The organism is Rhodococcus sp. IEGM 27 (genome assembly GCF_033142305.1).
In the GTDB taxonomy this organism is placed as follows: domain Bacteria; phylum Actinomycetota; class Actinomycetes; order Mycobacteriales; family Mycobacteriaceae; genus Rhodococcus_F; species Rhodococcus_F oxybenzonivorans.
Genome location: NZ_JAWLSG010000003.1, coordinates 230,687 through 287,763, shown reverse-complemented (window position 1 = coordinate 287,763; position 57,077 = coordinate 230,687). Strand labels below are relative to the sequence as shown.

General features: G+C 63.1%; 52 protein-coding genes and 1 pseudogene (2 of these 53 running past the window's edge). 23 read left to right on the top strand and 30 right to left on the bottom strand.

Annotated elements, in window-relative coordinates; translation table 11 throughout:
- The 3 genes in view from fdxA to R4P95_RS12230 are tightly spaced (at most 16 nt apart) and all read right to left on the bottom strand, a layout consistent with a single transcriptional unit that may run on beyond the window.
- Window positions 1–118 carry the start of a ferredoxin gene (gene fdxA / locus R4P95_RS12240; RefSeq protein WP_317744384.1) on the bottom strand. It extends 224 nt beyond the left edge of the window, so the window shows 118 of its 342 coding nt (coding positions 1–118); it begins with the start codon at window positions 116–118; the stop codon falls past the left edge of the window.
- A gap of 16 nt (window positions 119–134) precedes the next feature.
- The gene (locus R4P95_RS12235) at window positions 135–1,142 is read right to left on the bottom strand and encodes an NAD(P)/FAD-dependent oxidoreductase (protein WP_317744385.1); all 1,008 of its coding nucleotides are present in this window, start codon (window positions 1,140–1,142) and stop codon (window positions 135–137) included.
- Complete coding sequence (locus tag R4P95_RS12230) at window positions 1,139–2,209, bottom strand: extradiol ring-cleavage dioxygenase (protein WP_317744386.1); 1,071 nt, start codon at window positions 2,207–2,209, stop codon at window positions 1,139–1,141. Before R4P95_RS12230 ends, R4P95_RS12235 begins: the two co-directional genes overlap by 4 nt.
- 137 nt (window positions 2,210–2,346) lie before the next feature.
- On the opposite strand from R4P95_RS12230, the gene R4P95_RS12225 reads away from it, so the two are divergent.
- Window positions 2,347–3,153 (top strand): 2-keto-4-pentenoate hydratase, encoded by an 807-nt coding sequence (locus R4P95_RS12225; protein WP_411567408.1) that lies wholly within the window; start codon window positions 2,347–2,349, stop codon window positions 3,151–3,153.
- 39 nt (window positions 3,154–3,192) lie between these two features.
- Here R4P95_RS12225 and R4P95_RS12220 read toward each other — a convergent pair whose 3' ends face one another.
- Genes R4P95_RS12220 through R4P95_RS12185 form a run of 8 tightly spaced genes read right to left on the bottom strand, consistent with a single transcriptional unit; the run spans window position 3,193 to window position 9,366 of the window.
- A complete protein-coding gene (locus tag R4P95_RS12220; RefSeq protein WP_317744388.1) occupies window positions 3,193–3,981 on the bottom strand; it encodes an IclR family transcriptional regulator in 789 nt (262 codons plus the stop codon).
- Between the two features lie 17 nt (window positions 3,982–3,998).
- On the bottom strand, window positions 3,999–5,327 hold the full coding sequence (locus R4P95_RS12215) for an aromatic ring-hydroxylating dioxygenase subunit alpha (RefSeq protein ID WP_317744389.1): 1,329 nt from the start codon (window positions 5,325–5,327) through the stop codon (window positions 3,999–4,001).
- On the bottom strand, window positions 5,324–6,343 hold the full coding sequence (locus tag R4P95_RS12210) for an amidohydrolase family protein (protein ID WP_317744390.1): 1,020 nt from the start codon (window positions 6,341–6,343) through the stop codon (window positions 5,324–5,326). The genes R4P95_RS12215 and R4P95_RS12210 overlap by 4 nt, the downstream gene beginning before the upstream one ends.
- A gap of 7 nt (window positions 6,344–6,350) precedes the next feature.
- On the bottom strand, window positions 6,351–6,857 hold the full coding sequence (locus R4P95_RS12205; protein ID WP_317744391.1) for an aromatic-ring-hydroxylating dioxygenase subunit beta: 507 nt from the start codon (window positions 6,855–6,857) through the stop codon (window positions 6,351–6,353).
- Window positions 6,854–7,570: an alpha/beta fold hydrolase gene (locus R4P95_RS12200; protein WP_317744392.1), complete on the bottom strand. Its 717-nt coding sequence runs from the start codon at window positions 7,568–7,570 to the stop codon at window positions 6,854–6,856. Before R4P95_RS12200 ends, R4P95_RS12205 begins: the two co-directional genes overlap by 4 nt.
- A complete protein-coding gene (locus R4P95_RS12195; protein WP_317744394.1) occupies window positions 7,567–7,767 on the bottom strand; it encodes a tautomerase family protein in 201 nt (66 codons plus the stop codon). The genes R4P95_RS12200 and R4P95_RS12195 overlap by 4 nt, the downstream gene beginning before the upstream one ends.
- A 10-nt stretch (window positions 7,768–7,777) precedes the next feature.
- Window positions 7,778–8,548, bottom strand: a complete 771-nt coding sequence (locus tag R4P95_RS12190) for a 2-keto-4-pentenoate hydratase (protein WP_317744396.1) — start codon at window positions 8,546–8,548, stop codon at window positions 7,778–7,780.
- A complete protein-coding gene (locus tag R4P95_RS12185) occupies window positions 8,545–9,366 on the bottom strand; it encodes a 2-keto-4-pentenoate hydratase (RefSeq protein WP_317744397.1) in 822 nt (273 codons plus the stop codon). The genes R4P95_RS12190 and R4P95_RS12185 overlap by 4 nt, the downstream gene beginning before the upstream one ends.
- A gap of 655 nt (window positions 9,367–10,021) precedes the next feature.
- Between R4P95_RS12185 and R4P95_RS12180 the strand changes: the two genes are divergently transcribed.
- Window positions 10,022–10,204: a hypothetical protein gene (locus R4P95_RS12180; RefSeq protein WP_317744398.1), complete on the top strand. Its 183-nt coding sequence runs from the start codon at window positions 10,022–10,024 to the stop codon at window positions 10,202–10,204.
- 47 nt (window positions 10,205–10,251) lie between these two features.
- Window positions 10,252–11,697 (top strand): aldehyde dehydrogenase, encoded by a 1,446-nt coding sequence (locus R4P95_RS12175; protein ID WP_317744399.1) that lies wholly within the window; start codon window positions 10,252–10,254, stop codon window positions 11,695–11,697.
- Between the two features lie 775 nt (window positions 11,698–12,472).
- Here the strand turns inward: R4P95_RS12175 and R4P95_RS12170 are convergent.
- Together R4P95_RS12170 and R4P95_RS12165 are read right to left on the bottom strand one after the other, a co-directional pair.
- Window positions 12,473–15,793, bottom strand: a complete 3,321-nt coding sequence (locus R4P95_RS12170) for a protein kinase domain-containing protein (RefSeq protein WP_317744400.1) — start codon at window positions 15,791–15,793, stop codon at window positions 12,473–12,475.
- 883 nt (window positions 15,794–16,676) lie between these two features.
- Window positions 16,677–17,069, bottom strand: coding sequence for a hypothetical protein (locus R4P95_RS12165; protein WP_317744401.1), 393 nt, complete (start codon window positions 17,067–17,069; stop codon window positions 16,677–16,679).
- A gap of 285 nt (window positions 17,070–17,354) precedes the next feature.
- On the opposite strand from R4P95_RS12165, the gene R4P95_RS12160 reads away from it, so the two are divergent.
- The 3 genes from R4P95_RS12160 (at window position 17,355) to R4P95_RS12150 (ending at window position 20,529) form a co-directional block, all read left to right on the top strand.
- Entirely contained in the window at window positions 17,355–18,197 is an 843-nt protein-coding gene (locus R4P95_RS12160; RefSeq protein WP_317744402.1) for a MoaF C-terminal domain-containing protein, read from the top strand.
- A 72-nt stretch (window positions 18,198–18,269) separates the two neighbouring features.
- Entirely contained in the window at window positions 18,270–19,721 is a 1,452-nt protein-coding gene (locus R4P95_RS12155; protein ID WP_213575755.1) for an APC family permease, read from the top strand.
- A 37-nt stretch (window positions 19,722–19,758) separates the two neighbouring features.
- Complete coding sequence (locus R4P95_RS12150) at window positions 19,759–20,529, top strand: SDR family oxidoreductase (RefSeq protein WP_317744403.1); 771 nt, start codon at window positions 19,759–19,761, stop codon at window positions 20,527–20,529.
- 613 nt (window positions 20,530–21,142) lie between these two features.
- Here R4P95_RS12150 and R4P95_RS12145 read toward each other — a convergent pair.
- Window positions 21,143–22,504 carry an alpha/beta hydrolase family protein gene (locus R4P95_RS12145; protein WP_317744404.1) on the bottom strand — a complete coding sequence of 454 codons (1,362 nt, stop codon included), beginning with the start codon at window positions 22,502–22,504 and terminating at the stop codon, window positions 21,143–21,145.
- A 16-nt stretch (window positions 22,505–22,520) separates the two neighbouring features.
- The gene (locus R4P95_RS12140; protein WP_317744405.1) at window positions 22,521–23,240 is read right to left on the bottom strand and encodes an MBL fold metallo-hydrolase; all 720 of its coding nucleotides are present in this window, start codon (window positions 23,238–23,240) and stop codon (window positions 22,521–22,523) included.
- Window positions 23,241–23,362: 122 nt separating this feature from the next.
- Here R4P95_RS12140 and R4P95_RS12135 point away from each other — a divergent pair, with 122 nt between their 5' ends.
- The 3 genes from R4P95_RS12135 to R4P95_RS12125 all read left to right on the top strand — a co-directional run bounded on the left by R4P95_RS12135 (window position 23,363) and on the right by R4P95_RS12125 (window position 25,339).
- Window positions 23,363–24,274, top strand: coding sequence for a fumarylacetoacetate hydrolase family protein (locus R4P95_RS12135; RefSeq protein WP_317744406.1), 912 nt, complete (start codon window positions 23,363–23,365; stop codon window positions 24,272–24,274).
- A complete protein-coding gene (locus R4P95_RS12130) occupies window positions 24,271–24,951 on the top strand; it encodes a TetR/AcrR family transcriptional regulator (protein WP_317744407.1) in 681 nt (226 codons plus the stop codon). The genes R4P95_RS12135 and R4P95_RS12130 overlap by 4 nt, the downstream gene beginning before the upstream one ends.
- 178 nt (window positions 24,952–25,129) lie before the next feature.
- Window positions 25,130–25,339 carry a hypothetical protein gene (locus tag R4P95_RS12125; protein WP_317744408.1) on the top strand — a complete coding sequence of 70 codons (210 nt, stop codon included), beginning with the start codon at window positions 25,130–25,132 and terminating at the stop codon, window positions 25,337–25,339.
- Window positions 25,340–25,714: 375 nt separating this feature from the next.
- Here R4P95_RS12125 and R4P95_RS12120 read toward each other — a convergent pair whose 3' ends face one another.
- Window positions 25,715–26,539 (bottom strand): SDR family NAD(P)-dependent oxidoreductase, encoded by an 825-nt coding sequence (locus R4P95_RS12120; protein WP_213575749.1) that lies wholly within the window; start codon window positions 26,537–26,539, stop codon window positions 25,715–25,717.
- 287 nt (window positions 26,540–26,826) lie between these two features.
- Here R4P95_RS12120 and R4P95_RS12115 point away from each other — a divergent pair, with 287 nt between their 5' ends.
- Window positions 26,827–27,441, top strand: a complete 615-nt coding sequence (locus R4P95_RS12115) for a TetR/AcrR family transcriptional regulator (RefSeq protein WP_317744409.1) — start codon at window positions 26,827–26,829, stop codon at window positions 27,439–27,441.
- Window positions 27,442–27,556: 115 nt separating this feature from the next.
- Window positions 27,557–27,682, top strand: a pseudogene (locus R4P95_RS12110) (IS5/IS1182 family transposase); the annotation flags it as partial.
- A gap of 42 nt (window positions 27,683–27,724) precedes the next feature.
- On the opposite strand, the gene R4P95_RS12105 reads toward R4P95_RS12110, so the two are convergent.
- Complete coding sequence (locus R4P95_RS12105; protein WP_317744410.1) at window positions 27,725–28,408, bottom strand: PAS and ANTAR domain-containing protein; 684 nt, start codon at window positions 28,406–28,408, stop codon at window positions 27,725–27,727.
- Between the two features lie 145 nt (window positions 28,409–28,553).
- On the opposite strand from R4P95_RS12105, the gene R4P95_RS12100 reads away from it, so the two are divergent.
- On the top strand, window positions 28,554–29,264 hold the full coding sequence (locus R4P95_RS12100; RefSeq protein ID WP_317744411.1) for a GAF and ANTAR domain-containing protein: 711 nt from the start codon (window positions 28,554–28,556) through the stop codon (window positions 29,262–29,264).
- A gap of 336 nt (window positions 29,265–29,600) precedes the next feature.
- Here the strand turns inward: R4P95_RS12100 and R4P95_RS12095 are convergent, their stop codons facing one another.
- A complete protein-coding gene (locus tag R4P95_RS12095) occupies window positions 29,601–30,296 on the bottom strand; it encodes a class F sortase (protein WP_317744412.1) in 696 nt (231 codons plus the stop codon).
- Window positions 30,293–31,654: an ice-binding family protein gene (locus R4P95_RS12090; protein WP_317756788.1), complete on the bottom strand. Its 1,362-nt coding sequence runs from the start codon at window positions 31,652–31,654 to the stop codon at window positions 30,293–30,295. The genes R4P95_RS12095 and R4P95_RS12090 overlap by 4 nt, the downstream gene beginning before the upstream one ends.
- Window positions 31,655–32,326: 672 nt before the next feature.
- Here R4P95_RS12090 and R4P95_RS12085 point away from each other — a divergent pair.
- Both R4P95_RS12085 and R4P95_RS12080 read left to right on the top strand, forming a co-directional pair.
- Window positions 32,327–32,590, top strand: coding sequence for a hypothetical protein (locus R4P95_RS12085; RefSeq protein WP_213575743.1), 264 nt, complete (start codon window positions 32,327–32,329; stop codon window positions 32,588–32,590).
- 370 nt (window positions 32,591–32,960) lie between these two features.
- A complete protein-coding gene (locus tag R4P95_RS12080) occupies window positions 32,961–33,743 on the top strand; it encodes a response regulator transcription factor (RefSeq protein ID WP_317744416.1) in 783 nt (260 codons plus the stop codon).
- A gap of 46 nt (window positions 33,744–33,789) precedes the next feature.
- On the opposite strand, the gene R4P95_RS12075 is transcribed toward R4P95_RS12080, so the two are convergent.
- Entirely contained in the window at window positions 33,790–34,026 is a 237-nt protein-coding gene (locus tag R4P95_RS12075) for a sigma factor-like helix-turn-helix DNA-binding protein (RefSeq protein ID WP_213575741.1), read from the bottom strand.
- 166 nt (window positions 34,027–34,192) lie between these two features.
- Window positions 34,193–36,562 (bottom strand): FdhF/YdeP family oxidoreductase, encoded by a 2,370-nt coding sequence (locus R4P95_RS12070; protein ID WP_317744418.1) that lies wholly within the window; start codon window positions 36,560–36,562, stop codon window positions 34,193–34,195.
- Between the two features lie 129 nt (window positions 36,563–36,691).
- On the opposite strand from R4P95_RS12070, the gene R4P95_RS12065 reads away from it, so the two are divergent.
- Complete coding sequence (locus R4P95_RS12065; protein ID WP_213575739.1) at window positions 36,692–37,390, top strand: Clp protease N-terminal domain-containing protein; 699 nt, start codon at window positions 36,692–36,694, stop codon at window positions 37,388–37,390.
- Window positions 37,391–37,441: 51 nt separating this feature from the next.
- On the opposite strand, the gene R4P95_RS12060 is transcribed toward R4P95_RS12065, so the two are convergent.
- Together R4P95_RS12060 and hppD are read right to left on the bottom strand one after the other, a co-directional pair.
- A complete protein-coding gene (locus R4P95_RS12060) occupies window positions 37,442–37,654 on the bottom strand; it encodes a hypothetical protein (RefSeq protein ID WP_317744420.1) in 213 nt (70 codons plus the stop codon).
- Window positions 37,655–37,730: 76 nt separating this feature from the next.
- A complete protein-coding gene (gene hppD, locus R4P95_RS12055) occupies window positions 37,731–38,936 on the bottom strand; it encodes a 4-hydroxyphenylpyruvate dioxygenase (protein WP_109334443.1) in 1,206 nt (401 codons plus the stop codon).
- Between the two features lie 182 nt (window positions 38,937–39,118).
- Between hppD and R4P95_RS12050 the strand changes: the two genes are divergently transcribed.
- The 3 genes from R4P95_RS12050 to R4P95_RS12040 all read left to right on the top strand — a co-directional run bounded on the left by R4P95_RS12050 (window position 39,119) and on the right by R4P95_RS12040 (window position 42,527).
- The gene (locus R4P95_RS12050) at window positions 39,119–39,649 is read left to right on the top strand and encodes an Lrp/AsnC family transcriptional regulator (RefSeq protein WP_317744421.1); all 531 of its coding nucleotides are present in this window, start codon (window positions 39,119–39,121) and stop codon (window positions 39,647–39,649) included.
- A 189-nt stretch (window positions 39,650–39,838) separates the two neighbouring features.
- Complete coding sequence (locus R4P95_RS12045) at window positions 39,839–41,065, top strand: Glu/Leu/Phe/Val dehydrogenase (RefSeq protein WP_213577535.1); 1,227 nt, start codon at window positions 39,839–39,841, stop codon at window positions 41,063–41,065.
- Between the two features lie 16 nt (window positions 41,066–41,081).
- Window positions 41,082–42,527, top strand: coding sequence for an amino acid permease (locus R4P95_RS12040; RefSeq protein ID WP_397517684.1), 1,446 nt, complete (start codon window positions 41,082–41,084; stop codon window positions 42,525–42,527).
- Between the two features lie 53 nt (window positions 42,528–42,580).
- Here R4P95_RS12040 and R4P95_RS12035 read toward each other — a convergent pair whose 3' ends face one another.
- Together R4P95_RS12035 and R4P95_RS12030 are read right to left on the bottom strand one after the other, a co-directional pair.
- A complete protein-coding gene (locus R4P95_RS12035) occupies window positions 42,581–43,069 on the bottom strand; it encodes an SRPBCC family protein (RefSeq protein WP_213575735.1) in 489 nt (162 codons plus the stop codon).
- Complete coding sequence (locus tag R4P95_RS12030; RefSeq protein ID WP_213575734.1) at window positions 43,066–43,398, bottom strand: ArsR/SmtB family transcription factor; 333 nt, start codon at window positions 43,396–43,398, stop codon at window positions 43,066–43,068. Before R4P95_RS12030 ends, R4P95_RS12035 begins: the two co-directional genes overlap by 4 nt.
- A gap of 185 nt (window positions 43,399–43,583) precedes the next feature.
- On the opposite strand from R4P95_RS12030, the gene R4P95_RS12025 reads away from it, so the two are divergent.
- Entirely contained in the window at window positions 43,584–44,879 is a 1,296-nt protein-coding gene (locus R4P95_RS12025) for a glycosyltransferase 87 family protein (RefSeq protein WP_317744423.1), read from the top strand.
- A 91-nt stretch (window positions 44,880–44,970) separates the two neighbouring features.
- Window positions 44,971–47,274 (top strand): serine/threonine-protein kinase, encoded by a 2,304-nt coding sequence (locus R4P95_RS12020; protein WP_213575732.1) that lies wholly within the window; start codon window positions 44,971–44,973, stop codon window positions 47,272–47,274.
- Window positions 47,275–47,381: 107 nt separating this feature from the next.
- Here the strand turns inward: R4P95_RS12020 and R4P95_RS12015 are convergent, their stop codons facing one another.
- Window positions 47,382–47,954: a TetR/AcrR family transcriptional regulator gene (locus tag R4P95_RS12015; RefSeq protein WP_249354249.1), complete on the bottom strand. Its 573-nt coding sequence runs from the start codon at window positions 47,952–47,954 to the stop codon at window positions 47,382–47,384.
- 179 nt (window positions 47,955–48,133) lie between these two features.
- Here R4P95_RS12015 and R4P95_RS12010 point away from each other — a divergent pair, with 179 nt between their 5' ends.
- Window positions 48,134–49,360 carry an oxygenase MpaB family protein gene (locus R4P95_RS12010; protein WP_317744424.1) on the top strand — a complete coding sequence of 409 codons (1,227 nt, stop codon included), beginning with the start codon at window positions 48,134–48,136 and terminating at the stop codon, window positions 49,358–49,360.
- Here the strand turns inward: R4P95_RS12010 and R4P95_RS12005 are convergent.
- Both R4P95_RS12005 and R4P95_RS12000 read right to left on the bottom strand, forming a co-directional pair.
- Window positions 49,345–49,851 (bottom strand): mycothiol transferase, encoded by a 507-nt coding sequence (locus R4P95_RS12005; protein WP_109334459.1) that lies wholly within the window; start codon window positions 49,849–49,851, stop codon window positions 49,345–49,347. The genes R4P95_RS12010 and R4P95_RS12005 overlap by 16 nt on opposite strands.
- Before the next feature lie 313 nt (window positions 49,852–50,164).
- On the bottom strand, window positions 50,165–51,907 hold the full coding sequence (locus R4P95_RS12000) for a histone-like nucleoid-structuring protein Lsr2 (protein ID WP_317744425.1): 1,743 nt from the start codon (window positions 51,905–51,907) through the stop codon (window positions 50,165–50,167).
- Window positions 51,908–53,275: 1,368 nt separating this feature from the next.
- Here R4P95_RS12000 and R4P95_RS11995 point away from each other — a divergent pair.
- Both R4P95_RS11995 and R4P95_RS11990 read left to right on the top strand, forming a co-directional pair.
- On the top strand, window positions 53,276–53,536 hold the full coding sequence (locus tag R4P95_RS11995) for a hypothetical protein (RefSeq protein WP_317744426.1): 261 nt from the start codon (window positions 53,276–53,278) through the stop codon (window positions 53,534–53,536).
- A 136-nt stretch (window positions 53,537–53,672) separates the two neighbouring features.
- Window positions 53,673–53,966, top strand: a complete 294-nt coding sequence (locus R4P95_RS11990; RefSeq protein WP_317744427.1) for a hypothetical protein — start codon at window positions 53,673–53,675, stop codon at window positions 53,964–53,966.
- Window positions 53,967–54,833: 867 nt separating this feature from the next.
- Here the strand turns inward: R4P95_RS11990 and R4P95_RS11985 are convergent.
- Window positions 54,834–56,210 carry an MFS transporter gene (locus tag R4P95_RS11985; protein ID WP_317744429.1) on the bottom strand — a complete coding sequence of 459 codons (1,377 nt, stop codon included), beginning with the start codon at window positions 56,208–56,210 and terminating at the stop codon, window positions 54,834–54,836.
- An 860-nt stretch (window positions 56,211–57,070) separates the two neighbouring features.
- Window positions 57,071–57,077: the 3' end of a GNAT family N-acetyltransferase gene (locus R4P95_RS11980; protein WP_213575725.1), read on the bottom strand. Its footprint extends 2,450 nt past the window's final position; only the last 7 of its 2,457 coding nucleotides appear in the window; its start codon lies off the right edge, out of view; its stop codon occupies window positions 57,071–57,073.

Genomic DNA, 57,077 nt, shown 5'->3' with positions numbered 1-57,077 from the left:
ACTCCACTGGGTTGATGTACATCTTGCGATCGCCTTCGTAAATACAATCGACTGGACACTCTTCCATGCATGAGCGGTCGAGTATGTCGACGCAGGCGTCGGTGATGACGTAGGCCATGATGTCTCCTCCTTAATCAGACCAAAGCCTCGAGCGGCGTACCGAGGCCTGCTGGGCCGTCGGTGGAATGGCCGGGGAACGTAGACGCCGTCGGGTCCAAAAGGACCGCGGCGTGGTTGATTGCTGTGGCGGCTTCACCGAAGCCAACAGCGATGAGCGGAACCCGACCGCTGTAGGTGCAAATGTCTCCCGCCGCGAACACGCCCGGCCGCGAGGTTCGCATGGCAGCGTCGACTACGATCTTGCGATCGCGGACTTCAATGTCCCACTGCAGCAGCGGGCCTGGGTTCGCAACGAAACCAAGGGCTGCTACAACGTGATCGCAGTCGATCTCGGTGGTCTCACCGCTTACGACATTGCGGAGCACAGCCCCGGTAACTTTGCTGTCGCCTCGCAGCTGCTCGATGGTGGTGTTGGTGTGGACGGTGGACCGGCCGGCGAGGACCTGGTCCACGGTGTGTTGGTGAGCGCGGAATGCGTCCCGGCGATGCACGAGCGTGACGTCGGCGGAGTCTTGCATTGCCTCTGCCCAGTCGAATGCGGAGTCGCCTCCACCCACGATGAGTACACGGCTGCCGGACATCTCGTCCGGGTCGTGAACGAAGTAGCGAAGGCCGCGGTTCAGGAAGTCTTCTCCACACGGCAGCTTTCGCGGAGTGAAAGTCCCGATTCCGCCGGTGATCACCACCGCTCCGGCTTCGAGGAAGGTACCGTCCGACAGACCGAGCGTGAAATCTCCATTCGGGCGATCGGTGAGAGCCGTGGCACTACGCCCCAGGAGCATGTTCGGGGAGAATGGTTTAGCTTGATCGGTGAGAGCCTGGACCAGTTCCCGCCCCTTTACGGCGGGAAACCCGGCCACGTCGCGAATTAGCTTCTCGGGGTATAGGGCGCTGATCTGGCCGCCAGGCTCGGGTAGCGCGTCAATGACGCTGACGGACAGGCCCCGCATTCCGGCATAGAACGTGGCGAACAGGCCGATAGGTCCAGCGCCGACGATCGCGATGTCTGTGCGTTTCATCATTCGGCTCCGCCGTAGATTGCGAACACCTTGTTGGACACGAAGATGTTCGAGGCAGCGAAGGAAGTCCAGCTCGGCGCCTTGCCCAGTTCGCGCATCGCGCCGACCAGCGCCCACCAGTTCAGGAGTTCTTGCTGGCCTGCTTTCTCTGCGTCCTCGAGCGTCGTGGTTTCCCATACGCCGTAATCATTCGACACGAGCGCCTCGTACATCCGCTCGTCTGCGGCGGAATCGGGAAAGAGCCGGAATGTCGAGTCGACGAGAAAGCTGTGGGACCAGCTGGAGCTGGCCACCAGCGCGACCCGGTACGGGCTTTCCGCACAGATGCGGGCGACGGTGGCGCCCACGTCCATGATTCGTGACGGCGCTGGCGACGGCGGGTCGAGTTCGCGTTCGACACCGAGCGGGCTGATGTTTCCCTGGAAGCTGATCACTCTGCGGCCATAGCAATTCAGTGGGAATGCGACTACTGGGTAGTCGAATCCTTCGCGGTCGTAGTCGAGATATAACACCGTGTTGAGGAAGGCGTGAGCAAAGCCGGGATGGTGCAATGGCTTGTAGGCGTATGGCACGTCGATCCCCCGGGAGAGCAGGCCCTCGGCGAGGTGCCGTGCGAAGGGTCGGTGACCTCGGATCACGCGCGAGGTCTCTTCGCTCTCGCCCCAAACATTCGCTTTTCCCTTCATGTTCGACGACTCGTCCGCGTGCCGCCACGGATGGACGGTGGTGTCCTCATAGGCCAAGACGGCATAGGGCGGGACGATGTCCTCGCGGAAGTTCTCGTACTGGTCATCGCCCCAGATCAAGACGACGTCGGGTTGGAACTCATCGAGGGCGGTGCGCACCTGCCGGAACCCTTCACGTAGCGCTGCTCGATGGGCCTTTCCCGCGGCGACGCCTTCGTCGTCGGCCCATTCCTCCCGGGCTCTCGCGGGCCAGGACGCCGGGTCGCGCAGCTCGGCGGGCAGTTTCGGGTCTGCCAGGGCACCGCGAAAGACCTTCGTCAGATTGTCGTCGGTTCCACTCAGCGGTGGATAGTGAGTCACTCCCAGACCGAGAACCTCAGCCATTGCTCCTCCTCAAGTTCGAGTGGTGATAATCACTGAGTCTCCGCAAGATTCGGCGGTGGGACTATGTGGTGGATCGGCCAGTGGACCGGTGGGGAACACCCGATGCGGCGGCGGACCAACATAGCGGCGTGACCGATATGATCGAGGTTTCAGAGACCGCACGTCCGGACCTACTGGCAGAACGACTACACCACGCCCGTCGCAATCGCACGCTTCTGGATGCACATCGCGACGCGACGGCGCTCTCGACCGACAGTGCATACGCCATCCAGCAACATCTCACCCGGCTTCGCCTTGCCGAGGGACGGTGCCATGTGGGCTACAAACTTGGCTACACCTCGGCGGTGATGCGGCGGCAGATGGGAGTCTCGGCTCCCAACTACGGTCCACTGCTCGACGACATGGTGTTACACGATGATGCCGCAGCGGCGGGTTTCCTCCATCCGCGAGTGGAGCCGGAAATCGGGATCGTTCTGAGCAAAGATCTTTCCGGACCGGGTTTGATGCTGACTGAGGTCGCTGCAGCGGTGGGTGAGGTTCGTGCCTGCCTTGAAATCGTTGACTCGATCTGGCGAGACTATCGCTTCACCGCCGAGCAGAACACCGCTGACGGCTCTTCCGCGGCCGGGGTCGTCCTCGGCCCCGTTCTCGACATCGATCCGCTGCACGCCCACCGGATTCGGCTCGAGTTGAGTGAGGACGGAACGGCTGTCGAAACGGCGGTGTCTGCCGCGGCGGCCGGCCACCCGCTGCATGGAGTGGCCTGGCTAGCTGGCGAACTCACCGCGCGCGGGGGCAGCCTACATAAGGGCGAACTGATCATCACCGGAGGTTTGACCGCCGCGATACCGCTGAGGGCGGGGGCGACTATCGCCGCCCGCTTCGGCAGGAGCACCACCGTGCGAGTCCGTCGTCCGGAAGACGAGAAGGACGCCGATATCTGATCGATGGAAGAGCGGCTACACGCCGGCCGGAGGGGCCTGTCAACGCATCAAAGGGTAACCGAGGAGACGGCTGATGCTCAGGGCGGCGGTGCGTACTGCCGCCCCGAGCCTTACCGGTTGTAGTCGATGGCTGGGTCCGGTCACCGAGAGCCCAGCGACCGCGCGGTGACCATCGCGACCTACGTAACTTTCCACGACGATGGCTGCTGCAACGCACGTCACGCCCCGTGTACCTTCTTCTCGATCGTAGGCGATCCCGGTGTCTCTGATTTTCTCGAGTTCGCGCTGGAAGCGCCGCGGATCGGTGATCGTCGTCCCGGTTCGGGCGGGCATTGCCGCTGAGGTCACTCGGTCGACGGCGGACTCGTCGCTGTAAGCGAGAATTGCCTTGCCTAGGCCGGTGCAGTACGCGGGAAGTCGAGTGCCCACCGACGACGGAAGCGCCGCCCCCTGCCGGCCGGTGAGTTTCTCGATGTAGACGATCTCGGTGCCGTCGAGTACGCCGAGCTGGACGACCTCACCGGTCGCGGCCAGCAAATCGGCCATAAATGGTAGAGCGGTCGCTCGAAGTCGACGGGAGGCGGGCACGTGCTGACCGAGCTCGAAAAGATGCAGCCCGAGCCGATAGCCGTACCCGCCACGTTCGAGCATGCGATGGGCGACGAGGTCCATGGCGAGTCGGTGAACGGTCGCCTTCTTCAAGCCGGTCCGCCGTGCGAGCTCACTGAGCCCCACCTCACCGGAGGAGCTGGCGACGGTATCGAGGATAAGGACCATCCGGTCTCCGACGGACCGCTGCTCTCCGCTTTCCTCAGCGCTGATACGCATCTGTCAAGAATATCCGACTAGCATCTGTCGCTGACCTCAGCGATCTGCCGGTCCCGGGTGTCGATCATGTCCCGCCAATGACGCCAGAATGCGCGCTGCTGGATCTCGTCCGACGCGGCGAACGGACCCCCCGCTGCCTCCTTGTGGATGCCTCGAGAAATGTCGGACCAGGGCGATTCGGCCGCAGTGGCGAAACCTTCCTGGCAGGACTCGCAGGCCTCCATGTCATCGGGGGTGGCCAGGCCTCCCGGTCCTTGGAAGGTCACGTACGAATCGAGTCGGCGGCTCCGCACCGATTCCGGTTCACCCTTCGTGGCGAGCGTCCATTGAGACACGACCGTACGACCTGCCGCGGTCGGATTGATCGTGCGGACCACGATTCCCATGATGTCGTTGATGATCAAGTTGGGGAAGATGAGGAGATTGCGGTCCGTGGTGGCAATGCGCTCCGCTCGTTCGGCGCCGAACCGTTGTTCGAGTTCGACTCGTTGCGCCTCGATGTACCCTCGGTTCTCCTCTCCCATTGCCGGTGTCCACCGGGCGACTGGACGCGCCCATGGACCCTCGACCGTTATCACGGCGTGCCCGTTACCGAGATCGAGCGCCTCCGTGGGTTTCCGCGGGTCCAGGTATGAATCCTCGGTGGTCTTGAGATAATCGAAGTAGGTCCGGTGCAGGGGGATAAGGTGATAGCCGTCGAGGCTGTTCTCGACGAACAGCTTCCAGTTCGCCTCCATCGAGTATTCGTGTAGACCATCGACCACCTCCATCTCCGGGGATTGATCGGCCACCAGGTCCAGGTAGTCGCGGGCCCCGCCGAGATACTCCGGCAAGGAGATTGCATCAGGGTCGAAGCAACAGAAGACGAAACCCCGGTACACCTCTACGAGCGGTGGGCTGTTCAGATTGAACTGGGAACGGTCGAAGTCCGGCCCGTAGCCGTCCGCGTCTGGGAGTCCGGTCAATTTCCCGTCGTTCGAGTAGGTCCACGCATGATAGAAACATGACATGCCCCGAGCGTTGCCCTCGGGGACCCGGCAGAGCTGAGCGCCCCTGTGTCGGCAGGCGTTGAGAAAGACGCGGACTTCGCCGTCGCTGCCTCGCCAGAGCACCAGCGGTCGTCCCGCTACTGTCCTGGAACGGAAATCCCCGGGGCTCGTGACCTCGGAGACGTGCCCTACATAGAGCCAGCACCGATTGAAAATAGTTTTCTGCTCTTCCGCAAACACCTGCTCATCGACAAGCGCGGCGCGATTGACCCGGAAGAACCCCTCTCCCGGACGGTCGTCGACCATCCCGCCGAGGTCTTCGTGGGCTGTCAGGGGTGTGAGTAGTTCGGAACTCATTTTCCAATTCCCTTTGCTAGGAGGTCGGGGCGGGTGAGCATGTCGAGTAGCATCGCCGGGTTGGTCGCGCGCACTGCTGCGGCGAAGCCGGTGGGCAGGACCGGGTCGTCGAGGAAGGCGATTGGGTCGCCGGGCATGAACGGATAATCGGTACCGAAGACCAGGCGTTCGGTCCCAACCACGCGCGCAAGGTGTTGCACAAGCCCCACGTCGAAGAGTAGGGGGTCGAACCAGATGCGGCGTGCCGATTCCGCAGCGGATTCGGGCATGAGCTCGCGCAATTCCGGGGTGATGTTGCGCAAGAAGTCGATCCGCGGAAGTTCGGTCATCAAGGAACCCCCTCCATGGCTCGCCAGGATGTGCAGATTCGGGCGTGTGGCGAGTGCGCCTGTAGAGATGAGGCCACCCACCGCCATGCCGATGTTCGCCGGAAACACCACACCGTTCGCCGCCATCGGATGCGGATAGTCCGCGGCTGCGGTACCGCCGACTGCGTGGACGAATACCAGCAAACCCAACCGCTCGGCCTCGTCGAGGAACCCTGCCCAGGCCGGGGCATGCAGGGGGGCGATCGGCGGCGTCGACGGCACTTCCACTCCGAGCAGTCCGCTTTCGGCGATCTCGGTGAGAACCGCAGCTGCCTTGTCGGGGTCCCTCAGCGGGACGATGCCGAGCCCGGTAAAGAATCCATGATGACGAGCGATCTCAGACGCAAGCCAGTCGTTGAAGGCGCGGGCGTAATCGAGACCCTGGTCGGGCGGAGCCCACGGGGCTAGGAGTTCTGGCATAGCCGACAGCAATTGTCCGGTGCGTCCTGATGTTTCAACGGCTGCGCGCCGGACGTCGAGGTCCCACGCCACGCGTCGGACGGTCCGGAAAGCCCTTCCCGCGACCAGGACGTCTCCGGTTTCACCGGCCGGCTCGAGCCTCGCCCAGCGAGGGTCGGCCGACGAGAGCCGGGAAAGGAACGGTGTCCGGGCGGGAACGACATGGGTGTGCAGATCGAGCATTGTCATACCTCCGTCACAAGATGATCGAGACGGTGCCGCCGGCCTCCACGATGCCGTGATCGAGTGTCGCGACCCGCTCCCGGACAAGGAAGGTGTCGCCGGTAGGGATGAGGACGTACCGATAGGTGCCGAGGAAGTGATCGAGCTGACCGAGTCGGGTTCGCATGACATGGAAGTTCGCATGCACCGTGACCGCATCGCTGACAGCCTCGGCACGGACATTGGTGACGAACCTGCGAGTGCGTGAGTGCGGGCTCTCGGCGTGAGCATGCCGGCTCTTCAATCGGGTTACTCGCCCGCCCAGACGTGTGTAGTCGTCGTGGATCACCTGCAAGGTGTTGCGAGAGTCGAGGTGATCGGATCCCGGTGAGGGAACTCGATACTTGACTTGGTGGTGCATCAGAGCGAACCACTCGTCCAGTCGCCACTCATCGAGCAGTGCGGCCTCGAAGTAGAGAAACTGCTCGACCTGATGTTGCAGGGTGGGTGTTGCGCTCGCCGCGGCGACGGTGCCGTTCATCGGTCCTCCGGTCCTTTTGCGAAAGTGATAAGGAGATCGGCCAACCCGTCGGGGTCGGCCAGGAATGGGCTGTGTGAGCCGTCGATCCACGTCACATCGACTCCGAGTCGATCGCGTGCGGTGCTCTCCGCCCACTTTCCGGATACAGCCCGGTCTTCCCGGCAACCGATGTAGTGCATCGGAACGTCTGGGAAGGCCTCGAGTGGAGTGACTTCGGCAATCGGAGTTGGTGATTGGGGCCTCAACCGATTCGCGGCCTCCTCCGCGACCGCGCGGGGGCAGTCGTGGTAGAACAGCTCGGCTGCGACATCCGGTGGCCAGGTGGACCTGCCCCGCTCATCGCGGTCTTGCTTGGGTAGTCCCTCAGCGTAGAACCAGTCCGCCATCGGACGGCTGACCGCGAGTTGCTCGCGCCAGGACCGTCCCGGCTCGGGTAGCAACGAAGCGAGAAAGACCAGGCTGCTCACCTCGACGGTCTGGGGAACCAGCGGGATTGCCAGACCGGCAAGTGAGTGCCCGACGACGATGTCCTCGCCAGGCTTACGCACGGCGTCCGCGATGACCTGGGCATAGCGTGCGGCGCCCGCGTCCAGATCGTCCGACGGCAGCTCGACAGCCGTCGCCGTGTGGCCATTCCGGTGAAGCGCCAGAACCTCACTGTCCCAACACCAACCACCATGCCAGCCACCGTGCACCAGCACGAAGTGCGTCATGAGGAGCCAGCCTGCTTCTCGGCGAGTGTCAGTCCGCCGACAAGGACATCACTGGATGGGATTTCGACGACCCATACCCGGACCGATGATTCCGGGACCGAGATGGCGTCGGCGGCTGCCGCTGACACTGCCCTGATCAGCTTGTCCTTCTGTGAAGCAGTACGTCCGGCGCCGAGGTTGACCTGGATGAATGGCATGGTTCTTCTCCTATTCTGCGCTGAGGGTGACAGTGCCCAGCCCGCTGATGGTTGCGGCGATCGTCGATCCCGATCGGAGCGGCACGGGCGCAGTCAATCCGCCCGACAACACCACCCACCCGGCCTCGAGGCGCCTTCCGACGGACACGAGCTGGTTTGCCATGAAGGCGACCGCGGCGGCGGGATGACCCATGACTGCGGCTCCGGTGGCTGACTCGACGACCTGGCCGTCGACTTCGAGGACGCACCCTGTCAGAGCAAGATCACCGTGCGGCTCGACCAGGTCGTCGCCGAGCGCGAAGGCGGCGGACGACGCGTTGTCCGCGATCGCGTCGAGATGCTTGAAGGAGAACCCCTCGTATCGGCTGTCGATAACGTCGAGCGCCGGACACAGGTAGCGGGTTGCCGCGAGGACATCCGCCACCGTCACATCCGGGCCTTCCAGCGGCTCGCCGAGTACAAATGCGATCTCAGGTTCGACCCTGGGGTGAATCAGCTCTTTCAGAGACAATCGACTACCGGAACTGCGAAGCATCCCGCTGGTGACCATGCCGTACAGGGGGCGGTCTACACCCATTGCGATCTGCTTGGCCTTGCTCGTCAGGCCGAGTTTGCCGCCGACGAGGCGTTCACCACGATCCCGTCGACACTTGACGAGGGCATCCTGCACGCGGTACGCGGTGGCGATGTCGGCGAGGCCGTCCGTGGTGAGCGGGAGCACCGTTGTGAGGTTGGTAGCGGCCTCGTCCAATCGGGACGCCCAATTCCGCACGTCGCTCATGCGACCTCCTCCTGTGTCGAGCGGGCGGCTGCACTGAACGAAATGCCTACGTGACCGAGGTGTTCGAAATCGGCGCGAATGGTGTCGCCGGGCTGCATATGCACCGCCCGGGTACAGGTTCCTGGCATGATCAAATCTCCGGGCCTGAGCTCGCCACCATGACTGGCGATCGTGTTGGCCAGCCATGCGACTGCCTGTACAGGGTTGCCCAGCACCGCGCCACTGGCACCTGTTTCAACGATCTCGCCATTGCGGCGGAGAACCACTCCGATCAATCGCGGATCAAGATCGGTGATCGAGGTGCGTGTCCCGCCCAGTATTACCTTCGCAGACGATGCGTTGTCTGCCACCGTATCGACAATGCCAATCTGCCAATTTTGAATCCGAGAGTCGATAATCTCTAACGCGGGAAGCACGAATGAAGTCGCAGCGAGAACGTCCGCGACTGTCACACCCGGGCCTTTCAATGGAGCGTCTAGCACGAACGCCAGCTCCGCCTCAACCCGCGGCGCGATCAGTGAATCGACCGGCAACGGCACACCCTCCGGATGGAACATCGAAGCGAGCAGATGGCCGAAATCGGGTCGGTCCACTCCGAATTGCTCTTGCATGACGCGTGCTGTGAGTCCGACCTTGTGACCGCGGACCACATCGCCGCCGGCAGCCCTGAGCTGGACGCCTTGCAACTGGATGCGGTACGCATCGTCGAGATCGGCGTCGGGATATCTGCCGCTGATAGGGTTGATCGGAGCAGAAAGACGTTCCGCTTCCCACAGTTCGCTCGCGAGTTGTCGAACGTCCTCTTCATTGAGTGTCATGCCGCCAGCCTCGTCGGAGTCGCGGGCGGAATCAGCAGAACGGTCCGTCCAGTGGACCTCACGAGTTGAAGATTGCGTCAGCGGTATTCCCGTGTACGAGTCAGCTGAGTCCACAAGGAGCGTTGGGATTGGGCTCCGATGACGAGACAAGATCGAGATCGGCTTGGATCGAGTTCCCGGTCGACTGAGTGAACCGGTCGACCGACAGCACCCAAACGGTGGCGCGACAATGAGCCATACCGCCGATGCTCGGTCAGGTCAGGTCAGAGTGAGGGCGGACGTAGCGTGATCAATAACGTTGGTTCAGCAGTCGAAGGCACGAACGGAGCATGCCGTTAATCCGCAAACATCGCTGCGAGTGCTGCTGTCAGCCGCGGTGCTATTCACGCCACTAGTGGTGTTGGAGATAACATTCTGGCAACCGTTCGTCGCATCCACCTTTGCGAGTACAGCCGCAATCGCATTGCATCGCCCCAGCCAATTTCAGCGCGACTGGGTCCGCATACTGCGGTGCTACGCACTCGCGTTCTCGACCAGCGTGCCGCTTTCGCTGTCGGGTGTGGCGTTGGACCTCCCTACTGTGCTTCCCGCTGCGGTCGCTGCCCTATTGATTTTGACCTCCCCGCGCGGGCGTTTCCACCCGCCGGTAGCATGCGTGCCGTTTGCTGTCACTACGGTTCCGTCGACCCCCTCGTTGATCGACGATGTGGCGATGGATTGGCTGGTCGTTGTCGGGGCCACCGGATACCTGCTTCTCGTGTTGGCCGCACTGACCCGGGTGACCACGCCCCGTTCTCGTTCGGTCGGCCCAGTGGACCAGCAGGTGGAGCAGAGTTGATCCCTCACTCATTCTGACGATCTGAGACTGTCTAGCGAGGGAGTGCAATGACGACCAGAGAATCCCTGTTCATCGACGGAGGTTGGGCGGAATCACTTGGCAATCACATTATTTCGGTTCATTCGGCCAGCAACGGGCGGTTGCTCGGCACAGCCGTGTCGGCCATTCCGGCCGACGTCGATCGTGCGGTAGCCGCCGCCCGCACGGCATTCGACGATCCGACCGGATGGTCGAGCTGGCCGCCGGACGAACGGGCTGACGTGCTTGACCGAATGGCGGCAGCGTTAGAGGCGAGCAGCGACCTCACCGCTCGCATGGTCAGCGAGCAGAACGGAATGCCGATTGCGGTTTCCTCCCAGATCGAGGCGAAATTCCCCAGCACAATTATCCGCTATTACGCCGGACTGGTGCGTTCACAGCGGGAAGACACCAGTCGACCCGGTATGTTTGCTGGCACAACGCACCTCCGTCGGGAGCCCGTTGGTGTGGTGGCAGCAGTTGCGCCGTGGAACTTCCCCCAGACATTGGCTGCGCAGAAGTACGCGCCAGCGCTCGCAGCCGGTTGCACCGTCGTGCTCAAGCCGTCGCCCGATACCGTCCTGGACACACAAGCGGTAGCCGTGGCAGCGATGGAAGCGGGTCTGCCGCCCGGGGTGATCAATGTGGTGCCGGCCGAGGCTGAGGCGAGCGCGTATTTGATCGGCCACCCGGCGGTGGACATGGTGACGTTCACCGGCTCAACGGCGATCGGTAGGCGAATCGCGGAGATCTGCGGTTCGTTGATCCGACCGGTCACGCTCGAACTCGGCGGTAGGAGCGCCGCGATAATCTTGGACGATGCTGACCTCGACCTTTCTCGGATGGGAGAGGCGATGTTCGGAGCCATGTTGATCAACAACGGCCAGACCTGCTTCCTGTCCACCCGCGTCTTGGCGCCGCGCAGCCGCTATCACGAGGTGGTTGACACGCTGGCATCGTTCGCCGATTCCCTCGCGGTGGGCGACGCGCTCGATCCAAGCACCCAGATCGGACCACTGGTCTCCGAACGCCGACGACATGAGGTGGAGGCCGTCATCGCCAAAGGCATTGCTGACGGTGCCCGGCTGGTTGCCGGGGGCGACCGGCCCCACGGGCTTGATGACGGGTGGTTCCTCGAGCCCACCATCCTGGCGGACGTGGACAACGGCTGGCAGATCGCGCGCGACGATATCTTCGGCCCCGTTCTCACCGTCACTGAGTACAACGACGAGGAGCAGGCGGTGGCCCTCGCAAACGATTCCGACTACGGCCTTGCAGGTACCGTCTGGACTGAGGATCCCGAGCGAGGCGTTGCCTTGGCCCGCCGACTCCGCACCGGCAGCGTCGGAATCAACGGTTACATACCCGACATCAGCGCGCCCTTCGGCGGCGTCAAACACAGTGGGATCGGCCGAGAACTCGGACCTGATGGCCTCGCTACGTACCAACGATCCAAGTCGATCTACCAGATGTGATCGAGGCACCGTCTTCATTCGGGCGGTTGCCTACCCGAACTTACGATTGCCTCCCCGCCAACGCGCGAGCGGATTGCATGTAGACGGCGCCGCCCTCATGCCACAGTGCAAGGAACCATTCCGTCCGACGAATTCTATGCTCTCGATAACGCGAGGCGAGACAGCCCGAGTGCCCATGAGACGGAGCCGCCGCACCCAGAATGGCCTTCAATACATGTGAAGTGGCTTATCACGGTCGATGCGAGGTCGGCAGGTAATCCGCATGTATATCTGGGTGGCGGAATTCATCCTCGACGGGCCTCCTCCGGACAGAAGAGATGTGTTGAGAATTATGAACCCTGAAAAGTACCGCCGACGGCGCCAGAGACGTCGCGCTGCTTGGATCGAAGACAACCGTAGTCGCTAACATCCAGACAACGACGCAGAGCGCCTAATTGAAGTTGCCAGCAGGTGGGCACCGTATGGGGGTGTCACCGAAGGAGAGGTCCTCGTGCACTTTGGAATAACAACTCGCAAGTTCGTCGAGCGTTTGTGGCAAGTCGTTCCTGAATCGAACTGCAACCAAGAGGAGTACGCAATTTAGCGAGCGTGTACACGCAGCACCGGACAACGAACGGAGGGTGACCGGTAAAGTCGCGCAATGGGGTTCTTGGCTACGAACTCGCCTGAAGGATGTCGTTCTGTGCCGAGGAGTTCCGACATAAGGTGCTCGACCTGGCGCGGCGGTCGGCCCGCGCGGCGCGTCGTCCCCGACGCCGGCCCTGGCCTTCGTCCGTTATGCCTGTTCGACGACCCACGTGGCGATCTGCGTGCGTGAGGTGAAGCCGAGTTTGGTGAGGATGTGTTCAACGTGTCCCTGCGCTGTGCGGACCGTAATTACCAGGGTCGATGCGATCTCTCTGTTGGTCTTACCCTTGGCCACCAGCTCAGCGACCTCCCGCTCCCGTCGAGTGAGCGCTGATCGGGGATTCGGTGGCGTCTTCTCTGGTGGTTCGTCGAGTGCATAGGCAGCAGCCCCGTCGAAGGTAGCGACTTGGCCGTGCATGAATTCGCTTTCGAACACCCGGTTTCCTAGCGCCCGGCGTGTCTGTCGCTCTGCGTCATTCTGGTAGTTCGCCATGGTCGGGAAGTAGAATTCTGGACTGCCCATCACCTCACGAAGGGTCGCGGTTGCGCCCATTAGGACCGCGGCGCGTCTATATCGGCCTTCGCTCGCCGCGATCCATGCCAGTGTCTGCAAACACCACGCACGCCCCCTCACATTGCCGGTAACGCGGGTCAAACGGAGTCCCTGTTCGACGACCTGCGCGGCCTGTGATGCATCGCCTTGCCGCCATATCAGTAGGCCGATGGCCCACAAGGAATATGACCTGAAAACGCATTCACCGATCGGTTCGGTGAGCGCCAAAACATGTTGATGGTACGCGAGTGCCTTTGTCGCCTGTCCTCGTAGCGCGTGACTAAGCGCGAGTCCCACTAGGCTTCCTAAGTGACGGTTCATGTCACCCTGTGCGCTGGCCTCCTTTAGCGCGGATTCGAAAGCGTCAATAGCGTGGCCGAAGTCGCTACTGTAGAGAGCGACGAATCCAGCAGTGTAGGTAGCGAGGGTAGTGATCTCGGGCACAGCGAGTTCGACCGCGATTTCCTCGAGTTCGTGTAAGGCGCTCGTTGCTGATGCAAGGTCGCCTTGCAGGGATGCAAGCATGCATGCCGTGTTCAGCGCACGTGCCCGTTCCTCAGTGGGCGATTCGTCGTGACTCTCCAACAAACGCGCGAGCCAGTAACGACCCTCACCAAAGATTCCGCGCGGGAGCCAGAACAACCCCAGAGCTGTCGCGATACGCAGTCCGACATTGGCTGCGTCCTTCGAGTTTGAACAGAACTCCAATGCCTCTCGGAAGTTTGATTGTTCCCGATCAAGTCGGGCTACCCACTGGTCCTGCCGGGGACTGATCCACTCGCGCGATGCCTGCGCAGCCAAATCCCCGTACCAATCCGAGTATCGACGGCCGACGCATTCTGCCTCTCCAGATTCCTCGAGCTGCCCTCGGCCGTACTCACGAAGCGTCTCGAGCATCCGGTACCGAACTTCGCTACCCGACTCTTCCCGTGTCAGTATCGACTTGTCGACGAGTCCGGTTAGTACATCAATGAGGGGTACCGATCCCAGATCGACACCACAAATGCCCTCTGCGGCATCTAATTCGAAGGTACTGCCGAACATCGACAGCTGGGACCACACTTTCTGTTCTTCAGGTGTACACAGGTCGTAGCTCCAATCGATACACCACCGCAGCGCCTGCTGCCGAGCCGGGACGCCACGACTGCCGTGAGTAAGAAGGGCAAACCTGTGAGTCAACCTCTGCAGAACCTGTTCTGGCGACATGACACGCAACCGCGCTGCGGCCAATTCGATAGACAGCGGCAGACCATCGAGTTGGCGGCAGATCTGTACCACAGTCTCCCGATTCGCATCGCTGAGCTCGAACGTCGGAACAGCAGCAGCGGCACGTTCAGCGAACAGGGCCACCGCATCGTAGCGGGGAAGGACCCGCAGTGTAGTCACCTCACTCGATTGAGGGACTGACAGCGGAGCCAATCGCAATACCGCTTCTCCTTCTATACTCAACGGCTCGCGGCTAGTCGCGAGGATCCGCAATTCCGGGCATGCGCGCAACAGTGTGCCTGCTAACTGCGCGACCGCGCCGACAACTTGTTCACAGTTGTCTAACACGATCAGTGCCCGTTTCGAGGAGAGAAATCGCACCAGCAATTCGTCCAGGGGCCGCGTGGAGTGGTTCTGCAAACCCAAAACTGCCGCGAGGGTGTCTGCCACCAGCGACTCGTCTTGGAGCTCATCTAACCCGACCAGCCAAACACCGGCGGGAAACCCCGACGCAGCGTTCTCGGCGACCCGCAACGCCAGCCGCGTCTTACCCACGCCTCCGACACCGGACAAGGTCAGTAACCTGTTGCTGCTCAGCAGATTACGTGCATCAACTAGTTCTCGTCGACGTCCGATGAAGCTGGATAGTTGGATCGGAAGGTTCCCGCGGTTTTGATCGTCCCCAGCCGATGCGGCAGTTCGGGTCGTGGGGAACGCGCGACGTGCCGGCGCTGATACTGCACCCCGCGAGAGAGTGCGACAATGATCCTCCGCGGACGGTGTCCCCAGCACCATGTCGTCAATCGGAAGTCCGTTCAGTAACTGGAACCTGCGCAACTCACCACCTAGCCCGCTCGCCGAGGGACGCTCTGCAGGGTCCTTGGCCATCGACCATTGAATGATCGCGCTTACCTCGTCAGCGATTCCATGGTCCCGCAAAGCAGGTAATGGGTCCGTTGTGATCCGTAGGAGCTGCGCAACGGGCTCTTCCCCGCTGCGGCGTTCGAACGCGGCGTGGCCTGTGAGAATGGCGAACACCGTCGCTCCAAGGCTGTAGACGTCGGCTGCTGGATCGCTAGGTCGGCCGGTGAGAACTTCGGGCGCTGTGAATGCCACCGACCCCGTAATCACTCCGGTGGTTGTTTTGAAACCATCCGAGATTCGTGCAATTCCGAAGTCCGTTAGGGCGGGCTCGCCGTAACCCGTAATCAAGATGTTTGCCGGCTTGACATCGCGATGGACGATCTGGAACCGATGAGCGGTCTCCAATGCTCCCGCGATCTTCACTCCCAGGTGGAGTCCCTCGTCCAAGGACAGTGGTCCGTGGCGGCGTATCCATTCGTCGACCGAGCCCGCTGGATGATGCTCCATTGCAATATAGGAACGACCACAGTCCGTGACGCCAACCTGCAACGCATTGACGATGTTCGGATGACCTGTGAGCCTGCCCATCGCTCGTTGTTCGCGGAGAAACCGCTCCCGGCTTTCCTCATCGAGAACATTGGTGAGGATCTTGACCGCAACGACTCTATCCAAGGCGGGCTGCACACAGCGATAAACGACACCGAACCCGCCCCTGCCGATCTCTTTGGGATCTTCAAACCCGGACCTCTGCAGATCCTCCAGAACGGAATCAGCAGCATGTGACTGCTGAGTATTGTCAGAATCGTCCATTACCACGGCTGTCAACACTTCTTCATCGGTCGGCACCACTCATGGTGCGGCGACTTATCCCCCTTGAAATCGGGAGCAGTAGTTGCCGAGGTGCACAGACGCCACATCCAGAGTCAATATTGCCACTCCCCCCTCGAGTAAGTCACGCACTTCGAGGGCGCAACTGCGGCTACCGGCTCAACCCGCCCGAGGCCTCGTTCGGGCGCAGTGGCGCCGAAGAGGGCGGTCGTGTTCGGACCGGGGACTGTCAATGACCTGTCCGCGGACGCTGAGCGACTTCATCAGTTTCTTCCGGCCCTTGGTGTCAGGGTGAGTTGATCCAGTGGTTCACAGCAAACCCGCCTGCGGGGCGAGATACGGATCAACCCGCTATGACTATTTCTCCACAGTTCTGGTCGAGGACAATGTCCCCGATGAACCCTCGCACCCACGCGCCGCCGGCCCGCAGCGATGACGCGCCTTCAGCGCCGCTGACAAGCTCGCCCACTTGACCGCCCACCACAGAAGGCGATCCGTGTCGACCCCGAGCCGTGGGAGACAGCGAAGCAGATCGCCTATCGCCGGTGACAGGAATTACACGAGTCCGCCCATCCGGTCTGCTACGGAACGCTACGGGCAGCTGACCCGACCACGGACCGCTGACACGGACATAAGTCGGAATTACATGACCGCTGACAGCGCTGAATCGGGAGCTACCCGCGGTAGTAGCGCCCAGCCATTGGCCGCTCCATCCTGTCGCTACATAGGCATTGCGTGCGCCCGCGATGCGATCGACGAACGGCACCTGGTCTAACGACAAGGACTCGAGGCGTGAGGTATCTGCGGACAGCACCGTCAGCTCGCCCAGACTGGGGAACGTTTTCGCAGCAGATCGAGGTTGCCCTCGATACGACTCGGCACGGGCAGACCATCACTCCGCTCAGCATTGTCCGAGGCCCACCCAGCCTCCGCTCAGCATGATCGTGGAATCCTCCAAAACCTTCAATGAAATGACTTCTGACTGATGATTCGTCAGGTACGGAATGGACGTCGAGTGCTCAGACTTCACAAGGAGAACCTGAGGAAGCACCGGCCAGAGGGGTAGTTCGTAGCCAGTGACCGTTTTGACGAGGCGAGCAGCGCCGACACTATTGGTCGGCAGTACAGCGCGACTCGCGTCGATGCGATCACCGCTGCTAGTCAGCACGCCCGAGATGACACCACAGGCCCCTGTAACTAGTGCTTCGACATGGACGTCCTCGACGAACACCGTGTCGCTGTGCTGCGCGGGCGTGTACGAGCCGAAAGTCTGCTCCCGAACCGCTGTACCCATCGCTCGGTGCACGTCGTCATCGGACCGAAACAGGTTCCGGCGCAGGATACGTTTCGCATATGTGTGCACACATCGCGATGTGAGGTATCGGGGCATCTCGGACGGACATGCCGCATTCCTGTTGCCATCACGATAGACGCGTAAACAATTCGATCAACCCCTTGATTAAATGAAGATGGTCTGGCATAGTTGTGCCTCGGGTCACATTCGACCATCTGTTCAATTTGGTCCGGTTTCCAGACGCCGGTACCTGCGCCACGTATCACCCACATCGAAGGGCATCAAATGTTGAGTGCAACAACCCCATTCAGCTGGAACAAGGAAGACTGGGCCCCGCTCACCGAGATGGCCGACGGCTTCGACGAGTACCTACCTGACCTCAGCAGGGCGCTCGACGGCCGGGAGATCGTGCTCGACGCTCGATACGTCGACAGCGGTAACTCGTTCACCCTCTCCCAGAAGTTCTCCAGTTCTGCAGTCGAGTGGGCTGTGATCGAGAACGGCACCGAAACCGCGCACGGCAGCGACAGCTACGAGCTGTTCGAGATGCAGCCCGGACTGTTTTACCTTCACTACCTGCGCGCCGGCGAGGATCACCCCGTCGCGCTCAGCGCCGCAATCGATACCGTCAGTGGGCAGGTCACCGGAGCGGTCGGCGAGCTCGGACTCGACCCGAACCCGGCAGCCGCTCGGCAGAGCTGGTTCCAGGGCCAAATTGCGGGATCCGGTGCCGTCCCGGAAGCGGCGCATATCGCCACAGACGAACTGATCGGACGCCGCGTTCGTTACGCATACAGCAGCGAGGACGTCTACGACCACGTCTATCTGAACGAGAACATCTTCACGTGGCTGTGCGTCGGCGGCACCGAGGTCGGTGTCGGTGACACCGAACATTGCACCTACTACAAGCTGCGCGAGAACACGTACCTGTTCTCTTGGCTCGAGAAGAACCTCGGTGTCGAAGGCATGGTGCTCATCGACCTGGCTGCGCACCGCACCGTCGGCATCCAATTCGCCCTCGATCAATACAGCGGAGAACTGGTCAACCTCACGATGGGCTCGTACGCGCAGGAATTCGAGCGCACGCCGGCGATCGACACTGCACGGCCCGGCCCCTCGACCAAGTAGCTCGAGCCGTACGCATTCGGCCGAACACCACCTACTCGATCCTGCACTACCCGCCCACCCCGGAGACGCCCCATGTCCACCACGCCACCCGTATCGTCGAGCGCAGCACCCCAGCCCGGTTTCACCGAACGATCCGGATTGCGTCCGGGCACGTTGGGCGTCGGGGCGATCATCTTCTTCGTGGTCGCGGCCGTGGCGCCCATGGCCGCGATCATCGGGGCCTCGCCGGTCGTGTTCTCCGCCAACGGAGCAACGGCCCCAGTGGTTTATCTACTTGCCGCTGGCCTGTTCGTAATCTTCTCCTCCGGGTACGTCGCCATGAGTCGGCACATACGTAACGCCGGTGGATTCGTGGCCTACATCGCACACGGACTGGGCCCGCGCGTCGCCACAGCAGGTGCAGGATTGGCCATCCTGTTCTACGGCAGCCTGCAATCGGCACTGTGGTCGCAGTTCTCGGTATTCGCCAACGCACTGATTGCAGACAAGCTCGGAGTCGACATTCCACCGCTGGTAATCGTCTTCGTGGTGCTGGCGGTCGTAACCACTCTGACCGTTGTCGGTGTCGACCTCAGCCTCAAAGTTCTCGGCGTTCTGGTCGCTCTCGAAATCGCGGTGCTCGTCGTCCTCGACGCTGCGATCATCTTCGGCGGAGGTGGATCGTCGGGCAACTCGCTGGCTGCCTTCGATCCTTCAGCGCTGGTCGGCCCAGGTCTCGGAGTAGCCTTCCTGTTCGCGTTCGCGTGCTTCACCGGTTTCGAGGCGACAGTGGTGTTCTCCGAGGAGGCCAAGAACCCCCGTCGCACTATTCCTCGGGCCGTCTACGGATCCATCGCCTTCATCGGCCTGTTCTACGCCCTGACCGTCTGGGCGCTCGGCAATTCGGTCGGATCGGATTCGGTACAGGCCGCGGCCACCGACGACCCTGCCGGATTCGTCTTCGCCATTGCCGAGAAGGAAGTCGGCCCCTGGCTCGCGACCTCCCTCGAAGTTCTCGTCGTCACCAGTTTCGTTGCGATGCTCATCGGATTTCAGAACATGTTCGCTCGCTACCTGTACGCGCTGAGCCGAGCGGGAGTCCTGCCCGCTCGATTGGGCACCGTCACCGCCAAGTCCGGAACACCCGCTACCGCTGCGCTCTGCGTAGGTGTGCTCATTGCCGTCGTCGTCGCCGGCTTCGGAATGGCCGGTGCAGATCCCATCACGGTCACCTTCAGCTGGCTCCTCTCGCTGGGCACCGTGGCTCTGATCGTGATCCTGATCCTCACGTCCATAGCGATCATCGCATTCTTCCTCCGGAACAAGCTCGAAACGAACCTGTGGACGACGAAGATCGCACCAGTACTGTCGGTCGCCAGCTTCGGCTCCGTGGCATACATCGCGATCACCAACTACGACGTCCTGCTCGGTGGCCAAGGCGGGGCAGCTCAATGGCTGCTGTTGTTGATCCCCGCGGTTTCGGTAGCTGGGTTCGCTTGGGCCACGCTGCGCCCCGCAGTCGACTACGAAGCGGAATTGGTCTGATCTTCATCCCGTCAACCCTGAATGATCGGATCAGAACATGAATCTGAGCCTGAACGACCGAGTCGCGCTGATCACGGGAGGCGCGTCCGGGATCGGCCGCGCTGTCACCGAAGCGCTCACGCGGGAGGGGGCCCGAGTTGTCATCGTCGACCGAGATGCGGCAGGGCAACAGGTAGCGGACGAGTTGCGCGCTGCGGGGCACGAAGCGGTATTCGTCCGCGCCGACATCACGGACGAGACAGACGTGGCATCTGTTGTTCGCTACACCCTCGAGACCTACGGCAGTCTCGACACCGTGTGCGGGTGCGCAGGAATATCGGGCCCGGTGGGCCGCAGGGTCGACGAAATCGACGCCGCAGACTGGGATCTGGTCCAGTCGGTGAACGTCCGGGGAAATTTCTTACTGGCCAAACACACCGTGGCAGCACTGTCCGCCAGCGACATCGGCACACTGGTGTTCGTGGCCTCGGACTCGGCGTTCATTGCGTTCGAGGGAATGACACCGTACAGCGTGTCCAAAGCCGCGCTGGTGATGCTCGCAAGATCTCTGTCGGTCGACCACCCGCGCATGCGGGTCAACGCCGTATGTCCGGGCATCGTCGACACTCCGATGTCGCGCGCCGACCTCGCTGCCGCGGAGGGTTTCGACACCGCATCGTTCCCGGTGGTGACCGCCGATCAGATTGCTCGTCACGTTTTGTTTCTCGCGTCTCCGATCAGCGAACCTGCCAATGGAACCAGCCCGATCGTCGATTTCGGAATGCACTGCAGAGCCGCGATCGGAACCCTCGATTTCGGGTCGTCCTGACCGGTCGACTCGCCGCGTCGGCGGATCACTGCTCGTCCCCAGAATCACTCCCATAGAACTCCACTCGAGAACATCATTTCTCACGACGAACACGGCGACTCGATCGGATATCTACACACCAATACCGCGATCTGGACCGCCGACGCCGATCGGCCTACCGCCACGAGCATGCTGGTCCGCGGTGGCGTGATTCGCCTCTAGCGACCCGACACCCGAGCAACTGACCGGTGACGAGCAGGTCGTGAACCACGGCGGTGCTTTCCTGATGCCAGGCTTCGGGGACGTGCACAATCACCACCCTGTCCCCGCCTGAAGGTGATCACTTCAGGTTCCCGACGACGCTCGAGGCGAGGCTGACAATCACCCGCCGCTGGTGTGGCTTTCGTGGGATGGCCACCTCGTCCGTCGCGGACACTCCGGCCGCTGATTGAGACACGTACAACTGCGAGAGAGTCGCTACTTGGAGGAATGCCGGCGGAGACGTCCACCCAGTCGGGGCCACTTCGACGGAAGGGACTCTGTGACAGCACAATCGAACGCCATCGAAGACCTCCCCGCCAAAGCCGGGAACGTCAGGCCAGCCTCCCCTCGTGGTCTCGGGTTTGTGGGTCGGTTACTTCGCTGTGTCGATCAGGTGTTCGGTGAGCCAGTGTTGGGAGAAGTCGAGCCATTCGCGGTAGTGGCCCATCGCGCAATGGTCGTCGTCGGGGTAGAGGCGAACGGTCCCATTCGGAGCGGTCTCGGCGAGGTCGATGCTGTCCTGGGTGCTCATCAGGGTGTCGTTGTCGCCGTTGATCACCAGGAGCGGCATCGAGATGTCGGAGTAGCGGTCTTCGATGGACAGTGCTGACAGTGCGCGCATCAGGTCGAGTGGATGTCGCGCGCCGAGTGTGTCGGCGAGTGCGCTGAGGATGATCTGCGGGGTGCCCAACGCGCCACCGGTAAAGGAGCGGTGCGTGGGTGCTCCGCACGCGATGACGCAGGCGATGCGGTCATCGGTGGCGGCCAGACGTGCGGCCCAGTATCCACCGAAACTGACCCCGACCATGGCGATCCGGTCGGAGTCGAGACGGTCGTCGGCCACGAGGTGGTCGATGACCTCGTGGTAGATCGCTTCGGAGTCCGGGCCCATAGGCTTGGTGTAGGCGTAGCTGCCGGGCATCTCCATCAGAAACACCGCTACACCGGAATCGCGGTACCGCAGCTGCGGTATCGCCAATTCCTGAGCGGTGCCCTCGAGCCCGTTGGTGGTCAGCACCACCGGGTGCGGGCCCGGTCCGGGCGGCAGAAATAGATAGCCGGCCACGGTTTCCCGGTCGGAGACGGGGATCTCGACGTGCTCGACGGTGAGATTCAACGACGGGGCCAATGCACCGATGAGGACGTCGAACATCCGCCGTGATCGCCGATACGCGCGCATCCGTTGGCTGCTGTGTCCTGGGAATGCGCTGACCTGGTAGTAGGTGACGGCTTTGACCCACGCGTCGATCGCCCGAAAAGCGGTCGTTGCACGGAGCCGATCGGCAGCGGGGGTGTGGGCGGCGATGAGGTCGGAGACCGCGCCGAAACCCACTTGGGGTCCGTGGTCAGCGAACACAGCCGCTGCGGGGGCGATCAGATCGGTCAGGGTGGCGAGAGCGTCGGTGTCTGCAGCGGTGGTCGGGCTGCAGATGTCGGGGATCGGAGCCGACGTGGAGCCGGCTGTGAGGTCGCGCAGCAGTCCGGTGGCGCCGTCGACGTGGCCGGCCGCGATCCGGTTCCAGTAGGTGCACCAGCGGTCGTCGCGGAACGATCGTGCCCTGGTCAACTGCTGCGCGAACTCCTCGCGGTCGAGTCCTCCCATATTGGCGTAGCGCAGGGCGAACAACGCGGGTAGGAACGGTGCTGCGCCGGTCGCGCGCGCGGCGAGATCGGTGGTGTGGGTGACCGCGCAAGCGGTGACGAACAGCTTCTGCAGGAAGGTGGCGTCGGTCATCGTAGGTTCCCTCTGTTCAGAGTGTGTTGGTGACGGCCGCGTTGCGACGAGCGAGTTCGACTGCCGCAGTGGGAGTTCCGCGCCATGGCAATCCGTGCCCCGGGACGATCCAGTCGGCATCGATGTCGGCCAAGATGCGCAGCGCGGTGTGTGCTTCATCGGGATGGTGGGCAAAAAACGGCGGCAGCAATTGCGGACCCGTGATGGGCGAAAGGCTGTGGCCGGTGACCAAGGCATCGCCGGTGATCAGGACACGTTTGTCGGGAATGTGAAACGCACTGTGGCCGGAGGTGTGCCCGGAGCAGCCGATGGGGACCGGGGCGCCGGGTAGATCGAGCGCGCCGGCGCGGGGGTAGGACGTCGCGTGCGGGATCGTGACCGGTTTGAGAGCGCCCGCGCCGATGATGCGCGCCGTCCAGCGCATGCCTCGTGGCCTCACGCAGCGTTTGATGATGTCGCCGGGGCGAGCTTGTTCGAGATCGCCGCTCCGGGCATGAGCGGCATCGGCTGTGCTCATGAACACCGGGGTGCCGTACTTCTCGTGGAAGTGGTTGATGGCTCCCATGTGATCGAGGTGTGCATGGGTCAGCAAAATCGCCTGGACATCGCTGGGGTGGCAGCCCAACGCTCGAATCGAGGCCTCCACTCGGGGCGTGTCTCCCGACCAGCCCGCGTCGATCAGCGTCAATGCCGCGCCGTCGCGTAACAGCACCCAGTTGACTGCAGTTCCTTCCACGCAGAAGACATTCTCGGCAACCTCTTGCATGCGACCCCCCACTGTCGGAACGACTGTTCCGAAGCTAACATGCAGACACCACGTAACGGAACAGTCGTTCCGGTAGGCGAAGGGATCGGGCGATGAAGTTGAGACGAGTGCGCACCCCGGAAGGCCTTCAGGTGCAGGCGTCTGAGAGCGGTGGGCCGTGGGAGCCCATCACGGACCGAACTGCGCTGGGTGGACGGGTTTTCGACCCGGAGTGGGAACTGACCCGCGCCGACGAACACCTCCAGCGCAGTACGCAGTTGCTGCCGTTCCAGCCTGCGTCGTTCCGGGACTTCATGCTTTACGAGCAGCATGTTCTCGATGCCAGCCGGGGCTTGCTGCAGCGGTTTCATCCGAGGCAGGAACGGGTGGTCGCGGCCGTCGAGACCCTCACCCGACGCACGTTCCCGCTCCTCAAACCCAAGCCGCTGTTCTACACTCAGCCGATCTACTACATGTCCAACGCGTTGACCTTCGTGCCCTCGGGGACACCGATAGTTGCGCCCTCGTACACCGGGGCGCTCGATTACGAGCTCGAGATCGGGTTCGTCCTGGCGCGCGAGCTGTTCAACGCCACTGCGGACGAGGCCCTGGACGCTATCGGCGCATTTGTCGTGCTGAACGATCTCAGCGCACGTGATGTGCAGCGCGCCGAGATGGAGAGCGGATTCGGCCCGCAAAAGTCCAAGCACTTCGCGACGTCGCTGTCCGAGGTCGCTGTCACCGCCGACGAAATTCTGCCCCGCATCGACGCCCTACAGGGAACGGTCAGCATCAATGGCACCACCGTGAGTACTGTGTCCAGCGCCGGGATGCACCACAGCATCGGAGATGTTCTCGCACACGCATCCCGCGACGAGACCCTGCGACCCGGCGAATTGTTCGCCACCGGCACACTTCCCGGCGGCAGTGGCATGGAGACCGGACACTGGGTCAAACCCGGTGACATCCTGGAACTCGGTATCGACGGGATCGGTAGCATCCAACACGCCATACTCGGATCGTGACAGCTCTCTCCCCTGACAACCCGCAACCGCTGAGTTCGCGGGACGCCAATCGCGCCGAACTGCGGATGCGGCTGCTCGACACGGCCGAGGAGCTCTTCGCCGACCGCGGCTACTTCGGCGTCAGCGTCCGCGACATCACCGACCGCGCCGACACCCGACTGGCCGCGATCAGCGAACAATTCGGCGGCAAGGAAGGCCTGTTCCAGGCAGTACTGGCTCGACGTATTCGACCCCTCAACGACGACCGACGCGCCCATTTGGCGAAACTACCGGCCCACGGAGCTCGAGCTCGACGCCTGTGCGCACTCATCGACGCGTTCACCGAACCGATGCGCCAACGCGCCAGCGATCCCGGGTGGGGCAACTACTTTCGGCTCATCGCCCAACTCGCCAACTCCGGACATCCCATCGGACGGCTGATCGTCGACGACTTCAACACCATCGCCACCGACTTCATAACCCAGCTGCACGCTATGTTCCCGGAGGCGGACGACGTGGCAATTCACGACGCCTACCTACACCTTGTTGCCGCGACGATGCACACCTACTCCAACAATCTCCGGCTCGACAGCCTCACCAGGGGCCGCATGCACACACGCGACATCGACGAACGACATCAAGCACTACTGCGCTTCGTCGAAGGCGGCATCACTGCGATGGTGACAAGCGAAGCGTGACATGAAAACACGCACCTGACGTGCGCTGAACCGGGTCCAGTACGGGCTCGCTGTGCTGAATCCTCCCTATACAACCAGCCACCCGCGAGCATCCTGAAGTGCCACAAGTGCGCCTTACAGAACGGGCCGAGACTGCGTTGCTTCCCGCATTGAGATCCTACTGGCGGGCCGCGCCGGCTTGGCCGAATTGCAACTCGACGCCAACGCCGATCTCGCCGGGGCTCCCACCTCCCACACAGCTCTTCTCCTCGAGCCGTATCTGCCCGAGGAGCGCAGCGACGACTGGTGCGGTCAAAGCACGATGTCGCAGACCGACCTCACCGAGTGGCTACTGGAGGTCAGTGGTCGGACATCGAATCCCGGGCGGGCGTTCGGCCCTTCGTTGTAGCTCAGCTGGCTATGGGCGCAGCGATTCTCGCGATCTTCCCCGCGGTATTCGCGTCGGCGAACGTCGGACCGGTCTACTGGACGTTGACCGTGATCACCGCAGCCTCCCTCCCCAGCGTGGCCACCCTCGACGGCACCTTCATGCACGCAGGTTCACCAGACCCTTCATCGCCGGTGTGATCTTCGATTCATCCGGGTTCGGCGGAATGCTGATCTTCTCCACCGTCTGCTTGATTGCCTCGTTCGCCTTCATCGCAGCAGCGACCTCCGGACGACGACAAGTTCTGTAGAGCCACGCGAAGAGCCCACGCCCAGTGGCGGTTGCAGCCGACACCGGCTGTCACCGCACAACAGTTTTCGAGACCTGCGGTACCAGTCAGGACGGATCGGCGGACTGCAGGGTGTCGGCGAATGGGGCAGTGCCTGGATCGACGGCCTGTAGTCCGCCGTCGATCGGAATGACCGCTGCGTTTACATAAGACGCTGCCGGGGACACTAGCCAGGCGATGGTGGCCGCGACCTCGGACGCGTGCGCCGGGCGGTGCAACGGCGCGAGCGCAGTAGCGATTCGGTAGGCCTGTTCGGGGTCGATCTTTCTGGCCTCGGCATATTCGGCCATCTCCGCGTCCGCCATTTCGGTGCGCGTCCAGCCTGGGCAGACAACGTTGGCCCGGACCCCTTGCGGGCCGTAATCGACCGCCACCGACTGCACGAGCATCGTCAAAGCTGCTTTGGTGGCGTTGTAGCCTGCGGTCCCGGCCGACGCACGTAGCGCGCTCACCGACGAGACACCGACAACTGATCCGCGGCTGCGGATCAGGTGGGGCAGGGCGTGGTGCAGCAATCGGTAGGGGGCAGTGAGGTTGGTGTCCACCACCGACGCCCAATCCTGCTCCGACAATTCCGCAACCGGGCCGGGCCGCACGATACCGGCGTTGAGGACCACGGCGTCAAAGCGGCCGAACTGGTTCGCAGTGTCCTCGACCAGCCGCCGAGTCGCATCGGGGTCGGTGATGTCGACGATAGCCGGATGCGCGCCGGTCGCATGTGCAACCTGATCCAACTGCTCGCGGCGGCGGCCGCAGATCACTACCGTCCACCCGAGCGCACGAAGAGCCTCACAGGTCGCTGCACCGATGCCGCTGCCACCGCCCGTGATCACGACGACCGGGCTGGTGTGCCGAGTGTCAGAAAATGTCATCTCGCGTCTCTCTTCTGGTGGATTCTCGAACTAATGTCGGCCTACAGCGCGGTTCGGCTGCGCCGGGAGTGCCGCAGGGAAGAATTTGAGTGCACCGAAGTGCCGTTTCGTCTCGGCGCTGACGTAGCTCGTGTTCCAGTCGCGCCAACCTGAACATTTGGTCTAATGTGACTATTTGTACGAGAATGCACTACTCACACGCAATAATCAATACTTTGATCGTAGGTCGGACTTGGACTTGTGTGCGGTTGCTGAGCCCGATTCCAACCAGTAGGGGCGATGTCGATATGGTCGATTACGGCGTAACCGAGTCGCGGTACGGTAAGGGCCGCGATGCCCTCCTCGACGCAGCCATTCGCGCGGTCGCTGATGACGGACTTCGTCGCCTCACCTATCGACGGGTCGCGTCCGAGGCCGGTGTCGGCCACACGTTGGTTGCACACCACTTCGGCTCGATCGACACACTCGTAGAGCAGGCGCTGCAACGTTCTTTCGCGCGAAGTGTGGCAACGATCAGCACCCGGCCCGGTAGCGGTGATCTGAACGCCCTGTTCGCAGGACTGTCGACATTCGCAGAAGTAGACGCGGTAGATCAGGCTTTTCAATTCGAGCTGATGCTGGAGTCGCGGCGACGTCCCGGACTCAGACCCCACGTGCGGCGAGTGCGCGATGCCTACGTCGATGCCATCGGCACGGAACTGACGCTGGCCGGCCTCGAGCCTGACCCGGCCTTGAGCCACCTCATCTACTCAGCAGCCGAAGGTCTGATACTCGAACAGATCACCGGCGACGATCGGGAACCGACCGACGCTGCACTGAACCATCTCCGAGGACTATTGCGGCGAACTGCCCGTCCCACTGAAGGTGCTGACACCGAATGCATGAGACTGCAGGGGTCGTGAGGCACCGCATGAGGAAACAGCTTCGTGCCACCGGTGTGATCGAGGCGCGTGCGAGACCACGACGTGAGTAACATCGGCAGGATTGAACCCGTAAGAAGCGATCTGCACGTCAACCGTGGCAGATGAGTTGTCTCTGCGGCTGGTGTCGGATGCGTTGTGGGAGATCGTCGAACCGTTGGTTCCGCGCTTCGTCTCTCGCCCGCAGGGAGGTGGCAGCGCCCCGGTGGATAACCGGGCGGTGTCGCATGTACGCACCCATCCGCCGCCGCGACTCCTCGGTCGTTCATGTCGGCGACCTGGGCTTTCCAGTCAGATCGTCGGAGCGGGCTTCCCCGCGGCTGTGCACGGTCAGCAGCAGGTGATCGACGCGGTGGCGGAGCCCGGCCTCGTCAGGGTCGAGGTCGGCAAGACCGGCGACGAACGATTCGGCGATCGCGCGCAGCCGGGTGTTGGTGTCCTGGGATCGCCAGGCGAGGATATCGAACGCCCGATCCGCGGAAATGCCGTAGACCAGCATCAGCGCCCCCTTGGCCTGCTCGATCACCGCCCGTGACTGCGCGAGTTCGGCGACCACTTCGTCGACGGATTCCTTCACATCGCTGGTGTGCGAATCGGTGATGTCGATGTAGAACCCGGTCGTGCCGATCACCTGCCCGGTGTCGTCGTGCAGACGGTCACCGACGACGACGACGTGGCGGACCTTGCCGGCGGTATCGACAATGCGATGTTTACTGCTGAACGGTTCGGCATCGGTGACCATCCGATCGAGAACCCGGGCGACCTGCGGGTGGTCCTCGGGATGCTTGTGCGAGAGCAACAACTCGGTGGTCGGGTCGACCTCACCCGGCTGGTATCCGTGCATGCAGGCGACGGTGTCGGACCACTCCCACCGCTGGCCGGCGAGAAGGAACCGGAAACTGCCCACCCGCTGCGGCTGACCGCCACCGACCGCCTGCTTGGAATTCACGCCTATTTCTAGCGCATCGGTAGCGGGAGGGTTGCGGGAGTCCCCGCCGGGTGTCGCCGGCTGAGGTAGCGAGTGAACCCATACGGAGGTTCACGGCGTGAGCCGCGGGCTGTTTGCGGTCGCGCTGCCGGGGAAAGTAGGGGAAATGAGCGCCGAACAAAACCCAGCTCGTCCCGACGACGATCAGACGGTGTCCCTACTCGCCCGCACTCGTACCCTGTGCGGGCAATGCTCGAACGACGTCGGTGTCGACGGCATAGCCATCGCGGTATTCGCCAGCGACACCAGTCGGGACCTGGTGTACGCAACCGACATCACCGCCGAACGGATCGACGAACTCGAATTCACCCTAGGCGAGGGCCCCGGCCTTACCGCGTATCGCACATCGGTGCCCGAACTACACACCGATCTGACGGATCCCGCCGCAACGACACGGTGGCCGATGCTCGTCCCCGAGGTACTCGACCTCGGTGTTCGCGCCGTCTTCGCCTTCCCCCTCCGTCTGTTCATCGGCGCCCGCATCGGTGTCCTCGAGCTCTACCGCACCCAGCCCGGCCGGCTCGATACCCAGCACTATCGGGCCGCGGCCGGCTACGCCGCCGCCCTCGGCTCGATCGTGGTCGAGGAACTCGATCCCTCGCGCAACCCGACGATGGTCGACCTCGCCCTGTCTCCGCGCGGCAAGGTGCACCTAGCCGTCGGAATGATGGCCGCCCAGCTTCGGGTCTCTCCCGCCGACGCCCTCACCCGACTACGGGCGGTGGCGTTCGCGCAACACCGCAGGATCACGGTGATCGCCCAAGACATCATCGCCGCCCGACTCAGATTCCGGCCCGAGGATTCCGCCAGCACCTGATCTGCACCGACAGCATTTGCAGATCCTGAGCGACCCTTGCCGAGTTGTGATCGGACGCGCGGTTCTCGATCGAAGTCCTGGAGCCTGCCCAGGAGTAAATCCGCAACGTCCGGTACAGCACATAGATTTGCAACCGTAGATGACGTGCAGATGAGATGTGCGTTAGCCGGGGCGGTAGATGTCCGACAGGGGTTGACCGATCCGTTGCTGTTGCCGCGGCCCTGCGGATGGCAACGGATCGGTCAACCCCGCCCTATGCAAGCACTCTTCGCTGTCCGACGGGCCGTGGCTGCCTTCGCCTCCTTCCGTGAAATTTGCTCGGGCCCGGGGCCTCCGTCATCTCTGGTTGGCGGCGGCCGGAGTGATGTCGACCAAGGAGGTGTAGGCCACCACGTTGGATAGGTAGCTGCGGGCGTGCGGGTCGAATTCCCCTCCACAGGTGACGAGTTGGAGCGTGTGGTCGCCGTGTGAGCCGTAGACCTGCTCGGCGGGGAACTCCGTCTTCGGATATGTCTCCACCTTGGTGACGGAGAAATGCGCGACGTTGCCGTCGGCGAGACTCACCTCGACCGAGTCTCCCGCGTTCAGATTCTTCAATCGGTGGAAGACCGCCGGGCCCTCGTGTGAGTCGACATGCCCGAGGATCACGGCCGATCCCAGTTGCCCCGGAGCCGGACCGAACTTGTACCAACCCGGCTTGTCGAAATCGGCGGGCACCTCCACCGTTTCGTCGGGATTGAGGCCGAGCGTGATGAGGGATTCGTCCACCCCCAACTCGGGGATCCGCAGGGCGACCGGCGCCGGGCCGGACACCCCGTCAGAGGGTGCCGGCACGGTATCGGTCGCCGTGGGCGGTGTCAGCTGCGGATCAGTCGAATTCTGGTAACTGCGCAGGGCGAGGAAACCCGTCGCGACCAGCAACAGGACTGCCGCCAACACCCACCAGCGTTTCGCCCTGCCCATCGTCCCCTCGGTACCTGGCCACTCGGGGCCCGGGACGGACTCCGACCAGTCGGCGTTCGGGTCGCTCATCGTTGCCTCCCGCGCAGTCGGGCGCCCTGGCCGGCCGCTATGCCCGATCCAACTAGGGCCAGTCCTCCGAGCGAATAGAGCAGCGCGTCCTCACCGGTGGGCGGAATGATGCCACCGGCCCCAGTCTCCGGGGCGCCCTTGGGAATGATGTACCCGTTACCGCCGGGGCCGCCCTTACCGCCCCCGCCGGGTCCACCCTGACCGGGTCCGCCTTGCTCGCCGGGTCCACCCTGCTCACCGGGTCCACCCTGCTCACCGGGTCCACCCTGCTCACCGGGTCCGCCTTGCTCGCCGGGTCCGCCTTGCTCGCCGGGTCCACCCTGCTCACCGGGTCCACCCTGCTCACCAGGCCCACCGGGCGGAGCAGGAGGAGCGGGTGGTGCCGGCGGTCCCGGAGGAGCAGGCGGTGCCGGGGGCGCCGGAGGTCCTGGAGGAGCAGGGGGTGCGGGAGGTCCTGGAGGTGCAGGCGGTCCGGGAACGCCGGGAACGCCGGGAATACCTGGGACCCCTGGAACACCGGGAACGCCCGGGATTCCTCCGCCGGGCGGAATGGGAATTGGGATGGGAATCGGGATGGGAATCGGAACCACGGGACCGTTAGTGACGGTGGTAGTAATCGGCGGCGTGGTGGTCGTCGTGGTCGGCGGTGCCGTCGTGGTGGTCGTCGTTGTGGTCGGCGGCGGCGTCGTCGTGGACGTCGGCGGCGGCGTGACGCAGTTGGGCCGGGTGATGACGTTGTTGTCCAGGCTGACCTGGCCGTTGCGTGCCAGTACGCGTCCGTTCACGGTGGTGCCGGTCTGCACCGAGATGGAAGTCAACGCCATGATGGTGCCGACGAAGGTGGTGTTGGTGCCCAGAGTCGCCGAGCTACCCACCTGCCAGAACACGTTGCACGGCGAAGCCCCGTTGATCAGGGCGACCGTGCTGCCCGACGCGGTGATCAACGTGGATCCCGCCTGGAAGATGAAGACCGCGTTGGGATCTCCCTGCGCATCCAAGGTGACGGTGCCGGTCAGCCCCATCGGCCCGGCCGTGTTATAGGTACCGTCGACCAGAGTCAGACCACCGAGATCGGGGGGCGCCGCCGCGGTGGCCGGTCGGCCGGCCGCATCGTTGTATGCCGTCGTCAGGTCGGATTGGGCCTGTAGTGCAACTGCATCGGCGACGTGTTGGGTGCCGTTGATCACCGTTCCCGGTGGAAATCCTGTAACCGCGTTTCCTGGGCTGACCCCCAGGTCCCCGGAAACGGTCGTAGGGCCAGTGTTGGTGACTGTAGTGCCGGCCAATACAGCGAAGGTGGCGGCTGTCCCCAGACCGACCGGAGGATGAGACGCGGACGCGACACCACCGGAGAGCATCAGAGCCGTGGTGGTCGCGATGGCCGCTACCCCGACAAACCAGCGGCGCGGTGAACGCGCCCGAAGTGAATTGTGGATCGATGTCACGAATTTTCCCCTCACCGTGGAGCGGTTGACGAGTGGAATCATTCGCAAACCACCCGGTAGGTGTCAACGATCGAGACGGCGTGTCGGTTGATTGATTAATTTATCCCCTAGCAAGGGGTAAACAATTCTCGGAATTCGCCGATGTAGAAACGATGAGAAAAACAAAGGTCATTCACAAGCGGAGGCCGCACACGGGGAGGCAAATCCTCGCCGTCCACTCACGAGCTGGTCGGACGTACAGTAAGTTTCGGCGTTTGGTTGGACGCGCAGTAAGTTCAATCTGGTCGCATGTCCAATAAACGGTCGCGGCAAAGTTACCAATCTACATTGCATGGTTTCAAACCGGCGGTACGAAAACCAGTCCCAAACCCTGATAGGGACCGTGAATACCTCTTTATTCGGCAAGATTGCATATCCCGTATCCAGTTGTATTTTTGGTAACAACTTATTTTGCCTTCATGCCTGCTATCTTTCTATCCGTAGGCTTCGGTTCCGGTCCGTTTCTGGTCGTGCATGGGCAACAGAATTTCTGACACAACTCAGCATGTGCCTCCGAACCGGTTACCTCATCGGTTCATCAAGGAGATGAAGATGTCCAACGAGCACTCCATGGGAGCGTCCGAGACCGCGTTGCAGATCGCGGAGCTCGATGGTGATGAAGATTCGCTTGTACCGAGGACTGCAGCCGAACCCACCGCACCGTCCGTGGGCGCGACGAAATTCCCGCAGTTCTCCGCCCGGGTGGACCCTGAGTTGCTGCGGCAGGTAAAGATCGAAGTAGCCACCCGGGGGACGACTTTGCAGGCGGCGACGGCTGAAGCATTCAGGCTGTGGCTGTCCACGCAGTAACCCGACAGGGACAGCGTGCAGCGGACTTCTGACACCGACATCTCCGGTGCTGGGCCGACTACTGGCTGCCTGCGCGCAATCTCCCCCTGACACGGCAGTCCACGTCCGCCGACCGTCGATTGCGCCGTGCGGCATTGCCCGGCGGGCGGGCGCCCGCCCGCCGGACAAAGGCTGTCCGGCTTCCCCGCGTCACCGGAGCGGAATGAGTGGGTGCATCCACTGCATCCCTCAGCGTCGACAACTCAGAATGCTCGCAGTAACACTCCCGTCGATTCTCCCGATCTTGCCACTGACCCGTGAGTACTTATTAACAACCCGTGGTTGAGAAGTACTCACGGGCGGCGAAGCCGCAGGAGGGAGGGGCCCACCGATGTACTCCTTTGCCGATCACGGTGCCGTTCCGGGAACGGTCGTCCTCCTTCCGAGCGCCGAACCATGGCTCGTCGGGTACCTACGCTCGGCGGGAATGCACGTGCAGCCCGGTTCCGCCACGCTCGACGGACCAGATGTCGTGCGGCGTGCCGACGTGGTGATCGTCGACGCCCGTTCACGAAACCTCGAGGCGCTGGACACCATCCGAGTCTTGCGTGTTTTCGGAGCGAGAACGGGCATCCTCGTCGTCGACGAGTTCGCGAACGAGGAAACCCGGTGTTCCTACTTCGAGGCGGGCGCAGATGACGTGATGTGTGTTCCCGTCAACGTCGACGAGGTTGTCGCGAGGCTTCGCGCTCTCCTCCGACGACTGGGGCCATCTCGCTCGTCGTCGAATTCGTCCACCTCGTCCGGCGTCTCCGTGGACACCGACAACGCAGTGCTCAACGTCGGCACTGCCCGCATCGCGTTGAGTAGAACCGAACTCGACGTGCTCGTCGTTCTCGCGGGCAATGCCGGCCGCGTAGTCCGCCGGGGACAACTGTTACAGGAAGTGTGGGGGCTGCCGGCGGGTTCCAAGTCGAACGTCCTCAACACGTGTGTCTATCTACTACGCCGCAAATTCGAATCTCACGGGGCACCAGACGTCATCGATACGGTGCGCGGCGTCGGTTTCAGACTGAAATCCGAGGCCGACGAGCACCCGGCTCCGACACTCCTTGCCCACAGCAGCCGAAACACCTGCTCTGACACGGGATACACGTTGTCGGATGCGGTGTGAGTTACGACCCCGTAGTGTATTGAACGTTCGGTGCGGACAGACTTCCTCACTGCATCCAGCGTTCGACCTTATTGCGACGTCCGTCCGCGAGTTCTCGCCGGAGCAGGTTCATCGCGGCGTGCTGCATCAGCAGCACCGCCTCCGTCGAAGTGCCGAGAATCCGGGCCACCTTCTCGACCGGCAACTGATGAGCGAGCCGCAAGCGCAGCACCGTCCGGTACCGCTCGGGTAGCGCGTCGACGAGCGTCGACGGCCGCGTTGCGCTCTTGTCATCGATGGTCACCACGGCTCGCCTTTCGCTCGTCGAAGTCGCTTCACTGTGCCGGGCCCGATGTCCCGTGGGGAAGGGACCGGCGTCCCGATCAGCCGGGATGTTGCGCGGGCGAGCAGGGGTGACACCCACCGAACAGAGCACGGTAAGGGGACACAGTGGCGAACTGCGGACGAACTCAGGACAGGTGGTGCGGCTCCGGGTCGGTTTTGTGTGTCCAGTCAGCGCCCACCTCGTCTTGGTCGCCGGCCTGATTGCCGTCCCGCCCCTTTGTGCGGGCGAGCGAGATGACGACGGACTTCGAGGTTGGACAATTGCTGCCCAGCGCCGTCGAGTCCAGCGGCACCAGCGGATTGGTCTCCGGATAGTAGGCGGCGGCGGAGCCGCGCGGGGTGTCGTACTCGACGATGCGGAAGTTCTGCGCGCACCGGACCCGCTCGTCAGCGTCCCAGCGCGTGAAGAGATCGACCATGTCGCCGTCATCGAATCCGAGCGCCGCGATGTCGTCGCGGTGCATGAAGATGACGCGGCGGCCACCCTCGATGCCCCGGTAGCGGTCGCTGTACCCGTAGATCGTGGTATTGAATTGGTCGTGGCTACGCAGGGTCTGCAAGATCACATGCCCCGGCGGCACCTGCACGACCTCGATCGGGGACACCGCGAACTCTGCGCGACCCGAACGGGTTTCGAACGTTCGGGAGTCACGCGGCGGGTGCGGAAGTATGAAACCGCCCGGACGTCGGACGTTCACCTCGTACCCCTCGCATCCGGGCACGACGCGGGAGATGTGCAGCCGAATGTTCGCGTAATTCTCCCGCATCCCCTTCCAGTCGATTCCGTAGCGGTCACCGATGGTGGCTTCGGCAATGCGCGTCACGATGCCCACTTCCGACTCCAGGTGCGGACTGGCCGGGTCCAGCGGACCCCGCGACGCGTGAACCGAGCACGTCGAATCCTCGACCGAAACGAATTGCGGACCGGACGCCTGAACGTCCTTCTCGGTGCGCCCCTTCGTCGGCAGAATGAGCGCCGTCTCCCCGCACACCAGGTGTGAACGATTGATCTTGGTGGAGATGTGCACGGTCATGCGCGTCTTGCGGAGCGCCGCAGCGGTCACCTCGGTGTCTGGGGCGGCCTGAACGAAGTTGCCACCGAGTCCAAGGAAGAAGTGCGCCTTGCCGTCGCGCATTGCACGGATCGAGTCGACGGTGTCGTACCCGTTCGCGCGCGGCGGATCGAAACGGAATTCCTTTTGCAGGGCATCGAGAAAATGCCCGGGCGGACGCTCCCAGATACCCATCGTCCGGTCACCCTGCACGTTGGAGTGCCCGCGAACCGGAAACAGTCCGGCACCACGCTTCCCGATATTGCCCTGGGCCAGTGCGAGATTGGTGATCTCCTTGATGATGGCCACGGAGTTGCGATGCTGGGTGAGTCCCATCGCCCAGCAGTACACGGTGGCGTCGGAGTCCCGAAGCAACGTGGCGGCGTCGGTGATCTGCTCCCGGGACAGCCCCGTCGTCTCGGTGACGACGTCCCAGTCGACTGCGGCGACATGCTGTTTCCACGACTCGAAGCCGATCGTGTACTGGTCGATGAAAGCGTGATCGAGAGCATCCCATTCGACGAGCAGCGAACCGAAGGCCTGAAGCAGGGCGAGGTCCCCGTTCAGCGCGATCGGCAGGTGCATGTCGGACAGGTCGGTACCCGATCCCACCATGCCGCGTGGGGTCTGCGGATTCTTGAAGTTGACCAGACCGGCCTCACGGAGCGGATTGATCGACAGGATCTTCGCACCGTTCTGCTTGGCCTTCTCCAGCGCCGACAGCATCCTCGGATGATTCGTGCCCGGGTTCTGGCCCTGTAGCACAATCAGTTTCGCGTCGTACACGTCCTCCATCACCACACTCGCCTTGCCGATTCCGATCGACTCCTGAAGGGCGATGCTGGTGGATTCGTGGCACATGTTGGAACAGTCGGGCAGATTGTTCGTACCGAATGCGCGAACGAAGAGCTGGTACGCGAACGCCGCCTCGTTGGACGCGCGACCGGACGTATAGAAAATGGCCTCGTCCGGGCTGTCGAGTGCCTTCAACTGGCCGCCGATCAGGGCAAACGCGTCGTCCCAGTCGATCGGTTCGTAATGCGTCGCCCCCGGCCGCTTCACCATGGGGTGGGTGATCCGCCCCTGCTGCCCCAGCCAGTGTTCGCTGTGACTGTCGAGGTCGGCGATACTGTGCCGGGCGAAGAATTCCGGAGTGGCGCGGGACCGGGTCGCTTCCTCCGCAACCGCCTTCGCGCCGTTCTCACAGAATTCGGCTTTGTGCCGATGACCCGGGTCGGGGTCCGGCCATGCGCAGCTCATGCAGTCGAATCCCTCGGCCTGATTGAGTCGCAGCAGAGTCTCGGCCGTCCGCCTCATGCCCATGTGTTCAAGAGAACGTTTCATCGACACTGCGACTGCAGTGGGGCCGGCGGCATGATCTTCTTGGGGTCGGATTTCGAGGTCGGCCTCGTCGTGGTCGCGGCCCTCATCGTGGTGACGCATGGTCAGTCTCCCGTCACGGCTCGACGTTCTACCTGACATCGTATTCGCGCGGCGCGGCGTCGGCTGGAGAAAACTGCGCATCGTCAACTCGGCCTTGACGGGCATCATGCGTCAATCTACCGTTGACGCATGATGAAAATACGACTCGACGACCTCATCGACGGAATCCGCTCCGGATACCCCGATCAACCCCTCGAACAGTTGACGGCTGCAGTCTTGACCGCCGAGCACCTCAACGAAATTTCCGACCACCTGATCGGCCACTTCGTCGATCAAGCGCGGCGTAGCGGTGCGTCGTGGACGGAGATCGGCGGCTGTATCGGTGTCACGAAGCAGGCCGCCCAGCAGCGGTTCACACCCAAGGGCAGTGCCAACATGTTCGCGCGTTTCACCGAGAAGGCCCGGCAGGCGGTGGTCCAATCGCAGGAGGAAGCGCGGGCGCAGCGACTGTCCGAGATTCAGTCGGCCCATCTTCTACTCGGCATGCTGTGCGCGCCCGACAGCCTCGCGATGCGGGCGCTCGCCGACCAGGGCTTTACACCGCAGGCAATCCGGGAAGCAGCGGAGGCAGACCTAGCTGCCGGACCGGCCGACGCCGAATCCCCCGCTCTGATCCCCTACGCGGCGGGCGCGAAAAAGGTGCTCGAATTGTCCACCCGCGAGGCTCTGCGATTGGGCCACAACTACATCGGAACGGAACACATGCTGCTCGCGTTGATGGCCGACGAAACGGACAATCCGGGTCCGCTCCGACGCCTCGGCGCCGACACCGATGCCGCCGAAAGATTCCTGCTGACGGCGCTCGGCGCGGCGGAAGCGAAGGAATAGAGCCGCTTCCAGTCACCACTCAGTCGGTCGGGGCTTCCACCGCCCGGGTGCTCACTCGCCGAAGGCGAGTCCCCTTTCCTCGAGAGCGCCTTCAAGGATTCGAACAGCTTTGGGGCCCACGCCATGCATGGCGAGCAGTTCGCGACGACTGCGAGCGGCCACCTGCGCCAGGGTGGTGATGCCCGCCTCGAGTAGCGCACTGTTCGCCGGACGCCCGATCGGAGGAAGGTCGCCAATCTGTGCCGGGACATCGCGAGTGCTCATTCCGACACGGTACCGAAGCCATACCGTCCGATACGGGCATCGCGTCGACGAGTTCGTGCCTGACTCGAACCGCGTGTCAGAAGTTTCCGCGGGCGGCTTGTTCTCGCTCGATGGCTTCGAAGAGGGCCTTGAAGTTGCCGATACCGAAACCTAGGGAACCGTGGCGTTCGATGAGTTCGAAGAACACGGTAGGACGGTCGACGAGTGGTTTGGTGAAGATCTGCAGCAGGTATCCGTCCTCGTCGCGGTCGACGAGGATCCCCCGCTTCTGCAGCTCCTCGATCGGGGCACGCACGTTCCCGATCCGGGCCCGCAATTCCGGATCCTCGTAATACGAATCCGGGGTGGCCAAGAACTCGACACCCTCGGCGGTCAGCTGATCGACGGCGGTGAGAATGTCATTGGTGGCCAACGCCAGATGCTGGGCACCGGGACCACGATAGAAATCGAGGTACTCATCGATCTGCGAACGCTTCTTCGCGATCGCCGGCTCGTTGAGCGGGAACTTCACCCGATGATTGCCGTTCGAGACGACCTTGCTCATCAGCGCGGAGTAATCGGTGGCGATGTCCTCGCCCACGAACTCCGCCATGTTCGTAAAACCCATCACCCGGTTGTAGAACCCGACCCACTCATCCATCTTGCCCAATTCGACGTTGCCGACCACATGATCGAGGGCCTGGAACAACCGTTTCGGGGCGCCGTCCCGCTTGCGGTGCGTGGAGGTGCGTTCGACGTAGCCGGGCAGGTAGGGGCCGGTGTAACGGCTGCGGTCGACGAGGGTGTGCCGGGTATCGCCGTAGGTCGCGATCGCCGCCAGACGAACGGTGCCGTGCTCATCGGTGACGTCATGGGGCTCGTCCAGAACGGTCGCACCCTGCGCCCGGGCATGCGCAATGCACTTGTCGACATCGGGCACCGCCAGCGCGATGTCCACGACACCGTCACCGTGGACGCGATGATGCTCGATCAAGGAGCTGTCCGGGTCCACGGCACCCTTGATCACGAACCTGACCGCCCCGGATTCGAGAACGAAACTATGGTGATCGCGGTTACCGGTGGTCGGCCCGGAGTAGGCGACCAGAGTCATCCCGAACGCCGACTGAAAATAATGCGCGCTCTGGGTGGCATTCCCCACCACCCACACGACCGCATCCCAACCACTGACCGGAAACGGATCCGCCGCCGAGTCATACTCCACCAGACCCACCAACTGCCTGAGCTGATCGAGATCGAGATCCGCCAAACGTTCCTTGTCGGTAAGTGTCTGTTCGATCGTCATCGAAGTCTTCCTCTTTCATGGGCCGGTAAGCCGGACTGTCGCCTGCGTCACCACGAAAACCCACTCCGCCGTCGTAGGCAACCGAGCCAGGAGTTCCTAGCCGCAGTGCCACTTTCGAGGAGCAAATCACGCGATTTGTTATACAGTCGGACTAGCTGATCGACCTCGGAGGTGGTGTTCGCATGAAGGATGCCGTGCAGCTGGACGAGCTCGATTTCGCGCTGCTCGACGCCATGCACGCCGACCCGAAGGCGGGAGTGCTGGAGCTGTCGCGTCGAATCAAGGTGGCCCGAGCCACCGTTCAGGCGCGGGTACGCAAGCTCGAGGAGTCGGGCATCATCGCCGGTTACGAGCCGCATATCGACATTTCGGCTGCCGGTTTCGACGTGCAGGCATTCGTCACCCTGGAGACGGCGCAGGGCGCACTCGACTCGGTGACGTCGGAGCTCGAGTCGATTCCCGGTGTGCTCGAAGCCTTCGCGACCACCGGTTCGGGCGACATCCTCTGCCGGGTCGCGGCCCAATCACATCTCGGTTTGCAGCAGACGTTGATCGATCTGAACAAGTCGAGCGTCGTCGCGAGGTCCACGAGCGTGATGGTGCTCTCCGTGATCGTTCCGTATAGGTCGATGCCGCTGCAGCGCACCCTCGACCGTCGCGGTTCGGCGAAGGCTCCCGCGTACCGGGCCACCGATCAGCACGTCGATCGCTGAGTTTGCTGGGCACGTTGCCTAGAAAAACACCGAAAAACTGTCGTAGTGATGTTCATCCTGGCTACGTGCTGCAGGGCTGCTTGCGGCATGGGAGTGGCGCCCGCCACAGTGATCGCCGTAACAGCGGGTGCTGATCGAGGGAACGGCTCGATCGCACTGCTGCCCGGCCGCCCGACTCCGAAAGAAGCCATGAAGAACCTGCTCACCCGATTCGAAGAAAAGGCCCCCGAGATCGTCTTCGAGTGGCACGACACCGAGACGTCCGCCCGCGGATGGACCGTGATCAACTCCCTGCGTGGAGGCGCTGCCGGCGGTGGAACCCGGATGCGGCGCGGCCTGGACCGCCGGGAAGTGGAGTCCCTGGCCAAAACGATGGAAGTGAAGTTCACCGTCTCCGGGCCCGCCATCGGCGGCGCCAAGTCGGGCATCGACTTCGATCCGACGGACCCACGCAAGGACGAAGTGTTGCGACGCTGGTTCAGGGCCGTCACCCCGCTGCTGAAGGCGTACTACGGCACCGGCGGCGACCTGAACGTGGACGAGATGGCTGAGGTCGTCCCGATCACCGAGAGCTACGGGCTCTGGCACCCGCAGGAAGGCGTCGTCAACGGACACTTCGCGGCCAGCGACCGGGAACGGGTGCAGCGGGTGGGGCAACTCCGGCTCGGTGTCGCGAAGGTGGTCGAGGATCCGCGCTTCACCCCCGACCCGCAGGCCAAGTACACGGTGTCCGACCTGATCACCGGCTGGGGCGTCGCGGAATCGGTACGCCACTACTACCGCGTCTACGGCGGTGAACTCACCGGCAAGCGAGTGATCATGCAGGGCTGGGGCAACGTCGGGGCCACCGCCGCCTACTACCTGGCCCAGTCCGGTGCCCGCATCGTCGGAATCATCGACCGCAACGGCGGGGTGTCGAACACCGACGGGTACGACTTCGAACAGATCCGCGATCTGTTCCTCACCAGGTCGGGCAACGAGCTGAACGCCCCCGGCGCTGTGCCTTTCGCGGACATCAACGAGACGATCTGGAGCGTTGGCGCGGAGGTGTTCCTGCCTTGCGCGGCGTCCCGCCTGGTGACACGCGACCAGGTGGACCGGTTGATCGACGGCGGCCTCGAAGTGGTGGCGAGCGGGGCCAACGTGCCCTTCGCCGACGACGAGATCTTCTACGGCCCCACCTACGAGTACGCCGACAAGAGTGTGGCAGTGGTGCCCGACTTCATCGCCAACTGCGGCATGGCCCGAGCGTTCGCTTTGCTGATGGAGGGCGACATCGAGGTGTCCGACGACGCCATCTTCGGTGATGTGTCCACCACGGTGGCGACTGCACTCGAGCGGTGCCACGCGCGATCACAGCAGCCGACCGGGATTGCCGGTACCGCCTTCGAGATCGCTCTCGATCAGCTCGTCTGACGTCCTGGGAGACCGCATGAACACAGTTCACGACACAGTGGTGCAGACACCGCCTGCACCCACGAAAGACATTGTCACCCGCGGACTTCAGCAGGCGATGAAGCCACGACAGCTTGTGATGATGAGCCTGGGCGGCGCGATCGGGGCCGGGTTGTTCGTCGGTTCCGGCGCCGGGATCGCCGTCGCGGGTCCGGCAGTGCTCGTGTCCTTCCTGATCGCCGGCTTTCTCGTCGTGTTGGTGATGCGCATGATGGGCGAAATGGTGGCAGCCGACCCCGACAGCGGCGCCTTCTCGGTCCACGCCGAGAAGGCGATGGGGCCGATCGCGGGGCGCACGATCGGCTGGCTCTACTGGGTGCAGGTGGTCATCGTGGTGGCCGCCGAGGCAACCGCTGCGGCAGCCATCACCGCGGCGTCGATACCGGCGGTGCCGCAATGGGCGGCGGCGCTCTTCTACATGAGTGTGCTGACCGCCGTGAACCTGGCGGGTGTCTCCCGATTTGGCGAGTTCGAATTCTGGTTCGCTGCACTGAAAATCGCGGCGATTGTCGGGTTCCTGGGCATCGGCTCCGCGATGATCTTCGGTTGGATTCCGAGCTTCGACGCTCCCGCGCTGGCCAACCTCACGGGTCACGGTGGATTCGCCCCCAACGGGGTCACCGGCATCGCGGCCGGACTACTCATCGTGGTGTTCGCGTTCGGCGGCACCGAGGTAATGGCCATTGCGGCCGCAGAGACGTCCGAGCCGCGCCGCAACGTGAGCCGGGCGGTGCGCTCCATCGTGTGGCGAATCCTGGTGTTCTACATCGGTTCCGTTCTCATCATGGTGACGGTACTGCCGTGGACTGCCGAGGAACTCTCCTCGGGCCCCTTCGTCGCGGTGCTGAACGCCGCGCACGTGCCCGGGGCCGGCGCGGTGATGACCGTCGTCGTGGTGATCGCCCTGCTGTCCTCGCTCAACGCCATGCTGTTCAGTGGTTCACGGATGATCTACTCGCTGTCCGAGCGCGGCGCCGCGGCCAGAATTTTCGGGCGGGTATCCAGCAACGGCGTACCCCGCCTCGCGGTGCTCGCGTCGGTGACCTTCGGCTTCCTGACGGTGGTTCTCAACTACCTCGCACCCGATCGGGTACTTCCCCTGCTGCTCAACGCAGTCGGGTCGACGATTCTGGTGTTGTGGACATTCGTCACGGTGTCGCAGATCGTGTTACGCCGCCGCGCCGAGAAAGAAGGCCGCAACGATCTGCCGCTGAAGATGTGGGGTTTCCCGTATCTGTCCTATGTCGCTCTCGCCCTGCTCGCCGCCGTGGCGGTTCTGGCCCTGTTCGACGACGCAGCGCGGAACCAGCTCATCGCGACCCTCACCTTCACGTGCGCGATCACCCTGGCTTGCTGGGTCCTCGGACGTCGGCAGCGGAGGACGAGCGGCGACGTCAAAGCGGCCGCTGAGTCCGCCCACTGAGAGGTCGGCCTTCGACCGGAGGGGGACCGAGGCCGGTCAAGCGATCGGCGAGATCACCACGTCGTCTGCGCCAGAACCGCATCGAGGGCGGCGTAGCTCTCGTTCATGCCACCTTCCATGCCGGATTGCAGCATTCCGTCGCGCTCTTCGGGCGTGTGGAACTGGCTGACGACCGTCAGTTTGGTGCGACCGTCGCCCAGATCGGTGTAGGTGTTGTGGTCGACCGTGACGTGCCCGGGCATACCGTCCCATTCGAAGGTGTACACGAGACGCTCCATGGGAGCGATCTCACGGAACCGGCCCTCGAATCCGTGGGTGTCTCCCTCGGAGTGTTCGACGAAACGCCAGTGGCCACCGCGCTCGAATTCCCAGCGCTCGATGTCGAGCCGATTTCCGCGGCCCCACCACTGCGCCAGCAGGTCGGGGGTGGTGAAAGCTGCCCACACCCGTTCGCGCGGGGCATTGAAAATGCGTTCGACGCGGATTTCGCGATCCGCCGGGGTGGTGAGCGTCGCAGCCGTGGGGGGAGTGGAGGTGCTCATGAGGTGCCTTCCGTTCGTGTGAGGAATTCATCCAGACGGTCCAGTCGGCCCTGCAGAGACGTTTGGTAGTCCCGTATCCAGGCCACCTCACGCTCGAGGGAATTCGCGCCGAGCATGCAGTACCGCACCCGCCCACGTTTTTCCGTCACGACCATGCCCGCAACCTCGAGCAGGTGCACGTGCTTCTTGATTCCGGTGAGTGTCATCTCGAAGTGCTCTGCCAAATCGCTGATCGTGCTGGCGCCCCGGCCGAGTCTCTGCAGAATTCCGCGTCGCGTGGGGTCGGCCAGCGCGGCGAACGAAGTGTCGAGAGCTGAATGCTGAACCATCTAGTTCAGTGTTTCACTCGCTGGGGGTGCCGTCAACCCCCCGGCCTGCGCGCAGCTCGGGTCACGGCGTCTCGGAGCCGATACGGATGGATAACGAATCCGGTTGCCCCGCCCGCACTACCGAAGCCGCCGACTCTCGCCGGTTAGCGTGTACCTCGGGGCGGGGAGAAGAAAAGGGGACGGGCATGGCCGGGTCAAAGGCAGGCGACCGTGTTCTCTTACCTCGCAGCCTGACCCTCGTGATCGGGTTGGTGGTGAGCGCGACGGTGGCCGCCGCCTTGGTGCTCGGCCCCATCGATCCGTGGACCCCTGACATCGGGTTGTTCGCCGGGGGCGCCGACCTCCACGTGTACCGGGACGGTGGGTGGCGGGTGCAGCACGACCTGCCGCTCTACGGTGGCCCCGTCGTACTCGGATTGCTGTACACCTACACCCCGTTCTCGGCACTCGCCTTCGTCCCGCTCGAGCGGATCCCCGGCGCCTACGTCGACAACCTGTGGATGGCACTGAATCTGTTCGTGCTCGCCGCGTGCATCGTGCTGTGCTGCCGGATCCTCGGCTACCGGATCACCCCCTACCTGCTGCTCGTCACGGCCCTGGCGACTATCACGTGCACCTTCCTCGAGCCGGTACGGACAACCCTGTTCTACGGCCAGATCAATCTGGTGCTGATGCTGCTGGTGCTGTGGGACTTCTCGCGGCCGAATTCCAGCCGACTGCGGGGAGTGGGGACGGGGGTCAGCGCCGGAGTCAAACTGACTCCTGCGTATTTCGTGCTGGTGTTCCTGGCCTTGCGCCAGTGGCGTGCGGCTGCCGTCGCCATATCGGCCTTCCTCGCGACCGTGGGTGTGGCATGGGCGGTGATCCCCGGTGATTCGCGGCAGTACTGGACCAGCACGTTCTTCGACTCGACCCGCATCGCCGACAACAGACATCCGTCGAACCAGTCTCTGCGTGGCACCCTGGCCCGGCTGACCGACGGACAGGCGCCGCTGTGGCTGTGGTTCGTCCTGGCCGCGACCGTCACCGTTGTCAGCATTCTGGTGTCAGTGCGGTTGTACGAGCGCGGCGAGCACCTCCTCGCGGTCGCCCTCAGCGGCCTCACCATGGCCGTGGTGTCGCCGTATTCCTGGAGTCATCACTGGGTGTGGTTGATTCCCCTGCTCGTCTGGTTGGTGCACCGCGCGCTGACGGTGAGCCGACTCTGGTGGTGCGCCGCGGCTGGATTGTTCGCCGCGACCGCGGCGTGGCCGTACTGGTGGAGCACGGACTTCATCGTGATCGGCCTGTTCCTGTACCCGCCCTCATGGCCCGTGGCCCCGGTAATGCAGAACATCTACCTCGTCGTCTACGTCCCGGTCCTTGTCGCGTCGGCCGTTTTCGCACGCAGAACGCGACCCCCCGCCCTGGCCACGTTGCCGTGCGAGCCCGTCGATCCGGTGCTCGAGGATCCCCCGCACCTGCCGTTACGGAGCGCGTGACCGGCTTTCGCCACCGGCTGGACTCGACCGGAATATCCTGAGAGTAGTCACGTTGCCGTGGCTCCCCGCCCCGTGTCCCGAATCGAACACCATGAACGATCGCCCGCCGAGTGACGTGACGGTCGCGACCGGCCCACCCACCGAACTGGGACCGGACACGGCCGTCGCGTCTTCGCCCGTCACTGCGTCGGACAGCGGATTCGTCGTGGAGAGTGGCGTCGAACAACTGGTCGCCGACTGGGAGTCGTCCGGTTCCCCGGCTGCCCTGAGCGAATATCTTCCCGATACGGCAGCCATTCGACGGGCAGCACTGGCTCAACTGATCAAGGTGGATCTCGAATACCGCTGGCTGCGTTCGGGGCAGCCGAAACGGCTCGCCGACTATTGCCTCGAATTTCCCGAGCTCCTGGCCGAACCGCTGCCGGCGGATCTCCTCTACGAGGAATTCCGGGTCCGACGCGACAGCGGCGACAAGGTGGAGGCCGACGACTATCTGAAGGCGTACCCCACTCAGGCGAACCGCTTCGAGGGCCTACTCACACTGGATGCGCATCGGCAGCCGCGCGCGTCGGAGCCGACGGTGGGCGACGCATTCGATGTCGGAGCCCGGCTCGAGGATTTCGAACTCGTCCGGGAGCTGGGCCGGGGAGCGTTCGCGCGGGTGTTCCTCGCCCGGCAACACTCGATGCAACGGTGGGTAGCACTGAAGATCTCGCGCAACGTCGGCACCGAGCCGCAGACGATGGCCCAACTCGACCATCCGTACATCGTGCGCGTTTTCGATCAGCGACTCTTGGAAGAGCGCCAACTCCGGTTGCTCTTCATGGAGTACGTCCCGGGCGGCACCTTGCTGGACGTCGTCCGGTTGGTGCGCGCCACACCGCCCGACAAACGCTCAGGGCAGCTTCTCCTCGATTCGATCGACCGTGTCCTCGACGAGAAAGGAGAGATGCGGCCCGAAGATTCCAGCGTGCGCAGCGAGATCGCTGCCCTGTCCTGGCCTGAGACCGTCGCCTGGATCGGATTACGCCTCGCCGACGCCCTCGAATACGCGTGCAAACACGGAGTGCTGCACCGAGACATCAAACCGGCAAATGTCCTGCTCGGTGTCGAGGGCGTGCCCAAACTGGCCGACTTCAATGTAAGTTCCAGCGACAATGTGGCAACGCCCGGCGCTGCCGGATTCGTCGGCGGTTCGGTGGCATACATGTCACCCGAACAGCTAGAGGCCTGCGACCCCGGTGCGGCACGAACCGCTGGTGATCTCGACACCCGGAGCGACATCTACGCACTGGGCGTCCTGCTGTGGGAACTACTGACCGGAAGCAGGCCGTTCTCCGACGGCGAGGCGGGAGAGGCGACGCCGTCACCGCACGTGCTCCTCGAATCGCGACGCCGTGGTGTGGACCTCGAACAGAACCCGTTGCCCGACGGTTGTCCGGCGGCGCTGCGCCGCGTCCTGGTGAAGTCACTGGCACCCGACCGGGAGGATCGGTGGTCGAGTGGACGCAAGCTCGCCCGCCAGTTCGCGCTGTGCCTCGACCCGCACGCACGCGATCTCGTCGACCCGACGCCGGGAAGCCGGCGCGCGACGATGTGGCGCTATGCCCCGGCCATCGGGCTCGCGGCGATCGGAATCCCGAACCTGCTGGCGGCGGGGTACAACTACTACTACAACAAGGTCCTGATCATCTCCGCGCTTCCCGCGGAGGCACAGGAGAATCTCGAGCAGGTCCACCTGATCATCGGCGGTGTCGCCTTTCCGCTCGGCGCGGTTCTCATCCTCTACTGGTGTCGGCTGTCGATCACGGTGCCGCGTGGTCTCAGCCAGGGCCGCACCTACAGTTCCGGCATTCTCGGCAAAGCCCGCGCCGCCACGCTGACCCTCGGCCATCGTGCCGTCGTAGTCAGCTTCGCGTTGTGGCTGGTGGCCGGGGTCGCCTACCCGATCGCCCTGCAGATCACCGCCGGCGGCATACCGCTCCGCGCCTACACGCAAGTGTTGGCCTCACTTGCGGTGTGCGGCGCAGTGGCGGTGGCGTACCCGTTCTTCATCCTCACGTTCTACGCCGTCCGATGCTTGTTGCCGATCCTCCTGTCGCACGGCGAGTTGCGCAGCTCCGACTGCCGCGGCATCCGAAGCCTCGCCCGCAGCATGCCGCGCTACCTCGCGGTCGCGGCGGCGGTGCCGTTGATCGGAGTCGCCGGACTCAGTTTCGTCGGCGGCGACCCCAGCGACGCCGTCAATGCGACGGTTCGAGCACTGTGCCTGGGTGGAATCTTCGCGTTCATCGGCGTGTACCAGCTGTTCCGCCGGATCGAGAGCGATCTGCGGGCACTGGAGCGAGTCGTACGGATAGAGGTGCCCGGTGCACCTGCCGGGCGGCGTCGGTAGTCGTTCGACGTGCGGCTGCGGTAAGGAGAAAGCCCCTGGCGCTGCCGGGTCGGGGTCCGACAGCGCCACGGGGCTCAACTGATATTTCTCTCGAGGGCCCCTTTGTGTTACAGCCCGCCGAGTTTTCCGCCTGCCAGGCCGCCCATTGTCATGTTGTACAACACCGCCGCCAGCTCGGTGCGGCGCTCCCGGAGGTCTCGGCGCAGGTACTCGAGGCTCACCGCTCGGTAGCTGACCGTGAGAACCAGCAGCAGCGATTCGAGATCCACGCCGGGAGCAATCGCCGACGGATTGAGCGTCACATACGTGCGCAGCAGGTCTCGGCAGCGCTCCTCGAGGCGTGCCGAGCGGTGCGTCAGTCCGAGGTGCGGAGCGTCGTTGAGCAGAGGCGCGAGTATCCCGCGATAGCTGTCCAGCACGGCCAGGAGTTGCCCCTGGAGAGCGGGATCTCGCAGGAAGGTGCCGTGCCCGACGGATCGGTCGAGATGCTCCCCGAAGATGCGCGTCGTCTCGTCGAGAATCCCGTCGAGGAGAACCTCGATGATCTCGTCCTTGTTGGCGAAGTACTGGTATACCGAACCCTTCGAGATACCGGCCGCCTCTGCGATGGCGCCGGTGCTGCACCCGGCGTAACCCTTGGCTTCCAAAACCTGACCAGTGGCCGACAAGATGCGTGCCACCGTCGCGTGTGACCGCTGCTGGGAAGGACCTTTCCGCTGGCCAGTGCCCATTGCCTCGACCGGTCCCTTCTGCGCCTCAATGCGACTTGTACCCGTCCGATTTGGTGGTGTGCACTGTAACTCAGCAGCCGTCAGAGCTGGTCGGAAGTACCTACGCGCCCCGAATCGAGTCCATCGACATGACAGAAATGCCGACCCGGGATACCGTGTCCGAGTTCGTACCGCCCCGCCGATTCGCCCGTGATGTCGAGTGGGGTCGCCGGTCGATGCGGGCGCTGTCACTGCTCACCCACGGAGATACGACACCGACACCCGTCGAGGAGGACCGTCACGCCCGGGCGGTGGCAAGTCAGGACGAGCTCGGTGCGGCGCTCGCGCAGGCCATCCTCGTCGACAAGACGGTGACGATGGCGCAGTTCACCACCGCACTGTCCCGCGGAATCACCGACGTGGAGGACCCCGCGGCGCCCCTCGCCGCCTTCTTCGACTCGGTGGATCACCGGCCCTCCTGGGTGGACGGCGCACGACTCGAGCGAGGAGCCGCCGTCTGCCTCCGTAGCGGCATGACAGGGCTCGATCTTCTCGCCACGGGCTCGTTGATGAACGGGTACCGGAGCTCGGCGACCACCCGACAGCTCGTGTCCACAGGCAGGCTCGTCGGCGATCGAGCGGGTGCGCGTGTCACCGAGACGGTCCGGTGGTGGTACGAGTGCGTCCTCCCCGGCGGGATGGACCGCGACCGGCAGGGCTGGCAGCTGTCGGTGCACGTCCGGTTGATGCATGCGTTCGTCAACCACAGTTTGCTGCGGGACGAGGACTGGGATGTCACCGAGTGGGGCATGCCGATCAATCAGTCGGATCAGGCCGGTACCCTCGCGCTCTTCTCGACGACCTTCCTCATCGGCCTGCGGTCGCTCGGCGTGTGGGTCTCCGCAGACGAGGGCCGCGACGTCATGCACCTGTGGCGGTACATCGGGTGGCTGATGGGCATCGACGACCACTGGCTGGTCGACGACGAGAACACCGGGCGGCGGAACATGTGCCAGATCGGGATGTTCGCGCCCGGGCCGGACGACAACTCGCGGATTCTGGCAGACGCACTACAGAGGTCCTGGGGCAACTTCTCCTACGACCGTGCGCAATCGTTGCGACGCAGAATCAACCGGCAGCGCCTCCTCAGCATCCAGCGCCTGTTCTCCGGCAAGGCCGGGATGCGGGAGTTGGGACTGCCAGCCACACTGGCCTGGTATGTACCGCTGGCTCTCGTCGGAAACGGTGCGCTGCACGGTGCGGCGAGACTGAGCCCGGCGGTTCGGCAGCGGGTGAGCCGGCGCTCACGGCGGCGAGTGGAAAATTGGCTCGCCGACAACGAACCGAAGCGTGGGCCGGATCAGCGCCGTTCGTAGAGTCCGCGGATGTACGCGGCCTGCCCGGCGTGCTGCAGATCGTCGGAGATCACGCTGATCAGCCGCACGCCGAGAGTGACCGGCGGATCCCAGTTCTCGTCGACGATGCGATCGAGGTCGTCCGTACCGATCGACTGGACGTAGTCGACGGTTCGGTCGTGGACCGCATCGTGGTATCCGAGCAGAAGTCCGGCTGCGGTCGTCACCCTCGCCACCTCGGCGGACGACTGCCCGTACCCGATCGCGGCCACCGGGAAAGGCAGGTCGAATCGTTCACACCAGCCGCCCGACGTCCACACCTGCTCGGTGCCCGCGACCCCGGCAACATGGTCGTCCTGCACCCGGGTGAGATGCCAGACCAACCAGGCGATGGTGTTCGCGTCCTCGTCCACCCGATAGGTGAGTGCGTCGGACGGTAATTCGGACAGCGCCTCGTGCACGGTCTCCTGGATGCGGTCGAAAGCGTCGGTCAACAGCGCACTGTGATCCACGATGTTCCCCTCGTCGCGTATACGTTTCCCCTGTCCACTATGACCGTTCGCGTACCCGGGCGGGCAGAGATGCGACACCGGACGGGCATATCGCCTACGTCACCGACCACCCTGTGCCGCGTTCCCTTGCCACAGGCCGCTCCGGTGCCACGCCGCGGTCCGCTCGCCGCATCGTTGATTCCCCACAACGACGAACCGGACCGACGACGTGTCACCCGAAACGGCGCACAACAATTACCCGACCGTCGAGCGGTGCCCACTTCGAGCCCACGAACAGGCACCGAAAGTCCGCTCAATGCGGACACCACCCATTTCAGCCGACCGCGACTGGCACCTGCACCTGAGCGTCATGGAAGGCTTGCTTGATCTCCGCCGAAATCCGGCCACGGGAAGACACGTTCCTGCCCTCCCCGATCGCCCACTCACGAATCTCCTTGATCATGTTCTTCGCCGGAGCCGCCTCCCCCGTAGCCGTCGTCTTCGCGACCGTCATCTTGGTGGGCGTCGTCTTCGCGGGAGACTTTTTCACAGCCGGCGTTCGCGGACCCTTGGTCTTGGCGGCCGTCGTCCTCGAGGGAGCCTTCCTCGCGGCTGACTTCCTCGCAGGCGCCGCTTTTACCTGAACCTTTTTTGCCGCAGCGTCATGAAAGGCTCGCTCGATCTCGGCCGAAATACGGCCACGAGAGGACACATCCAGACCCTCCCCGATCGCCCACTCACGAATCTCCTTGGTCATCTTCTTCACTGGCGTCGTCTCCGTCGCCGTCGGCTTCGCGGCCGTGGTTTTCGCGGCCCTGGTTTTCGCTACCGCCGTTTTCACGGCCGTTGTTTTTGCGGGAGCCTTCTTCGCAGCTGCCTCATTCACCCGCGCGGCTTTTACCTGAACCTTCTTTGCCGCAGCGTCATGAAAGGCTCGCTCGATCTCGGCCGAAATACGGCCACGAGAGGACACATCGAGACCCTGCCCGATCGCCCACTCACGAATCTCCTTGGTCATCTTCTTCGCTGGCGTCGTCTCCGTCGCCGTCGTTTTCGCAGCGGCCGCTTTCGCCGCCGTCTTCTTCGCCGGAGCCTTTGCCGGAGCCGTCTTCACGCCCGTCGTTCCCGCAGCCGTCTTCTTCGCGGCCGCCTTCTTCGCCGCTGACTTTTTCACCCGCGCCGCTTTTACCTGAACCTTCTTTGCCGCAGCGTCATGAAAGGCTCGCTCGATCTCGGCCGAAATACGGCCACGGGAGGACACATCGAGACCCTGCCCGATCGCCCACTCACGAATCTCCTTGGTCATCTTCTTCGCTGGCGTCGCCGCGACTGCCTTCTCCACATCCGCCGTCTTCTTCGCCGGCGCCTTGCTCGCCGTCGCCTTGCTCGCCGGCGCCTTGCTCGCCGTCGTCTTCGCGACCGTCGTTTTCACGGTCGTCCTCTTCGCCGCTGACTTTTTCACCCGCGCCGGCTTTACCTGAACCTTCTTTGCCGCAGCGTCATGAAAGGCTCGCTCGATCTCGGCCGAAATACGGCCACGAGAGGACACATCCAGACCCTGCCCGATCGCCCACTCACGAATCTCCTTGGTCATCTTCTTCGCTGGCGTCGTCTCCGCGACTACCTTCTCCACATCCGCCGTCTTCTTCGCCGGCGCCTTGCTCGCCGTCACTCGCTTCACCGGTGCCTTCTTCGAAACAGACTCCTTCGAAACAGCCTTCTTCGCCGGCTCCGCTTCTATCCGAACCTTCTTTGCCGCAGCGTCATGAAAGGCTCGCTCGATCTCGGCCGAAATACGGCCACGAGAGGAAACTTCGAGGCCCTCCCCGATCGCCCACTCACGAATCGCCTTCGTCCTGTTCTTCGCCGATCCTTCGGAGCTCCTCGGTGATACCGCCATCGTGCTCTCTTTCTTCGCCGGGCAATCGTCGAACGCACACAATAACCGCAAGTGTCTCCCGGTCATCAGGAAGCTCACCCAAACGGACCTTGTGACGTTTACGACATCACCCATCTGGGCAGACCGAACACGACATCGTTCGAGCTCCACACAAACCGCGCGATGAACTTCATACATTCGGATAGCGCACGCCGACAACCTGATTCCCGAATTCATCCACGAGCATACTTCGATGGCTGCTTCACGTTCATCCGCATTAGCACCGACGGGCTTCACAATGCCGGGTACGCGACCCCATTGCGCATACAAAATTACCAGACCGACCAGCGTCCGCCGGCCGATCGGCTCGCGGACTGGCCATCAGCTCGCCCGTCGCGGTGCGGTTCCGTGCAGTGGATCGCACGCCCAGCACTATGCGAAGGTCTCGCACCGCCCAATCACACAATTCGCCGAAGGTGTGCGTCCTTCACTTCCCACTCGCCTCCCGAGCCGGTCAGTTGACTGGCAGACATCCCGGTGCGGCCACGCCCACCCCCACGAATGTCATCGGAGCCCCGGCCGTGTTCGCTAGCGAGCCGTAAAGGACGAAAACCCGAATTCAACGCATTGCCAGGCGGCCCGTACCCGCGTACCGAGCCGCGCGTGAAGACAAAAACAGGCACCCCACCCCGCCGGATGACCGATTCCGAATACGTGTCTGAACACGACTATAGAGAAACCCAACCTGTTCATTACCAGCTAGAGGCATCCATGCTCGAAAACACCGCCCCACCGCCTACGACCGCCCCGGCAACCTTCCTGCCTGCCGCTGCACACATCAACATTCCCTGTCTAGCTCAACCGGAGCGCAACCGAACCGGAAACCGAGCAGTCCGTCGGCGGCGCACACAGACCGGGGTTCCCACAGACTCTCCCCAGCTCGACTGGTCACGGCAGGCTCTGCGGGCCTGCGATCTTCTCGCCAGCTTGCAAGCCATCAGCTCCTCGGATCGGGCCCTCGTTGCTTTCGCGATCGAGTGGGCTCCCTACGGCGGTGCCGACGCCGAGGAGCTGTTCATCAAATTCGGCGTACAACGAAACAGGTTCCTCGTTTTACTCCAAGCCGCGATGACCCCGAGGCCGTCGGACCTCGCACGTCTAAGGATTCTCAAGGGCTCCCTCTGCGACGATCTCGTCCGTGCGTGGAACGGATCGCCGACACGCAACTGAACGTCGCCCGCACCTCGTCCCCGCTCATGCCATCGGAGGAGACTTCCCCGGACTCCTCGATCGGGTCAGGGGAAGTCGGACGCATAATCCTCGAAAAGAACCTGGCCGGTGGGGCTCGCCCGTACGGCGTCGGCAACTGCCGGCGGAATGGGCGCCCAGTGAGCAGGCATCGCGGCGGCCAGGGACGGCTTCAGTATTTATGCCGACGTTCCGGTTATGCCGATGTCCTCCCCGCCGTCCTCGCTCCGGTGGCATGCACGAATCGCAGAAACGACCGGACCGACCTGGCCATCGTTTTTCGCCGAGTTCGTGTTGCGGTTCCGGCAAAAGTCGATCATGAATACTGTGATCATCGCTGCGTCCAACGACTGCAGCGAAAGTCCGGCGGGCAGCGCTCGTGCGGCAACGACAGTCCAGTCCACAGACCATCGCGGCCTACCCGGACTCGATCAGATTGCTTTCGTGCGCCAGTTCCAGACCCGCAACAACCTCGAGGAGGTGGAGATGGTCATCGCTGCCGATGCCGGGATGGTGTCGGCGACGAACCTGAAAGACCTCGATGCGGCCGGGCTGAAATCATCGTCTGATCCCGGGTGACGAAGGCGCCGGCGGATCTGGTCAGCCTTTTTCACGGGAACGGCGACGTGTTCGCCGACGGGCAGATCATCGACACGATCACGCCGCGGCACGCCAAAAGCGTGGTCAACGACATCGGTCGCCGCAGTGAACCGGTGTGGGAGCCGGCCGACACATCAGCGTGGCGGGCGATCCGGGCGTACTCGACCACACGTGCAGTGCGGGACAACCAGACGCTCAACGCTCAGGAAGCTCGGCCCGGGAGATCGTCGACGGCACCCGTGCTGCCCGAACGCCCCGGTTCGTCAAGAGCACCACGAAGCGAAAATCCCTCGATACCGATGCTCTGGCCAGGGCGCGTCCCCTTATCGGCCTGAAGGGTTACGTGACCAATCTTTCTGTCTCGCTGATGAATCGGAAGGCAGTGATGGAGAAGTATCACGATCTGTAGCATGTCGAGCAGTCGTTTCGGATGTCGAAGTCCGACCTGCGTGCCCGGCCGATTTTCAGCCCACACCCGGGGAGTCGATCGAGGCGCACCCGACCATCGTGTTCACAGCGTCGGCGGTCTCGCGCTATCTGCAGGATGCGGCCGGGATGTCGATCCGGAAGATCGTGCGGACCCAGCGGCCGCTGAGGGAAGTCACCATCACCATCGCCGGGCACGAACACACCGCCTTCGATCCGCTCACCGACGACACCGTGAGCATCCTCGATTCACTCGAAATCCAGAATTCCCGGTCTGGGTTGGCACACCAAACTGGTGCACCTCGGCGGCAGGGTGCGCTCGGCGATGACTCATCCCTGGAGAATTCCGTCCCATGGAAGATCCCGCGGCTCCATCCCCACGACAGGCACGAGTTCTTTCTCGTCCGCGCTCCTGCCGACCCCCCGTCACGCCCGATGACCGCTGCTGACGATAAGGATCTCAAGTCCAACGGAGTTGGTTTACTTCGGTCGCCGCATGCACATCCGGGTACGGACCCCGCAAAAGACAGACGCGACGCGCACATCATAATCTCGCATCTTATGCCATTCACTTTCGCGACATCACTGCCGGCGCCGTTGGGGGACAGAATGTCTCGAAGTACACTCCGTTTCACCCGGCACCACCGATGTCGGTCTCTGCCTCAATTCGCAGAGATAGATGAATCGTCGAATCTACCAGCACGAGCGCACGAGCTCGGCTCGCCGCTTGACGGCGCGAGCCGAGCTCGTCCCTTCCATGCTCCGGTGCCAGGCCGCAGGCAGCGCACCTCACCGCTCCGCGGCGAGCATCGGACCACCACTGATCGAAGCGATCGAGTTCCTTCTCGTGTCACGGATGTTCGATGGTCTTACTCATCGCGTCGATGCGCGCGGCGGCCGGATCACGGAGCAGCACGAGGCCACCGAGGCCTACGATCGCGACGGCGATGACGAAATACGCGGGTGCGATTGCGCTGCCCGTAACTCTGACGAGCTGCGCACAGATGAATCCCGCAAACGCGCCGCCCAGGACGATCCCGAGATTATGAGAAAGCGCTGAGCCAGTCATTCTTACTTTCGCGGGAAACACTTCCGGAAGCAATGTCATGGCACCTACGGACTGCATTCCACTCAGCATCATGAAAATGGCGAGGATCAACCAAATCACGACCAAATTGTCGGCGATCGATATTGCCATGAAGATCGGGTATGCGAGAACTGCATACAGACTCGTCGCCCAAATGAAAACCCTTCGTCGCCCTATTTGGTCGGACAGGCGACCGGCGATCGGAAATATCACCAATGCGGCGACGATTGAACCTGCCACGACCCACGAGGTTGCACTCGGCTCGAACCCCAGGGTTTTCACCAAATAGACGGGCATATAGGATAACCCTACATAACCGGCACCAGTTATCGCAATTGCGAGTGCTATTCCGCCCAAAAGCGTCTTCGCGTGATTTCTAAGCACCTCGACTACCGGCGCTTTGACGATTTCGTTGGGCTCGACTGTCTTGGCGAACTCCATCGAGTCAGAAAGGTGACGCCGCACGAGAAAGGCGCCGATAGATAGCGGAATACACACGAGAAAAGGAATTCGCCAACCCCACGATGCCATCGCGGCATCGTCAACGAGTGCGTTCATAACTCCGACCGACACTGCAGCGAGCGCGAACCCGACGCTGCTGCCCATGACGGTCAGTGAGCTGAAGAATCCTCGCTTGCGCGCAGGTGATGATTCCGCGACATAAGTCAAAGCGCCCATGACCTCTCCGCCTGCGCAGAATCCCTGCACCAGCCTTACGAGGACCACAAGAATAGGCGCAGCGAGTCCGATGTGCTCGTAAGTTGGCATCAGGCCGATTACGCCGGCGCATACTCCGACGCCGATCACACTGATGAGAAGGACGGGCATTCGCCCCACTCTGTCGCCGTACCATCCGAGGACGACTCCACCCAGCGGCCGTGCAATGTAAGCGGACCCGAAGACCGCAAGAGCCGTAATTACCTCGACAGCGGGATTCTCGTTCGGGAAGAACAGTGTGGCGAAGTATATGGTCAGGAAGCCGTAGATGCTGAAGTCGTAGTACTCGATGGCAGTTCCGACGAACCCTGCAATCGAGGCTCGTCGGGCTTTGGTGTCCGTTACGTCCGTCGTTGTCGGGGGCCGGCTTACGGATCCGTGAAGATCGTCGTCTATCTGCATTGCGTCCCTGTCTGTAGTCATGGAGTCACCACGTTCGTCGACAGCGACTCCGCGATGAATTGTGTCTGCTTGTAGTCCCGTTTTCTGTGCGGGCCTCTCGGTATTTAGTCCAGATGCACGAACCGCTCAGGAGCCTTGTATTCCGCGAGCGATCTTCTGACGTGGTGGGCAATCGATCGTGCGGTCGACGACTACCTGCAACCCATTACATCGGAGGAGGCCGGGTTGGTGGCACAGAAGCTTCGTTCGGTAGGTCAATGATTAAGTTACTCGAATGAGATTCGTACCACAATGTTTTCGGCCTGAAACACGGAATACAGGCAAGTCTCTGACGTGCACGAGAAGGCGATGACGATGAGCAGACAACCGACCGGGCGCGTTGACACAAGGGGCGCCAATTCTTGTGGAGTGGAATGATAGGCGACGTCGGATACCGAAGTATCGGGTGACAGTTCCGGCAACATGTGATCCGATGAGCATGTATTCCGGCGGCCCCTACCAGTGCGACCATGTGCGGGGCGTTGATCGCCCACCATCGATGACTGCATGCCTTGATCAGCGATGCGTCATCGCTAGTCCTGGCGCCCGAGAGCCGACCCCGTGATTGTCCCCGTCCCCAATCAGACCGCCGCAGATGTCACATACAGTAGGACTCGTTGTGCGCAATGGGTCCCATACTCAGCCGGCCACTGGAAGTACTTCAGCAAGAAGTAGAGGGACGCTGCGCGGCCCTGCAGTTCTCAGGCTCTGAGTGCAAGCAGGAATTCTGTTGGCAGGGTGTCAACTCCGGGAAGCACTCTCGGGTCCGGGACGGTCGACTCGATCAGGGGCGCGAGTCTGTATCACAGCAGACGTATCCTGGGTCGCCGCGTCACCGGCGGTCACAGT

What these genes read in the sequence shown, in the direction of transcription:
- R4P95_RS12235 (WP_317744385.1), bottom strand. Translation starts at nt 1,142, where the DNA reads ATGATGAAACGCACAGACATCGCGATCGTCGGCGCTGGACCTATCGGC.
- R4P95_RS12230 (WP_317744386.1), bottom strand. Translation starts at nt 2,209, where the DNA reads ATGGCTGAGGTTCTCGGTCTGGGAGTGACTCACTATCCACCGCTGAGT.
- R4P95_RS12225 (WP_411567408.1), top strand. Translation starts at nt 2,347, where the DNA reads ATGATCGAGGTTTCAGAGACCGCACGTCCGGACCTACTGGCAGAACGA.
- R4P95_RS12220 (WP_317744388.1), bottom strand. Translation starts at nt 3,981, where the DNA reads ATGCGTATCAGCGCTGAGGAAAGCGGAGAGCAGCGGTCCGTCGGAGAC.
- R4P95_RS12215 (WP_317744389.1), bottom strand. Translation starts at nt 5,327, where the DNA reads ATGAGTTCCGAACTACTCACACCCCTGACAGCCCACGAAGACCTCGGC.
- R4P95_RS12210 (WP_317744390.1), bottom strand. Translation starts at nt 6,343, where the DNA reads ATGACAATGCTCGATCTGCACACCCATGTCGTTCCCGCCCGGACACCG.
- R4P95_RS12205 (WP_317744391.1), bottom strand. Translation starts at nt 6,857, where the DNA reads ATGAACGGCACCGTCGCCGCGGCGAGCGCAACACCCACCCTGCAACAT.
- R4P95_RS12200 (WP_317744392.1), bottom strand. Translation starts at nt 7,570, where the DNA reads ATGACGCACTTCGTGCTGGTGCACGGTGGCTGGCATGGTGGTTGGTGT.
- R4P95_RS12195 (WP_317744394.1), bottom strand. Translation starts at nt 7,767, where the DNA reads ATGCCATTCATCCAGGTCAACCTCGGCGCCGGACGTACTGCTTCACAG.
- R4P95_RS12190 (WP_317744396.1), bottom strand. Translation starts at nt 8,548, where the DNA reads ATGAGCGACGTGCGGAATTGGGCGTCCCGATTGGACGAGGCCGCTACC.
- R4P95_RS12185 (WP_317744397.1), bottom strand. Translation starts at nt 9,366, where the DNA reads ATGACACTCAATGAAGAGGACGTTCGACAACTCGCGAGCGAACTGTGG.
- R4P95_RS12175 (WP_317744399.1), top strand. Translation starts at nt 10,252, where the DNA reads ATGACGACCAGAGAATCCCTGTTCATCGACGGAGGTTGGGCGGAATCA.
- R4P95_RS12165 (WP_317744401.1), bottom strand. Translation starts at nt 17,069, where the DNA reads ATGGGTACAGCGGTTCGGGAGCAGACTTTCGGCTCGTACACGCCCGCG.
- R4P95_RS12160 (WP_317744402.1), top strand. Translation starts at nt 17,355, where the DNA reads ATGTTGAGTGCAACAACCCCATTCAGCTGGAACAAGGAAGACTGGGCC.
- R4P95_RS12155 (WP_213575755.1), top strand. Translation starts at nt 18,270, where the DNA reads ATGTCCACCACGCCACCCGTATCGTCGAGCGCAGCACCCCAGCCCGGT.
- R4P95_RS12150 (WP_317744403.1), top strand. Translation starts at nt 19,759, where the DNA reads ATGAATCTGAGCCTGAACGACCGAGTCGCGCTGATCACGGGAGGCGCG.
- R4P95_RS12145 (WP_317744404.1), bottom strand. Translation starts at nt 22,504, where the DNA reads ATGACCGACGCCACCTTCCTGCAGAAGCTGTTCGTCACCGCTTGCGCG.
- R4P95_RS12135 (WP_317744406.1), top strand. Translation starts at nt 23,363, where the DNA reads ATGAAGTTGAGACGAGTGCGCACCCCGGAAGGCCTTCAGGTGCAGGCG.
- R4P95_RS12120 (WP_213575749.1), bottom strand. Translation starts at nt 26,539, where the DNA reads ATGACATTTTCTGACACTCGGCACACCAGCCCGGTCGTCGTGATCACG.
- R4P95_RS12115 (WP_317744409.1), top strand. Translation starts at nt 26,827, where the DNA reads ATGGTCGATTACGGCGTAACCGAGTCGCGGTACGGTAAGGGCCGCGAT.
- R4P95_RS12100 (WP_317744411.1), top strand. Translation starts at nt 28,554, where the DNA reads ATGAGCGCCGAACAAAACCCAGCTCGTCCCGACGACGATCAGACGGTG.
- R4P95_RS12095 (WP_317744412.1), bottom strand. Translation starts at nt 30,296, where the DNA reads ATGAGCGACCCGAACGCCGACTGGTCGGAGTCCGTCCCGGGCCCCGAG.
- R4P95_RS12090 (WP_317756788.1), bottom strand. Translation starts at nt 31,654, where the DNA reads ATGCTCTCCGGTGGTGTCGCGTCCGCGTCTCATCCTCCGGTCGGTCTG.
- R4P95_RS12085 (WP_213575743.1), top strand. Translation starts at nt 32,327, where the DNA reads ATGAAGATGTCCAACGAGCACTCCATGGGAGCGTCCGAGACCGCGTTG.
- R4P95_RS12080 (WP_317744416.1), top strand. Translation starts at nt 32,961, where the DNA reads ATGTACTCCTTTGCCGATCACGGTGCCGTTCCGGGAACGGTCGTCCTC.
- R4P95_RS12070 (WP_317744418.1), bottom strand. Translation starts at nt 36,562, where the DNA reads ATGCGTCACCACGATGAGGGCCGCGACCACGACGAGGCCGACCTCGAA.
- R4P95_RS12065 (WP_213575739.1), top strand. Translation starts at nt 36,692, where the DNA reads ATGATGAAAATACGACTCGACGACCTCATCGACGGAATCCGCTCCGGA.
- R4P95_RS12060 (WP_317744420.1), bottom strand. Translation starts at nt 37,654, where the DNA reads ATGAGCACTCGCGATGTCCCGGCACAGATTGGCGACCTTCCTCCGATC.
- hppD (WP_109334443.1), bottom strand. Translation starts at nt 38,936, where the DNA reads ATGACGATCGAACAGACACTTACCGACAAGGAACGTTTGGCGGATCTC.
- R4P95_RS12050 (WP_317744421.1), top strand. Translation starts at nt 39,119, where the DNA reads ATGAAGGATGCCGTGCAGCTGGACGAGCTCGATTTCGCGCTGCTCGAC.
- R4P95_RS12045 (WP_213577535.1), top strand. Translation starts at nt 39,839, where the DNA reads ATGAAGAACCTGCTCACCCGATTCGAAGAAAAGGCCCCCGAGATCGTC.
- R4P95_RS12040 (WP_397517684.1), top strand. Translation starts at nt 41,082, where the DNA reads ATGAACACAGTTCACGACACAGTGGTGCAGACACCGCCTGCACCCACG.
- R4P95_RS12035 (WP_213575735.1), bottom strand. Translation starts at nt 43,069, where the DNA reads ATGAGCACCTCCACTCCCCCCACGGCTGCGACGCTCACCACCCCGGCG.
- R4P95_RS12030 (WP_213575734.1), bottom strand. Translation starts at nt 43,398, where the DNA reads ATGGTTCAGCATTCAGCTCTCGACACTTCGTTCGCCGCGCTGGCCGAC.
- R4P95_RS12025 (WP_317744423.1), top strand. Translation starts at nt 43,584, where the DNA reads ATGGCCGGGTCAAAGGCAGGCGACCGTGTTCTCTTACCTCGCAGCCTG.
- R4P95_RS12020 (WP_213575732.1), top strand. Translation starts at nt 44,971, where the DNA reads ATGAACGATCGCCCGCCGAGTGACGTGACGGTCGCGACCGGCCCACCC.
- R4P95_RS12010 (WP_317744424.1), top strand. Translation starts at nt 48,134, where the DNA reads ATGACAGAAATGCCGACCCGGGATACCGTGTCCGAGTTCGTACCGCCC.
- R4P95_RS12000 (WP_317744425.1), bottom strand. Translation starts at nt 51,907, where the DNA reads ATGTATGAAGTTCATCGCGCGGTTTGTGTGGAGCTCGAACGATGTCGT.
- R4P95_RS11995 (WP_317744426.1), top strand. Translation starts at nt 53,276, where the DNA reads ATGAATACTGTGATCATCGCTGCGTCCAACGACTGCAGCGAAAGTCCG.
- R4P95_RS11985 (WP_317744429.1), bottom strand. Translation starts at nt 56,210, where the DNA reads ATGACTACAGACAGGGACGCAATGCAGATAGACGACGATCTTCACGGA.